This window comes from Oleisolibacter albus (assembly GCF_003336875.1).
In the GTDB taxonomy this organism is placed as follows: Bacteria; Pseudomonadota; Alphaproteobacteria; order Azospirillales; family Azospirillaceae; genus Niveispirillum; species Niveispirillum album.
Window position 1 is genome coordinate 54,844 of the sequence record NZ_QGNJ01000014.1, and the last position, 56,044, is coordinate 110,887.

52 protein-coding genes and 1 riboswitch (2 of these 53 running past the window's edge) are annotated in these 56,044 nt (G+C 69.1%); of the genes, 31 read left to right on the plus strand and 21 right to left on the minus strand.

All coding sequences use genetic code 11. The annotated features are described in order from the left end of the window. From tgt to rpmB, 3 genes are all read right to left on the minus strand, one after another. Positions 1-207 carry the 5' end (the start) of a tRNA guanosine(34) transglycosylase Tgt gene (gene tgt / locus DK368_RS17150; protein ID WP_114395200.1) on the minus strand. It extends 1,020 nt beyond the left edge of the window, so 207 of the gene's 1,227 nt are visible here — the first part of the coding sequence; its start codon is at positions 205-207; its stop codon lies beyond the left edge, outside the window. A gap of 127 nt (positions 208-334) precedes the next feature. After that, positions 335-1,123: a queuosine precursor transporter gene (locus DK368_RS17155; protein WP_114395201.1), complete on the minus strand. Its 789-nt coding sequence runs from the start codon at positions 1,121-1,123 to the stop codon at positions 335-337. A gap of 176 nt (positions 1,124-1,299) precedes the next feature. After that, positions 1,300-1,599: a 50S ribosomal protein L28 gene (gene rpmB / locus DK368_RS17160; protein ID WP_114395202.1), complete on the minus strand. Its 300-nt coding sequence runs from the start codon at positions 1,597-1,599 to the stop codon at positions 1,300-1,302. Positions 1,600-1,994: 395 nt separating this feature from the next. Here rpmB and DK368_RS17165 point away from each other — a divergent pair, with 395 nt between their 5' ends. The 4 genes from DK368_RS17165 to DK368_RS17180 all read left to right on the plus strand — a co-directional run bounded on the left by DK368_RS17165 (position 1,995) and on the right by DK368_RS17180 (position 7,432). Next, positions 1,995-2,378, plus strand: a complete 384-nt coding sequence (locus tag DK368_RS17165) for a hypothetical protein (RefSeq protein WP_114395203.1) — start codon at positions 1,995-1,997, stop codon at positions 2,376-2,378. A gap of 97 nt (positions 2,379-2,475) precedes the next feature. Then, positions 2,476-3,930 carry an efflux RND transporter periplasmic adaptor subunit gene (locus DK368_RS17170; protein ID WP_162306078.1) on the plus strand — a complete coding sequence of 485 codons (1,455 nt, stop codon included), beginning with the start codon at positions 2,476-2,478 and terminating at the stop codon, positions 3,928-3,930. Further along, a complete protein-coding gene (locus tag DK368_RS17175; RefSeq protein WP_114395205.1) occupies positions 3,927-7,100 on the plus strand; it encodes an efflux RND transporter permease subunit in 3,174 nt (1,057 codons plus the stop codon). Before DK368_RS17170 ends, DK368_RS17175 begins: the two co-directional genes overlap by 4 nt. Continuing rightward, the gene (locus DK368_RS17180) at positions 7,097-7,432 is read left to right on the plus strand and encodes a copper-binding protein (RefSeq protein WP_205028272.1); all 336 of its coding nucleotides are present in this window, start codon (positions 7,097-7,099) and stop codon (positions 7,430-7,432) included. The genes DK368_RS17175 and DK368_RS17180 overlap by 4 nt, the downstream gene beginning before the upstream one ends. 43 nt (positions 7,433-7,475) lie before the next feature. Here the strand turns inward: DK368_RS17180 and mgtE are convergent, their stop codons facing one another. Both mgtE and meaB read right to left on the minus strand, forming a co-directional pair. Next, positions 7,476-8,870, minus strand: coding sequence for a magnesium transporter (mgtE, locus tag DK368_RS17185; RefSeq protein WP_240002545.1), 1,395 nt, complete (start codon positions 8,868-8,870; stop codon positions 7,476-7,478). A gap of 242 nt (positions 8,871-9,112) precedes the next feature. Beyond that, positions 9,113-10,099 carry a methylmalonyl Co-A mutase-associated GTPase MeaB gene (gene meaB / locus DK368_RS17190; RefSeq protein WP_114395207.1) on the minus strand — a complete coding sequence of 329 codons (987 nt, stop codon included), beginning with the start codon at positions 10,097-10,099 and terminating at the stop codon, positions 9,113-9,115. A 104-nt stretch (positions 10,100-10,203) separates the two neighbouring features. Here meaB and DK368_RS17195 point away from each other — a divergent pair, with 104 nt between their 5' ends. Further along, positions 10,204-10,593, plus strand: coding sequence for a VOC family protein (locus DK368_RS17195; RefSeq protein ID WP_114395208.1), 390 nt, complete (start codon positions 10,204-10,206; stop codon positions 10,591-10,593). Positions 10,594-10,674: 81 nt separating this feature from the next. Beyond that, positions 10,675-11,088 carry a PilZ domain-containing protein gene (locus DK368_RS17200; protein WP_114395209.1) on the plus strand — a complete coding sequence of 138 codons (414 nt, stop codon included), beginning with the start codon at positions 10,675-10,677 and terminating at the stop codon, positions 11,086-11,088. A gap of 83 nt (positions 11,089-11,171) precedes the next feature. Here DK368_RS17200 and DK368_RS21475 read toward each other — a convergent pair whose 3' ends face one another. Next, on the minus strand, positions 11,172-11,450 hold the full coding sequence (locus DK368_RS21475; protein WP_155524613.1) for a hypothetical protein: 279 nt from the start codon (positions 11,448-11,450) through the stop codon (positions 11,172-11,174). Between the two features lie 149 nt (positions 11,451-11,599). Continuing rightward, positions 11,600-13,462, minus strand: coding sequence for an ABCB family ABC transporter ATP-binding protein/permease (locus DK368_RS17205; protein ID WP_114395210.1), 1,863 nt, complete (start codon positions 13,460-13,462; stop codon positions 11,600-11,602). Positions 13,463-13,597: 135 nt separating this feature from the next. On the opposite strand from DK368_RS17205, the gene addB reads away from it, so the two are divergent. Beyond that, entirely contained in the window at positions 13,598-16,585 is a 2,988-nt protein-coding gene (gene addB / locus DK368_RS17210) for a double-strand break repair protein AddB (RefSeq protein ID WP_114395211.1), read from the plus strand. 65 nt (positions 16,586-16,650) lie between these two features. Here addB and secB read toward each other — a convergent pair whose 3' ends face one another. Further along, positions 16,651-17,163 (minus strand): protein-export chaperone SecB, encoded by a 513-nt coding sequence (secB, locus tag DK368_RS17215; RefSeq protein ID WP_114395212.1) that lies wholly within the window; start codon positions 17,161-17,163, stop codon positions 16,651-16,653. A gap of 162 nt (positions 17,164-17,325) precedes the next feature. Further along, positions 17,326-17,403: riboswitch (SAM riboswitch) on the plus strand. A gap of 84 nt (positions 17,404-17,487) precedes the next feature. Here secB and metZ point away from each other — a divergent pair. From metZ to upp, 13 genes are all read left to right on the plus strand, one after another. After that, positions 17,488-18,687, plus strand: coding sequence for an O-succinylhomoserine sulfhydrylase (metZ, locus tag DK368_RS17220; protein ID WP_240002546.1), 1,200 nt, complete (start codon positions 17,488-17,490; stop codon positions 18,685-18,687). A gap of 143 nt (positions 18,688-18,830) precedes the next feature. Beyond that, a complete protein-coding gene (locus DK368_RS17225) occupies positions 18,831-19,352 on the plus strand; it encodes a hypothetical protein (RefSeq protein ID WP_114395214.1) in 522 nt (173 codons plus the stop codon). Positions 19,353-19,490: 138 nt separating this feature from the next. Beyond that, positions 19,491-22,256: a [protein-PII] uridylyltransferase gene (locus tag DK368_RS17230; protein WP_240002547.1), complete on the plus strand. Its 2,766-nt coding sequence runs from the start codon at positions 19,491-19,493 to the stop codon at positions 22,254-22,256. Between the two features lie 120 nt (positions 22,257-22,376). Further along, positions 22,377-23,951, plus strand: a complete 1,575-nt coding sequence (murJ, locus tag DK368_RS17235) for a murein biosynthesis integral membrane protein MurJ (protein ID WP_114395216.1) — start codon at positions 22,377-22,379, stop codon at positions 23,949-23,951. A gap of 455 nt (positions 23,952-24,406) precedes the next feature. Then, positions 24,407-25,408: a tryptophan--tRNA ligase gene (gene trpS, locus DK368_RS17240; RefSeq protein WP_114395217.1), complete on the plus strand. Its 1,002-nt coding sequence runs from the start codon at positions 24,407-24,409 to the stop codon at positions 25,406-25,408. Between the two features lie 174 nt (positions 25,409-25,582). Then, positions 25,583-26,536 carry a hypothetical protein gene (locus tag DK368_RS17245; protein ID WP_155524615.1) on the plus strand — a complete coding sequence of 318 codons (954 nt, stop codon included), beginning with the start codon at positions 25,583-25,585 and terminating at the stop codon, positions 26,534-26,536. A 10-nt stretch (positions 26,537-26,546) separates the two neighbouring features. Beyond that, positions 26,547-26,738, plus strand: a complete 192-nt coding sequence (locus DK368_RS17250; RefSeq protein WP_114395219.1) for a hypothetical protein — start codon at positions 26,547-26,549, stop codon at positions 26,736-26,738. 482 nt (positions 26,739-27,220) lie between these two features. Further along, entirely contained in the window at positions 27,221-27,847 is a 627-nt protein-coding gene (locus DK368_RS17255) for a pyroglutamyl-peptidase I (protein WP_162306079.1), read from the plus strand. Between the two features lie 164 nt (positions 27,848-28,011). After that, a complete protein-coding gene (locus DK368_RS17260; protein WP_114395221.1) occupies positions 28,012-28,932 on the plus strand; it encodes a sulfite exporter TauE/SafE family protein in 921 nt (306 codons plus the stop codon). 8 nt (positions 28,933-28,940) lie between these two features. Then, on the plus strand, positions 28,941-29,717 hold the full coding sequence (locus DK368_RS17265) for a TIGR02186 family protein (RefSeq protein ID WP_240002548.1): 777 nt from the start codon (positions 28,941-28,943) through the stop codon (positions 29,715-29,717). Positions 29,718-29,745: 28 nt separating this feature from the next. Beyond that, positions 29,746-30,222, plus strand: coding sequence for a universal stress protein (locus DK368_RS17270; protein ID WP_114395222.1), 477 nt, complete (start codon positions 29,746-29,748; stop codon positions 30,220-30,222). Positions 30,223-30,461: 239 nt separating this feature from the next. Continuing rightward, a complete protein-coding gene (locus DK368_RS17275; RefSeq protein WP_114395223.1) occupies positions 30,462-31,400 on the plus strand; it encodes a calcium-binding protein in 939 nt (312 codons plus the stop codon). A 145-nt stretch (positions 31,401-31,545) separates the two neighbouring features. Further along, positions 31,546-32,196, plus strand: a complete 651-nt coding sequence (gene upp, locus DK368_RS17280; protein WP_114395224.1) for a uracil phosphoribosyltransferase — start codon at positions 31,546-31,548, stop codon at positions 32,194-32,196. A gap of 197 nt (positions 32,197-32,393) precedes the next feature. On the opposite strand, the gene DK368_RS17285 is transcribed toward upp, so the two are convergent. After that, on the minus strand, positions 32,394-32,684 hold the full coding sequence (locus tag DK368_RS17285) for a hypothetical protein (RefSeq protein WP_114395225.1): 291 nt from the start codon (positions 32,682-32,684) through the stop codon (positions 32,394-32,396). Positions 32,685-32,816: 132 nt separating this feature from the next. Between DK368_RS17285 and DK368_RS17290 the strand changes: the two genes are divergently transcribed. Further along, entirely contained in the window at positions 32,817-33,365 is a 549-nt protein-coding gene (locus DK368_RS17290) for a hypothetical protein (protein WP_114395226.1), read from the plus strand. Here DK368_RS17290 and DK368_RS17295 read toward each other — a convergent pair. After that, positions 33,334-34,017, minus strand: a complete 684-nt coding sequence (locus DK368_RS17295) for a RibD family protein (RefSeq protein WP_114395227.1) — start codon at positions 34,015-34,017, stop codon at positions 33,334-33,336. The genes DK368_RS17290 and DK368_RS17295 overlap by 32 nt on opposite strands. Before the next feature lie 259 nt (positions 34,018-34,276). On the opposite strand from DK368_RS17295, the gene DK368_RS17300 reads away from it, so the two are divergent. Beyond that, the gene (locus DK368_RS17300; protein ID WP_114395228.1) at positions 34,277-34,939 is read left to right on the plus strand and encodes a hypothetical protein; all 663 of its coding nucleotides are present in this window, start codon (positions 34,277-34,279) and stop codon (positions 34,937-34,939) included. A gap of 74 nt (positions 34,940-35,013) precedes the next feature. Here the strand turns inward: DK368_RS17300 and cobT are convergent, their stop codons facing one another. From cobT to DK368_RS17325, 5 genes are all read right to left on the minus strand, one after another. Then, entirely contained in the window at positions 35,014-36,957 is a 1,944-nt protein-coding gene (gene cobT, locus DK368_RS17305; RefSeq protein WP_114395229.1) for a cobaltochelatase subunit CobT, read from the minus strand. A gap of 31 nt (positions 36,958-36,988) precedes the next feature. After that, positions 36,989-37,333 (minus strand): GxxExxY protein, encoded by a 345-nt coding sequence (locus tag DK368_RS17310; protein WP_240002549.1) that lies wholly within the window; start codon positions 37,331-37,333, stop codon positions 36,989-36,991. 215 nt (positions 37,334-37,548) lie between these two features. After that, entirely contained in the window at positions 37,549-38,553 is a 1,005-nt protein-coding gene (gene cobS, locus DK368_RS17315; RefSeq protein ID WP_114395231.1) for a cobaltochelatase subunit CobS, read from the minus strand. 45 nt (positions 38,554-38,598) lie between these two features. After that, complete coding sequence (locus DK368_RS17320) at positions 38,599-39,177, minus strand: J domain-containing protein (protein ID WP_114395232.1); 579 nt, start codon at positions 39,175-39,177, stop codon at positions 38,599-38,601. Between the two features lie 59 nt (positions 39,178-39,236). Beyond that, positions 39,237-40,199 carry a DMT family transporter gene (locus DK368_RS17325; protein ID WP_240002550.1) on the minus strand — a complete coding sequence of 321 codons (963 nt, stop codon included), beginning with the start codon at positions 40,197-40,199 and terminating at the stop codon, positions 39,237-39,239. Positions 40,200-40,302: 103 nt separating this feature from the next. On the opposite strand from DK368_RS17325, the gene DK368_RS17330 reads away from it, so the two are divergent. Together DK368_RS17330 and DK368_RS17335 are read left to right on the plus strand one after the other, a co-directional pair. After that, the gene (locus DK368_RS17330) at positions 40,303-40,593 is read left to right on the plus strand and encodes a BolA family protein (protein ID WP_114395233.1); all 291 of its coding nucleotides are present in this window, start codon (positions 40,303-40,305) and stop codon (positions 40,591-40,593) included. Between the two features lie 149 nt (positions 40,594-40,742). Further along, positions 40,743-41,150, plus strand: a complete 408-nt coding sequence (locus DK368_RS17335; protein WP_114395234.1) for a ribbon-helix-helix domain-containing protein — start codon at positions 40,743-40,745, stop codon at positions 41,148-41,150. On the opposite strand, the gene DK368_RS17340 is transcribed toward DK368_RS17335, so the two are convergent. From DK368_RS17340 to DK368_RS22325, 6 genes are all read right to left on the minus strand, one after another. After that, entirely contained in the window at positions 41,090-41,719 is a 630-nt protein-coding gene (locus tag DK368_RS17340) for a DUF2889 domain-containing protein (RefSeq protein ID WP_114395235.1), read from the minus strand. The genes DK368_RS17335 and DK368_RS17340 overlap by 61 nt on opposite strands. A 160-nt stretch (positions 41,720-41,879) precedes the next feature. Beyond that, a complete protein-coding gene (locus DK368_RS17345; RefSeq protein ID WP_114395236.1) occupies positions 41,880-44,315 on the minus strand; it encodes an ABC transporter permease in 2,436 nt (811 codons plus the stop codon). A gap of 48 nt (positions 44,316-44,363) precedes the next feature. Beyond that, complete coding sequence (locus DK368_RS17350; RefSeq protein ID WP_114395237.1) at positions 44,364-46,853, minus strand: ABC transporter permease; 2,490 nt, start codon at positions 46,851-46,853, stop codon at positions 44,364-44,366. 29 nt (positions 46,854-46,882) lie between these two features. Further along, complete coding sequence (locus DK368_RS17355; RefSeq protein ID WP_114395238.1) at positions 46,883-47,563, minus strand: ABC transporter ATP-binding protein; 681 nt, start codon at positions 47,561-47,563, stop codon at positions 46,883-46,885. 87 nt (positions 47,564-47,650) lie between these two features. After that, the gene (locus DK368_RS17360) at positions 47,651-48,913 is read right to left on the minus strand and encodes an efflux RND transporter periplasmic adaptor subunit (RefSeq protein WP_114395239.1); all 1,263 of its coding nucleotides are present in this window, start codon (positions 48,911-48,913) and stop codon (positions 47,651-47,653) included. Between the two features lie 26 nt (positions 48,914-48,939). After that, complete coding sequence (locus DK368_RS22325; RefSeq protein WP_275668533.1) at positions 48,940-49,074, minus strand: hypothetical protein; 135 nt, start codon at positions 49,072-49,074, stop codon at positions 48,940-48,942. Between the two features lie 366 nt (positions 49,075-49,440). Between DK368_RS22325 and DK368_RS17365 the strand changes: the two genes are divergently transcribed. From DK368_RS17365 to DK368_RS17395, 7 genes are all read left to right on the plus strand, one after another. Further along, positions 49,441-50,853 carry a sigma-54-dependent transcriptional regulator gene (locus DK368_RS17365; protein WP_114395240.1) on the plus strand — a complete coding sequence of 471 codons (1,413 nt, stop codon included), beginning with the start codon at positions 49,441-49,443 and terminating at the stop codon, positions 50,851-50,853. Continuing rightward, positions 50,843-52,192 carry a sensor histidine kinase gene (locus DK368_RS17370; RefSeq protein WP_114395241.1) on the plus strand — a complete coding sequence of 450 codons (1,350 nt, stop codon included), beginning with the start codon at positions 50,843-50,845 and terminating at the stop codon, positions 52,190-52,192. The genes DK368_RS17365 and DK368_RS17370 overlap by 11 nt, the downstream gene beginning before the upstream one ends. Positions 52,193-52,414: 222 nt before the next feature. Then, positions 52,415-53,182 carry an IclR family transcriptional regulator gene (locus DK368_RS17375; RefSeq protein WP_162306080.1) on the plus strand — a complete coding sequence of 256 codons (768 nt, stop codon included), beginning with the start codon at positions 52,415-52,417 and terminating at the stop codon, positions 53,180-53,182. A 70-nt stretch (positions 53,183-53,252) separates the two neighbouring features. Further along, positions 53,253-54,023: an IclR family transcriptional regulator domain-containing protein gene (locus DK368_RS17380; RefSeq protein WP_114395243.1), complete on the plus strand. Its 771-nt coding sequence runs from the start codon at positions 53,253-53,255 to the stop codon at positions 54,021-54,023. A 738-nt stretch (positions 54,024-54,761) separates the two neighbouring features. Beyond that, a complete protein-coding gene (locus DK368_RS17385; RefSeq protein WP_114395244.1) occupies positions 54,762-55,109 on the plus strand; it encodes a cupin domain-containing protein in 348 nt (115 codons plus the stop codon). Then, positions 55,106-55,906, plus strand: a complete 801-nt coding sequence (locus DK368_RS17390) for an SDR family NAD(P)-dependent oxidoreductase (RefSeq protein WP_114395245.1) — start codon at positions 55,106-55,108, stop codon at positions 55,904-55,906. Before DK368_RS17385 ends, DK368_RS17390 begins: the two co-directional genes overlap by 4 nt. A gap of 3 nt (positions 55,907-55,909) precedes the next feature. Beyond that, on the plus strand, positions 55,910-56,044 hold the 5' portion of the coding sequence (locus DK368_RS17395; protein WP_114395246.1) for a 3-hydroxyacyl-CoA dehydrogenase family protein. The gene runs 771 nt beyond the window's last position; only the first 135 of its 906 coding nucleotides appear in the window; its start codon is at positions 55,910-55,912; its stop codon lies off the right edge, out of view.

The following is a 56,044-nucleotide window of genomic DNA, read 5'->3' on the forward strand; positions in this document are numbered from 1 at the left end:
CAGGTGATAGGTGTTGGACAGGATGATGTCCGTCTGCTCCTCGCGGAGCTGCGCCGGCGTCACCGCCTTCACCGTGGCCTTGGTGCCGCAGAAGATGAAGTTCGGCGTCTCGATGGTTCCATGCGGCGTGGTCAGTCGCCCGATCCGCGCCTTGCTGGCGGGGTCGCGATGCAGGATGTCGAAGGCGAAGCCGGGATAACGGGACATGGCGGGACACTCAAACCGAACGGGGGACGCGCCGATATGGGCGAAAGCGGCGGGCTTGTCCAGCGTGCCGGATGGCGGTGGCGCCGACGGAAGCCCGATGATCGGTCACGACCACCGGGACGAGGGATCAGGCTGCCGCCCGGTCCGGCAGATGCGGGGCCAGGGCCCGGCGGGACAGATACATGAAGGGGGTGTCCAGCAGGCTCAGGGCCACGCGCAGCAGATAGGTGCCCAGGATGTAGGTGTGCAGCAGCGCGTCCCAGCCCACCGGCTCCGGCGCGAACACCACCCAGGCCAGCACCGAGAACAGGCAATTGTCGACGAAGGACGACAGCATGGTGCTGCCATTGTTGCGCAGCCAGAGATGCTTCTGGCCGGTGATGCCGCGGATGCGCTGATAGACCCAGACGTCGAACAGCTGGCTGATCAGGTACGAGGTCATGCCGGCGGCGAACAGGGCCGGCGCCGGCGTGAACAGGGCGGCGATATGCTCCTGCATGGGCAGGGCCCACTGCATGTCCGTCCCGGCCTGCGCCGCCGTCATCGGCCGGAACCCCAGGGTCAGCAGCATCAGCCCGGTGAACAGCAGATAGCCGGCGAAGCTCAGGAACACGGCCCGCCGGGCCGCCTGACGCCCGTAATGCTCGGTCAGGATGTCGGTGGCCAGATATGTGGAGCCGAACAGCACCGTGCCCATGGCCACGGGATGGTCGTAGAAGCCGAACTGCACCGCCTTCAGCACCTCCACATTGGCACCGATGACGGCGATCAGGATATAGAGATACAGCCCCGGCTCCCCGAACAGCCGGGCCATCAGCAGGATGGCACCGAAACAGATCAGCGCCTGCAGCAGCAGCAGCAGTTCCGGCGGAACGGCATGGAGGGCTTCGATCAGGGCGGCGGGGGACAGGGACATGGAGCATCAGGTCCGGGGCAGGGCCGTGGTCCGGCGCGTGACCGACGTTGTCGGTCTGGCGCAGGCCTGGCGGGAAACGCCAACGGCCCCGCAGACCATGTCCCGAGGGACCGTCGGCGGGGCCGTGTACGGCAGCAGCGCGGAAAAACGGCGGCTATTCAGGCCGCCGTGGCGCCTCAGGCGGCGGCGGCCTTGGAGGCCAGCGCCTTCTGGATCTGCTTCTTCACCTTGCGGGCATCGGCGTCCAGCTTGGCATCGGCGATGTCCAGCAGGGCGGCGTCCAGGCCACCCTTGTGCTCGATCGTGCGGATGCCGTTGGTGGACAGGCGCAGGCGGACCATGCGGCCCAGCGCGTCGGACAGGAGCGAAGTCTCCTGCAGGTTCGGCAGGAAGCGCCGGCGGGACTTGTTGTTGGCGTGAGAGACGTTGTTACCGGTCTGCACACCCTTGCCGGTCACGGCGCACTTGCGGGACATCGGAACACCCTTGTAGCTGCTGGCGACATCAGCCGCAGGGGCTGGAGAGGTCGCGTTACCCATAGAAAACGGTTACGCCGGACACAGGGGCATCCGGCGGAGCCGCGGTAATAGCCGAAGCCGGGGCGCAGAGTCAAGCGGTGCGCGGCACGGACCGTTCATTGGCGTCCGCGCCCGGCACATAGGTCGCCACGACAGCTTGGCAACACAAGATCTGGTGTCTCTATAGCATCCGGTGGCGGATCATGCCGCACAGTTGTTCACGTCCACCGGCCCCGATGCGCTTCCCAAGGCGCGGCGCGCCGTGTAGGCTTGACGGCATCATGACCAGACCGTCCCTTCCCAGCCGATGGAACCGCAGGAGCATCCGCTCCGCGCAGCGGACGGTCGTCATCATGGCCCTGGCTGCCCTGGTCCTGTCCCAGCTCCTTCTCGGTCTGGGGTCCGGGACAGCCCGGGCCGCGGCCCCGCTGCCGCCCTGCCATCTCGGCATGGAGATGCCGGCCATGGAGCCGGCGTCGGTCGGCGTCCATGACCATCATGCCGTTGCCCAGGCCGCGGGGGCGCAGAAGACGGAAAGCCAGAAGACGGGCGGAGCGGACCTGCCGCACTGCCCGATGATGGTGGGGGCGGTCTGTCTCAGCCTCTGTGCCACCGGGCCGGCCCTTCCGCCTGTTCTGCTGCCGCCGCAGCCGGTCACGGTCTATGGGCCGCTGCCGCAGGCCCAGCTGGCTTCCCGCACCGACGCGCCGCCGCTGCCACCGCCCCGAACCCTCTGAGCATCCGTCCGAGTCCGTAGGCCGATGGCTGCCGATCCCCCCGCGGGGACAGGCTTCCGTCGCCCTCTCTCCATGCTCCGTTCAGAGGTTTCCACGCATGAGGCCCCAGGCCCTTGTGGCTGTCCTGGCCGTCCTGTCCGCCGGTATCGGCGGCGGCGTCCTGCTGGACCGCCATGTCCTGTCCGCATCCTCCCAACCGCCCGCCGGCCGCACGATCCTGTACTGGTGGGACCCGATGATGCCCGATTTCAAAAGCCCCACGCCCGGCAAGTCGCCCATGGGCATGGACATGGTTCCCGTCTATGCCGGGGAGGAACCGGCGGCCGATCCCGGCACCGTGACCGTGACCGCGGGCATGGTGCAGATGCTGGGCGTGCGCAGCGTCCCGGTCGAGTCGGGCGCCCTGGCCCCGGTGCTGGAGACGTTCGGCAGCATCGCTTTCGATGAAAGCCGCACCGCCCATGTCCATGTGCGGGCGCCGGGCTGGATCGAGCGTCTGAACCGCCGCAGCGTCGGCGAGACCGTGGCGCGCGGCGAGGTGCTGTTCGAGTTCTTCTCGCCGAACCTGGCCAGCGCCGCCTTCGAATATGTGCGGGAGCTGGAGCGGCCCGGCGGCCCCGGCCTGGAGGGGGCGCGGCGCAAGCTTGCCGCCCTGGGGGTGGATGATCGCCAGGTGGAGGAGATCCGCAGCCGCCGCACCGTCCCCGACCGGGTCAAGGTCTATGCGCCCCAGTCCGGGGCCATCGTCGCCCTGGATGCGGCCGAGGGCATGTATGTGGAGCCGGGCATGACCCTGCTGTCCCTCACCGACACCGCGTCCGTCTGGGTCACGGCGGAGGTGACGGAGGGGCAGGCGGCCTTCGTCCGTCCGGGGCTGACGGCCCAGGTGGAGGTCAAGGGCCTGCCGGACCGTCGCTGGTCGGCGACGGTGGAGTATGTCTATCCCGATCTCCGGCCGGAGACGCGGACCCTGCGTCTGCGCCTGCGTCTGGACAATCCCGACGGGGTCCTGCGCCCCGGCATGTTCGCCAGCGTGCATCTGGCGGCGTCCGCCCGCCCCGCGGTGCCGACCGTGCCGGCGGACGCCGTGATCCGCACCGGCCGGGACGACCGGGTGGTGCTGGATCTGGGCCAGGGGCGCTTCCGCCCGGTGCCGGTCCGCACCGGCCTGACAGTGGGGGACAGGACCGAGGTGACGGAAGGGCTGCGGGTGGGGGACCGCGTGGTCACCGCCGCCCAGTTCCTGCTGGACAGCGAGGCCAACCTGTCCGGCGGGCTGGCCCGTCTGGCGGCCGCCGCCCCGGAGCCGGCGCCGGCCGGCCCGATCTGGACCCGGGCCGTGGTGGTGGCGCCGCTGGCCGACGGCATGGTGACGCTGCGCCATGATCCCATCCCCGCGATCGGCTGGCCGGCGATGACCATGGGCTTCGCCGTCGATCCGGCCGTGACCGCCCGGATGCCGGAGGGGAGCACGCTGCGGGTGGCATTGGAGAAGACCCCGGAGGGGGCCTACCGCATCGTCGCGGTGGAGCCGGCGGGAGACCGTCCATGATCGCCCGCCTGATCCATTGGTCGGTGGCCAACCGGGCCATCGTCGTGCTGCTGGCCCTGCTGCTGGCGGGGGGCGGCCTCTGGGCCGTGCGTGCCACCCCCGTGGATGCCCTGCCCGACCTGTCCGACGTGCAGGTCATCATCAAGACCAGCTGGGAAGGCCAGTCGCCCCAGGTGGTGGAGGACCAGATCACCTATCCCCTGTCCACGGCGCTGCTGGCCGTGCCGGGGGCGACCACCGTCCGCGGCTATTCCATGTTCGGCGACAGCTACGTCTATGTGCTGTTCGAGGAAGGAACGGATCTCTACTGGGCCCGGTCGCGGGTGCTGGAATATCTCAGCCAGATCACGCCCCGGCTGCCGGCCGGGGCCACCCCGGCGCTGGGACCGGATGCCACCGGGGTCGGCTGGATCTACCAGTATGCCCTGGTCGACCGCAGCGGCCGCCATGACCTGTCGGACCTGCGGGCGCTGCAGGACTGGTTCCTGAAGTTCGAGCTGCAGGCCGTTCCCGGCGTGGCCGAGGTCGCCCCCATCGGCGGCATGGTCCGCCAGTATCAGGTGGTGGTCGATCCCATCGCGCTGCGGGCGCAGAACCTGCCGCTGGACATGGTGCGCGAGGCCATCGACAACGCCAACCGCTCCAGCGGCGGTTCCGTGCTGGAGATGGCGGAAGCGGAATACATGGTCCGGGCCGCCGGCTATATCCGCTCCATCGCCGATCTGGAGGCGATCCCGCTGACGCTGGGGCCGGGGGGAACGCCGGTGCTGCTGCGCGATGTCGCCACGGTCCGCTCAGGACCCGAACTCCGCCGTGGCGTGGCCGACCTCAACGGCGAGGGGGAGGTGGCGGGAGCCGTCATCATCCTGCGCCAGGGCGGCAATGCCCGTGCCGCCATCCAGGCGGTGGAGGCGAAGCTGCAGGATCTCCGCCGCAGCCTGCCGGATGGGGTGGAGGTGGTGACCACCTATGACCGCTCCGCCCTGATCGACCGGGCGGTGGAGACGCTCTGGCACAAGCTGGGCGAAGAGGCGCTGGTGGTGGTTCTGGTCTGCGCCGCCTTCTTGCTGCATCTGCGCTCGGCCCTGGTCGTGGTGGTGACGCTGCCCCTGGGTATCCTGGCCGCCTTCATCGTCATGCATCTGCAGGGTGTGAACGCCAACATCATGTCGCTGGGCGGGATCGCCATCGCCATCGGCGCCATGGTGGATGCCGCCATCGTCATGGTGGAAAGCCTGCACCGCCGCATCGAGGACGAAGCGCTGACGGCGGAAAACCGCTGGCGGCTGGTGGCGGAAACGGCCGCCGAGGTGGGGCCGGCCCTGTTCGCCTCGCTGATCATCATCACGCTCAGCTTCCTGCCGGTCTTCGCGCTGGAGGCGCAGGAAGGGCGGCTGTTCAAGCCCCTGGCCTTCACCAAGACCTATGCCATGGCCGCATCGGCCATCCTGTCGGTGACGCTGGTGCCGGTGCTGATGGGCTGGTTCGTGCGCGGCCATATCCGGGCCGAGGCGCGCAATCCGGTGAACACGATCCTGATCCGGGCCTATCGGCCATTGCTGGCCGCGGCGTTGCAGGCACCCTGGCTGACCATTCTCGGGGCCCTGGTCCTGGTGGCCAGCATGGCCTATCCGCTGTCGCGCATCGGCAGCGAGTTCATGCCGACCCTGGACGAGGGCGACCTGCTCTACATGCCCAGCCTGCTGCCCGATGTCTCCATCGCCAAGGCGGGCGAGCTGCTGCAACTGACCGACCGGCTGATCAAGACGGTGCCGGAGGTCGACAGCGTGCATGGCAAGGCCGGGCGCGCCGAGTCGGCCACCGATCCGGCCCCGGTGTCGATGATCGAGACCACGGTGCGGCTGAAACCGCGCGACCAGTGGCGCCCCGGCCTGACCATCGAGGATATCCGGGCCGAACTGGACCGGCTGGTGCGGGTGCCGGGCATGCCCAACAGCTGGACCATGCCGATCAAGAACCGGCTGGACATGCTGGCCACCGGCGTGAAGACCCCGGTGGGCATCAAGATCTCCGGCCCCGACCTGGACAGGTTGGAGCGGCTGGCGACGGCGGTGGAGACGGCGCTGAAATCCGTGCCGGGCACCACCTCCGCCTATGCCGAACGCCCGGCCGGCGGGCGCTACATCGATGCCGACGTGGACCGGATGGCGGCGGCCCGCTACGGGCTCAGCGTTGCCCAGATCCAGCAGGTGGTGCGCACGGCCGTCGGCGGCGAGGCCGTGACCCAGACCGTGGAAGGCACGCGGCGCTTCCCCGTCAATCTGCGCTATCCCCAGCCCTGGCGCGACAGCCCGGACGCCTTGGCGGCCCTGCCTCTCGTCACCCCGTCCGGGGTGCATATCACCCTGGGCGACGTGGCGCGGGTGCGCGTCAGCGACGGACCGGCCATGTTGCGCAGCGAGAATGCCCGGCCCACGGCCTGGGTCTTCGTCGACATCGCCGGCCGCGACCTGGGCGGCTATGTCAGGGAGGCCAAGCAGCGGGTGGCCGACGCGGTCAGCCTGCCGCCGGGCTATGCCCTGGCCTGGACGGGACAGTTCGAATCCCTGGCCCGGGTCGAGGCGCGCATGACCGCCATCGTGCCGCTGACCGTGGCCCTGATCGCCCTGATGCTATGGCTGACCCTGCGCGAGGGCGTAGAGGTGCTGATGGTGCTGGCATCCCTGCCGGTGGCGCTGGCGGGTGGCGTCTGGCTGCTCTGGGGCCTGGATTTCCACCTGTCGGTGGCCGTGGGCGTGGGCTTCATCGCGCTCGCCGGCGTGGCGGTGGAGACGGCGGTCATCATGCTGGTCTATCTGACGCTGGCGCTGAAGCGCCATGCCGCCCTGGCCGCGGCGGCCGGGCGGGCCATGACCGTGGACGATCTGCGCGCCGCCATCGTCGAGGGGGCACTGCTGCGGCTGCGTCCCAAGGCCATGACCGTGGTCACCATCTTCGCCGGCCTGCTGCCGATCATGCTGGGCGGCGGGACGGGGGCGGAGGTGATGCGGCGCATCGCGGCCCCGATGGTCGGCGGCATGGTCACGGCCACGCTGCTGACGCTGCTGGTGATCCCGGCCCTGTATCTCCTCTGGCAGCGTGCCCGCTTGCGGCGCCGGGCCGGAGCCGCCTTCCCTGTTCCCCCTCATGAACCAATGGAGACTGTATGATGCGCAAGAGCTTTGCCCTGCTCCTCGCCCTGCCGCTGCTGCTGCCGGCAAGCCCCGGTCTGGCCCAGCACGACCATCACGGCACCGCCGCGCCGTCCGGAGCGTCGCAGCCGGCGGCGGTCACCGGCACCGGTACCGTCCGCAAGGTGGATGCGGCCAAGCGGCTGGTGACGCTCGACCATGCCCCCATCCCCGCCCTGGGCTGGCCGGCCATGGTCATGGATTTCAAGGTGGCCGCCGCCGTGGACCTGACCGCCATCGCCACCGGCCAGCCGGTGGAGTTCACCCTGGACGGGACCCAGACGATCACGGCACTGCGGCCAAAGCGGTAAGGGACTTGGCTGCGGGCGGTGCGCCGCACCGCCCGCAGCCGGGTTACAGCAGCGTTCCCCGCAGGATGACCAGGGCGATGCTGAAATAGATGACCAGCCCGGTGACATCGACCAGCGTCGCCACGAAGGGGGCCGATGCCGTGGCCGGATCGAAGCCGATCCGCCGCAGCAGGAAGGGCAGCATGGCCCCGACCATGGAGCCGAAGGTGACGATGCCCACCAGCGTGGCGCCGACCGTCGCCGCCACCAGCAGCCAGTGATCGCCGTAATTGTACAGGCCGGTTTCCTGCCACAGCAGAATCCGGGTCATGCCCACCAGTCCCAGAATGGCGCCCAGGGTGATGCCGGCCGGCAGTTCGCGCAGGGCCACCCGCCACCAGTCCCGGACCTGGACCTGCCCGAGGGCCAGGGCACGGATCAGCAGCGAGGTGGCCTGGGAGCCGGAGTTGCCGCCGGAACTCATGATCAGCGGAATGAACAGGGTCAGGACGACGGCCTTTTCAAGCTCGCCCTCGAAGCCCTGCATGGCGCTGGCCGTCAGCATCTCCGAGAGGAACAGGGCGCAGAGCCAGCCGGCGCGTTTGCGCACCATCTGCCAGAACGGGATGCCCATATAGGGTTCGTCCAGCGCGTCCATGCCGCCGAAGCGCTGCACCTGCTCGGTCTGGCGCTGGACCATGGTGTCGATGACGTCATCGACGGTGACGATGCCGATCACCTGCTCACGGGCATCGACCACCGGCACGGCCAGCAGATCGTATTTGGAAATAAGCCGCACCGCCTCATCCCGCGGTGCCGTGGCCCGGATGGTGACCGGGCGCCGCGGTGGCGCCGCGTCCAGCACATTGGCATCGGGATCGGCGGAGACCAGGCCGCGCAGCGACACCGCCCGCATCAGCCCCTGGGTGGCGGGGTCCAGCACATAGACGGCATAGACGGTTTCCCGCGTGCGCTCCACCTGCCGGATATGCTGCAGGGTGCGGGCCACGCTCCAGCTCGCGGGGACGGAGACGAACTCCGTCGTCATCATGGCGCCGGCGCTGTCATCGGGATAGGCCAGCAGCCGTTCCAGATCCGTGCGGATGGCGGGGTCGAGGCAGGCCAGCAGGCTGTCGCGCTGGTCTTCCTCCAACGCGCCAAGAAGGTCGGCGGCGCGGTCGGCGGACATGCCGGCCAGCAGAGGGGCGACCCGCTCCTCCGGCAGGGCCAGCAGGATCTCGGCCCCGTGCTCAAGGCCGGTATGGTCGAGCACCTCGACGGCGCGGTCCTGCGGCAGCCCCGCGATCAGACGGGCCGCTTCCTCGGGCGCGCGGCAGTTCAGCCCTTCGACGATGTCGGCGGTCCGCTCGTCGGCCAGACAGGGGACAAGGCTGTGGGCAATGGGGAAGAGCATGGCCGCGTCGGCATGCGCGGCCGGGTGGACGATTGTCGTCTTCATGGCTCACCTCTGGGTCGACCGCCGCCGGCGGCTCCCAGGGCAAGCTGATCGGACCCGATCAGGCCAGGGTGGGCGCTGCCGACGGCAGGGACGGTCGACTATGACTGTCGCTGGACATTGGGTTTCGGGATCCTGTTTGGTGACCGGCGACCCGTGGTTCGCCGGATTTCGTGCAGATGCCACCGGATCGGTGGCGGGTCAAGCGCCGACGCCGGTGCCGGCAGCAGGGCTGCTCTACCGCCTCAGCGGCCCCGGAACAGCGTCAACAGCCGGCGGGCGGCGGCACCAGGGGTGACTTCGCCGGCCGCGGTCGCCCGTTCCAGGTCTGGCAGGGCCTGTTTGACGGCGCCATCGGCCAGGAAGGTGGACAGCAGATTTTCCCGGATTTCCGTCCACATCCAGGCGCGGGCCTGCTCGGCCCGGCGCCGGGTCAGGGCGCCGTTGCCGTCCAGCAGCGTCCGGTGGGCGCCGATCTGCTCCCAGATCCCGTCGATGCCTTGGCCGGACAGGGCCGAGCAGGACAGCACCGGCACCCGCCAGTCGGCATGGGCCGGGCGCAGCAGCGACAAAGCATGGCGGTATTCGGCGACGGCATGGCGGGCGGCGGCCGCCAGGTCGCCATCGGCCTTGTTGACCACGATCAGGTCGGCCAGTTCGACAATGCCCTTCTTGATGCCCTGCAACTCGTCGCCGCCGGCCGGCGGCAGCAGCAGCAGGAACAGGTCCACCATGTCGGCCACGGCCGTTTCAGACTGGCCGACACCCACGGTCTCGACGATGGCCACGTCGAAGCCGGCGGCCTCCACCAGCAGCATGGCTTCCCGCGTGCGCCGGGCGACGCCGCCCAGCGTGCTGCCGGCCGGGGAAGGGCGGATGAAGGCGTCCGGGTGGCGCGACAGCGCCTCCATCCGGGTCTTGTCGCCCAGGATGCTGCCGCCGGTGCGCTGGCTGGTCGGGTCGATGGCCAGCACGGCCACCTTGTGCCCGCGCCCGATGACATGCAGCCCGAAGGCCTCGATGAAGGTGGATTTGCCGACGCCCGGCACGCCGGTGATGCCGACACGGATCGATTGCCCGCTGTGCGGCAGCAGTTCCGCCAGCAGCGCCTCGGCCCGGGCGCGGTGGTCGGCCCGGGTGCTTTCCACCAGGGTGATGGCCCGGGCCAGGGCGCGGCGGTCGCCGGTGCGGATCCGGCTGGCAAGATCGGAAGCGGTCAGGACGTCGGGCATCGTCGGCCGTTGACAGCAGCGGAAGAGGCCGGTGGAGTTTGCGTGTCCGGCACCGTCGAAGTCAAACCCCGGCCCACCGGAATGGCTGAACAGGAAACCTGACCATGCACCGCCCGCCCTTCGACCAGCAGATGGTCCATCTGTCCGTTGCCGATCTGGACCGCGCCCATGCTTTCTATGCCGGCATTCTGGGGCTGGAGGTGGTGGGCGGTCGGGGTGCGTGCCGCTATTATCGCCTGGGACAGGCGGCCTTCCTGGCCCTTGAGGCGGGGAGCCCGGACGATCGGCGCCAGAGGATCACTCTTCTTTGCGACCGTGCCTATGATGTTGATGCCTGGCACGATTATCTGCGCCGCCGCGGGTTGGAACTGCCGGGGCCGCCAGAGGACGATGCCGACCTGCATGTCCGCCATTTCACCGTTCCTGATCCGGACGGCAACCTGGTGGAGATCCGGGCTTTCCTTGATCCGGGATGGCCGAAGGCCGGCCGCTGAGCCTGAAGCCTTATCGCTTTCGGGCGGATTTTCTCCCGCTCAGCCTCATGTCAGGATGGAGCATTCTGCTGGAGGTGCCCCATGCGTGCGGGTCCCGAACCGTCGCTGAACCGGTCAGCCGCCCTGCCGGACCTGCCCGTGCCGGGCGGGGAGGCGGCTTCATCTGCCGGCTGGCTTGCCCGCCTGTTCGGCCGGGACCGGCGCCGCCATGGGCGGACCCGGCCGCTGGATGCTCGGGTCCAGATCGGCCCCCTCTCCCTGTCTGTCGTTGATGTGAGCGTCACCGGCCTGAAGATCGCCGGGTATCGCGGTACCCTGGCCATCCAGGATCGTTTCGATCTGGACCTGTCGCTGGTGAACGGGCCGAGCCGGCTTGATCTGCACAGCGAAGCCATCGTGGTCTGGCGAACCGGCGACCGGATGGGTGTGGCCTTCTATGGCCTGGGGCCGGCAGACCGCGAGACTTTGTCCACTTTCCTGGGCGAGACAGTCTGAAGCCAGCATAAAAGAATCCGGCGGCAGGGAATATGGACCAAGTCTGTCGGTCTATTCCCTGCTGCCGCTATTTTGGTTGAATTTTAATGTTCGATGTAGGTAATGGTGGCCTTGTATTTGTTCGGCCCGATCATCGAATTGACGTTCAGGTAAACATTCGTTCCAGTACCCGCAACATCAACTTTCCAACGCAGCGTGCTGTTCAGGGGGTATAAAGGGTTCGGTGTTTCAACGGTCGTAATGGTTCCCTGTGAACCGACAGTGATGGTCGCTACTGTGAAGGAGCTTTCCTTGACGGTGCAGCAATTGTTGTAGGCGTTCTGCTGTTGCTGGCAAACGGTGCCGCTGTTGATGGTTGCCATTGTCATGATCCTTCTGTGAGGGTGGTCATGACATGGAAATACAATTTTCCAGAACATCAAAACATTTTTTACACTAATAGGTTGATGGCCGCTCGCGATGGCGGCCGACGGCACTCCCGGGCCGCGACCCGGCCTGACGACAATTTACTTCAGGCCTGGATCATGTCCGCGGGTTGGGCCTGCTGCTTGGTCCACAGGGCGGCATAGGCGCCACCACGGGCCAACAGGGTTGCATGGTTGCCGCGTTCGACGATGCGGCCGGCCTCCAGCACCAGGATCTCGTCGGCCTCCACCACCGTGGACAGGCGATGGGCGATGACCAGGGTGGTGCGCCCGCGGCTGGCGTCGTTCAGGGCGGCCTGGATCTCGCGCTCTGTGTGGGTGTCCAGGGCGCTGGTGGCCTCGTCCAGGATCAGGATCGGCGGGTCCTTCAGCAGCGTGCGGGCGATGGCCACGCGCTGCTTCTCCCCGCCCGACAGTTTCAGCCCGCGCTCCCCCACCACCGTGTCCCAGCCGTCGGGCAGGGCGCGGATGAAGTCCAGGATTTGGGCGGCGGAGGCCACCCGTTCCAGTTCGGCCTGGCTGGCGCCTGGGCGGCCATAGGCAATGTTGTAGCGGATGGTGTCGTTGAACAGGACCGTATCCTGGGGAACGATGCCGATGGCCGCCCGTAGACTGTCCTGGGTGATATCGCGGATATCCCGCCCATCGATGCGGACGGCACCGCCGGTGACGTCGTAGAAGCGGTAGAGCAGGCGCGACAGGGTGGACTTGCCGGCCCCGGTGGGACCCACCACCGCCAGTGTCCGCCCGGCCGGGATGGTGAAGTCGAGCCCCTTCAGGATCGGCCGGCGCGGATCATAGGCGAAGGCCACGCTCTCGAAGGCCACGCTGCCGCCGGCCACGGCCAGGGGTCTGGCGTTCGGCTTGTCCTCCACCTCCCGCGGGACGTTCAGCAGCTCGAACATGCGCTCCATGTCGTTCAGGGATTCCTTGATGCCTCGGTAGACGAAGCCGAAGATGTTCAGCGGCTGGTAGAGCTGCAGCAGATAGGTGTTGACCAGCACGAAGTCGCCGATGCTGAGGCTGCCGCGCACGATGCCGGCGGCGGCCAGATACATGACGATGACCACGCCGATGGCGATGATGACGCCCTGGCCCACATTCAGCAGCGACAGCGAGCTCTGGGTGCGGACGGCGGCATCCTCGTAGACGCGCAGCGCCTTGTCGTAACGCTCGGCCTCGAACCGCTCATTGCCGAAATACTTGACCGTCTCGTAATTCAGCAGCGTGTCGATGGCGCGGGCATTGGCCTTGGTGTCGGCGTCCAGCATGGCCCGGCGGATGCGGGTGCGCCAGTTGGTGACCAGGATGGTGTAGGCGATGTAGCCGACCACGGTCAGGAAGGTCGCGGCGGCGAAGCGGATATCGAACAGGGTCCAGAGGATGCCGGTGACCAGCAGGATCTCCAGCAGCGTGGGCAGAATGTTGAACAGCAGCGTGCTCAACAGGCTGTCGATGGCGCGGGTGCCGCGCTCAATGACCCGCGACAGGCCGCCGGTCTGCCGCTCCAGATGGAAACGCAGGGACAGGGCGTGCAGGTGACGGAAGACGTTCAGCGCCGCGGCGCGCATCGCGCGCTGGCTGACCCGCTCGAAGACGGCGTCGCGCAGTTCCCCGAAGGCCAGGGTCAGCACCCGCGCCAGCCCGTAGGCCAGGATGAAACCCAGTGGAATGGACAGGGCCGGGTTGGCCAGGGCCTGCGCCCCCGCCCCATCCGCCGACAGGGCATCGACCGCATGCTTGTAGAAGATGGGGATGGTGACATTGGCGCCCTTGGCCACGGCCAGGAACAGCAGTGCCACCACCACCCGCACCCGGATGCCGCCCTGGCCGCGGGGCCACAGATAGGGCAGCAGCGAGCGGATGGTGCCGCCCTCTCCCAGGCGCTGGGCCGGGCTGGTCAGGGAAGCGGTCCGGGTCTGGGGGGAGGGACGGTCATGGCGGCGCATGGGGTAGTAAACTAGGCGCCTGTCCCGTCCAGGCAAAGCCCCCGATGTGCGCAGGGCTGATGTGATCGGAGGAGGCATCCCGCTTCCCCGGCCCCTTCGGCTCCCCTATCCTGTGTGCCTGTCCCGGCATCCAGCGTGGTCGTCCCCGTGCGCGTCTATACCCTGCCGCCGTCCCTACCGTTCGTCGACGCCCTGGCCGCCGGTGTGCTGGCCCGGATCGGCACCGACCCGCTGGCGCTGAGCCGGGCCACCATCCTGCTGCCCACCAGCCGTGCCGTGCGGTCCCTGCGTGAGGCCTTCCTGCGCCGCGCCGCGGGGCAGCCGGTGCTGCTGCCCCGCATCTCCGGCCTTGCCGATGTGGATGGCGATGATGTCTCCATTGCGCTGGACGGGCTGGCCGGCACTGCCGGCGGCCTGGATCTGGCCCCGGCCATCGCGCCATTGCGCCGGCAATTGCTGCTGGCCCGGCTGATCCTGGCGGCGGGCGATACCTTCGCCAAGACGGCGGCGCAGGCGGTGCGGCTGGCCCGGGAGCTGGCCCGGCTGCTGGATCAGGTGCAGACGGAACGGCTGGATTTCGCCGATCTGGAAAAGCTGGTGCCGGACGCCTTCGCCGCGCATTGGCAGAAGACCCTGACCTTCCTCACCATCGTCATGGAGCACTGGCCGGCCCAGCTGGCGGCAGAGGGCTGCCTGGACCCGGCGGAGGAGCGCAATCTGCGCCTCGCCGCCTTCGCCGCCATGCTGGAGGCCAGCCCGCCGCCGGGGCCCGTGATCGCCGCCGGCTCCACCGGTTCGATCCCGGCCACCGCCGATCTGCTGGCGGTGGTGGCACGTCTGCCCCAGGGGGCGGTGGTGCTGCCCGGTCTGGACCAGGAGATGGACGCGGCCACCTGGGCCGCCCTGGACGAAGGCCATCCGCAGTTCGGACTGAAGCTGCTGCTGCAGCGGCTGGGGGTGGAGCGGTCGCAGGTGCAGCCCTGGCCGGTGCCGCCGGACATCGCGCCGCGCAGCCCGGTGGCCCGCACCCGGCTGATCGCCGAGGCGCTGCGCCCCGCCGATACCACGGAGGCCTGGCGGGACCTGCCGGACCCCGGCAACGACGCCCTGACCGGGCTGCTGCGCATCGACGCCCCCACCCCGCAGGAGGAGGCGGGAGCCATCGCCCTGATCCTGCGCGAGGTGCTGGAAACGCCCGCCCGCACGGCGGCGCTGGTGACGCCGGACCGGGGGCTGGCACGCCGTGTGGCCATGGAGCTGCGGCGCTGGGGTGTGGAGGTGGACGACAGCGCCGGTCGGCCCCTGTCCGCCACCCCGGCCGGAGGCTTCCTGCGCCTGTTGGCCGATTTCGCCGCCCAGCCGGCGCCGGTGCCGCTGCTGGCCCTGCTGAAGCATCCCCTGGCCGCCGGCGGGCAGGACCCGGTCCGTTTCCGTCGGCTGGCCCGTGACCTGGAGCGGGCGGTGCTGCGCGGCCCGCGGCCGGCCGCCGGTTTCAAGGGCTTGCGCGATGCCTTGGAGGCGGCGGAGGATCGGCGGTTCGAGGGGAACGATCACCGGCGGGCCTTGCACGACTTCGTTCTGGAGCTGGAGCGCCGCGTCGGCGGGCTTGCCGACGCCATGGCCGACGGGCACCGCCCCCTGGCCGACTGGATCGAGCTGCATGGACAGGCCGCTGAGCTGCTGGCGGCCAGTGCCGCCGAGCATGGGGCCTTGCGGCTGTGGGCCAATGATGACGGCGAGGCCGCGGCCCGCCTGCTGCGGGAGGCCAAGGACGCCGCCGCCGGCTTCCCCGACCTGTCCGGCCCCGACTATGCCGCCGTGATCGAGACCATGCTGGCCGGCGGCGTGGTGCGCCCCCGCTTCGGCCTGCATCCGCGCCTGCATATCCTGGGTCTGCTGGAAGCGCGGCTGCAGCAATTCGACGTCATGGTGCTGGGCGGCCTCAACGAGGGGACCTGGCCACCCGCCCCGCCGGCCGATCCCTGGCTCAGCCGGCCCATGCGCCAGCAATTCGGTCTGCCCTCGCCCGAGCGGCAGATCGGCCTGACCGCCCACGATTTCGCCCAGGCAGCCGGGGCGGACCTGGTGGTGATGACCCGGTCCCAGCGCGTGGAGGGGACGCCGGCCGTGCCGTCGCGCTGGCTGCTGCGGCTTGATACGGTGCTGGACAAGGCGGGGCGCCTGACCGATCTGACGGCCCTGGCGCCGGGCTGGCTGGCGCTGCAACGGGTGCTGGACTGGCCGGAGCGGGTGCGGCCCTGCGCTGCGCCGGCGCCGACACCGCCGGTGAAGGCCCGGCCGCGGCGCCTGTCGGTGACCCAGGTGGAGACCTGGATGCGCGATCCCTACGCCATCTATGCCCGTCACATCCTGGGGCTGGAGGCGCTGGAGCCGCTGGATGCCGATCCCGGTGCCGCCGACCGCGGGCAGGTGCTGCATGCGGCGCTGGACGCCTTCGTGCGCGACTATCCCGACCGGCTGCCGCCCGATGCGCGCGCGCAGCTGTTGGCCCGCGGCCGGGAGGCGTTCGGGCCGCTTCTGGAGCAACCCGCCGTCTATGCCTTCTGGTGGCCGCGCTTCGAGAAGGTGGCGGACTGGTTCCTGGCGGTGGAGGCGGAGCGGCGGCAGACGGTGAAACCCCTGGCCACCGAGGTCCGCGGTCAGATGGACCTGCCGGGGCCGGCCGGCCCCTTCGTGCTGCACGCCAAGGCCGACCGCATCGACCGGCTGCCCGAGGGCGGGTTGGTGCTGGTGGACTACAAGACCGGCAGCCCGCCCAGCGCCAAGGATGTGCGGCTGGGCAAGTCGCCCCAGCTGCCGCTGGAAGGGCTGATCGCCGAGGCCGGCGGGTTCCAGGGCGTTCCGGCCGCTGCCGCCGGGCGGCTGGAATTCTGGCAGATCAGCGGCGGCGACCCCGCCGGCGAGATCCGGGCGGTCAAGGAGGACACGGCCACACTGGTGGCGGAGGCGCGGGACGGGCTGCTGGACCTGATCGCCCGCTTCGATGATCCGGCGACACCCTATTTCAGCCAGCCGCGGGCCAGTTGGGCCCCCCGCTACACCGACTATGCCCATCTGGCGCGTGTGGCCGAATGGTCGGCCGGCGGCGGCGAAGAGGGCTGATCCTGGAAAAGGCAACGGGGAGCCGAAGCTCCCCGTCGTTTCAACCCGGCGCCTGCGGGGCGCGTTCAGGCGTTGCCCTGGGCCGGCTGGTCGGCGCTTGGACCCTGCTGCGCCAGAATCTGGCGGCGGTACAGGTCGACGAAGTCGATGGGCTGCAGCATCAGCGGCGGGAAACCGCCCTGCTGGGTCATGTCGGCCAGGATCTGGCGGGCGAAGGGGAACAGCATGCGGGCTCCCTCGATCATCAGCAGGGCGCGCTGCTGATCGACCGGCAGCGGGGCCAGCGTGAACACGCCGCCATAGACCAGCTCGCAGATGAAGGCGGAGCGGTCGCCCTGGGTGGCCTCGGCCCGCAGGGTCAGTGCCAGCTCGAACACATTCTCGGCCAGCGGACGTCCCTGCAGATCGACCTGCAGGTCGATCTTCGGCGCACCGGCATCGCCCATCAGGCTCTGCGGTGCGTTGGGGTTCTCGAACGACAGGTCCTTCACGTACTGGGCATTGATCACCAGCGGCGTGGAAAGGCGGTTGCCGGCTTCGGTGGTGCTGTCGCCGTTGCTGGCGGTCTCGTCGGTCATGCTCGAGGACTCCCGGATAGGATTCGCGCTGGAAGGGTACGGATCGGGCGCGGGACTAGCACGGATGCGACGTTGGAGCAACCATGGCCCGCTGCGGTGGGAACGGCAGGACGGGGTTTGATGGCGCCACCGCCTTGACAAGCCGCCGCCAGCCTGCTGAAACAGGGGAACCGTGGGGTTTTGGCGACCGGCTTGCAGACCACGTAAAACATGCTGCTAAAAGGTCGAAGCCATGATCCGGTCCGGGTTTGCCCGGCGTATCGGCCTCGATCCTGCGGTCGGGGCCTTTTCGTTTCCGCCGTTTCATTCCCGGAGGATGGCATCTTGGACCAGCGTGATCCCCTTTCCCCCCGCACCCGGCTGGTGCATGGCGGCACCCGCCGCAGCCAGTTCGAGGAAACCAGCGAAGCCATCTTCATGACCTCCGGCTTCGTCTATGAGTCGGCGGAGGCGGCGGAGCACGCCTTCGCCAATGACGGGTCGCGCTTCGTCTACAGCCGCTTCCGCAACCCCACCGTGGCCATGTTCGAAGACCGGCTGGCGGCCTATGAGGGCTATGAGCGCTGTTTCGCCACGGCCTCGGGCATGGCGGCGGTGCATGGGGCCATCATGGGCCTGCTGAAGGCCGGCGACCGCATCGTCGCCAGCCGCGCCCTGTTCGGGTCCTGCCTTTACATCGTCAAGGACATCGCCACGCGGTTCGGTGTCGAAACGGTGCTGGTGGATGGAACCAAGCCTGAGGAGTGGGAAGCAGCCCTGGCCGCGCCGACCACGCTTGTCTTCCTGGAAAGCCCCAGCAATCCCTGTCTGGACATCGTCGATCTGGAGCATGTGACGGCGCTGGCACACAAGGCCGGGGCCCGCGTGGTGGTGGACAATGTCTTCGCCACCCCGGTGATGCAGAAGCCCAAGCGCCACGGCGTGGATGTGGTGGTCTATTCCGCCACCAAGCATATCGATGGCCAGGGCCGCTGTCTGGGCGGTGCCATCCTCTGCGACCAGGAGATCGCCGCCCTGCTGGCGCCCTATCTGCGCCATACCGGCCCGGCCATGAGCCCCTTCAACGCCTGGGTGCTGCTGAAGGGGCTGGAGACGCTGGACCTGCGGGTCCGCGCCCAGACCGCGGCAGCGCTGGAGGTGGCGCGCTTCCTGGAAAGCCACCCGGCGGCGGCCCGTGTCGTCTATCCCGGGCTGGAGAGCCACCCGCAGCATGCCCTGGTCCGGCGTCAGATGGCCGGCGGCAGCACGCTGATCTGCTTCGACGTCAAAGGCAGCGGCGGTCCCAGCAAGCAGGCGGCCTTTGCCCTGATGAACGCGATGGAGGTGGTGACCATCTCCAACAATCTGGGCGACAGCAAAAGCCTGATCACCCATCCCGCCACCACCACCCACCAGCGTCTGACCGATGAGGAGCGGCTGACGCTGGGCATCACCCCGGCCACCCTGCGCCTGTCGGTGGGGCTGGAGGACCCGGCGGATCTCATCGCCGATCTCAAGCGCGGGCTGGACGCGGCAGCCGCCTGATCCGGTCGTGGTCTGATCCGGTTGTGGAGGGGGCGCTGCCCACGCTATCCGGTCGGCGCCTTCCATTTTGCACTGCAACATGCCAAGCTGGTTCCTGTTGAGTCCTGCGCCCATCACCGGGCGGTCACAGCAGGAGACAGCCCATGCCGCGTAAAGCCGATCTGGGATCACGCGCCGCCGAGGTGGGAACCGAACTGGCCGCCACGGCGGCCGTTCTGGCGGAAACGGGGTGGGCCGCGCAGACGGTGGTGTTCCATCGCCTGACCCGTCTGGCCGGCATCCTGACCGACCCCGCCACGGCGAACGATCCCGAATTCCGCACCATGGTGTGGGAGAAGATGCAAGCAGCCACCAAGGCTTGCCTTGCTGTCATGGAGGGCATGCGGGTGGTGCAGGAGGCCGGCTGGGACTGGACCGGCCACCAGTGGGACGCCACGGAGAAGACGCTGTTCTCCCTCTGCTTCGCCACGTCGCCCGAGCAGTGGATGCGCCTCCAGGTCCGCTATGCGGAAGCCAGTCTGGATGCGGCGGAAACGGCCTGCGCCCGCATGACCGTGGCAGCCAGCCGGCTGGGGGGGCTGGGACTGCGGCCCATCCACAAGGTGGCCCGGGCCAATGCCCGGCGGCTGACGCGGGAGGCTGGCCTTCCCCTGCTTTTGGGATAGGGGGCTGGCGGCGGCGTGCCAAGCCTTAAGCCTTCCTTCAACTTTCGTGGCATAGTGGCCACCAGGAAAAGACCTGGACCCCGTGCCATGCCCGATAGCGTCGCGTCCCCGTCCGATCGCCGCCCCAAGCCGGATGGCATGCCAGCCCTGCCCGGGCGGGCCGCCGTCAACCGCCGTCTGGCCAAGCTGGTGGCCGACAATGGGGACCGGTCGAGCGACCATTTGCGCAGTCCGCTGCTGTCCACGTTGAAGGCCGTGCTGGAGGAAGGGCGGACGGCCATCCGCACCGCCTTCGAGACCAACCATCGCGGCGATCTGTGCGTCCATGCCACCGCGGTGCTGACCGACACCATCGTGCAGTGCCTGGCCGATTTCGCGCTGGAGCATGTCTATCCCGCGGCGGAACCCACCAAGGCCGAGCGTCTGGCCATCGCCGCCACCGGCGGCTATGGCCGGGCCGAGATGGCGCCCTTCTCCGATGTGGATCTGCTGTTCCTGCTGCCCTACAAGCGCACGCCGCGGGTGGAGCAGGTGGTGGAGTACATGCTCTACCTGCTGTGGGATCTGGGCTGGAAGGTGGGGCATGCCGTCCGCTCCGTGGATGAATGCCTGCGCCAGGCCGGTGAGGACATGACCATCCGCACCAGCCTGCTGGAGGCCCGTTTCCTCTGGGGCGAGCGCGCGCTGTTCACCGAGCTGAAGCGGCGCTTCCAGAAGGAGGTGATGACCAACAGCACCACCGCCTTCATCGAGGCCAAGCTGGAGGAACGCAACAGCCGCCACCGCAAGATCGGCGACAGCCGCTACATGCTCGAACCCAACGTCAAGGAGGGCAAGGGCGGTCTGCGCGACCTGCAGACACTGTTCTGGATCGCCAAATACGCCTATCAGGTGGAGGAGGTCGAGGAGCTGGTGGCCAAGGGCGTGCTGCTGGCCGAGGAGGCGCAACGCTTCGCCAAGGCCCAGACCTTCCTGTGGACCACGCGCTGCGAGATGCACTATCAGACGGGCCGGCAGGAGGACCGTCTGACCTTCGACATCCAGGCCGGGATCGCCCGCCATCTGGGCTACACCAACCACGCCGGCACCTCCGACGTGGAACGCTTCATGAAGCATTATTTCATGGTGGCCAAGGATGTGGGCGACCTGACCCGCATCCTCTGCGCCGCCCTGGAGCAGGAGAAGCGGCGCGGGCCGCGCTTCGCCTTCCTGCGCCGGGCCTTCACCCGCAACGAGGTCGAGGGCTTCGCCCTGGAGGCCGGCCGGCTGAACGTCAAGGCCGACCGGCATTTCCGCACCCACCCGCTGGACATGATCCGGTTGTTCCATGTGGCCCAGGTCCATGACCTGGACATCCATCCGCACGCGCTGCGCGCCATCACCCGCGCCCTGTCGGCCATCGGGCCGAAGCTGCGCGAGGATGCGGAGGCCAACCGTCTGTTCCTGGAGATCCTGACCAGCCGCAAGGACCCGGAGATCGCGCTGCGCCGCATGAACGAGGCCGGGGTGCTGGGCCGCTTCGTCCCGGATTTCGGCCGCATCGTCGGCATGATGCAGTTCGACATGTACCACCATTTCACGGTGGACGAGCACACGCTGTTCGCGCTCGGCATCCTGCACACCATCGAGACGGGGGCGCTGAAGGACGAGGTGCCGCTGGCGTCGGAGGTCATCCACACCATCAATTCCCGCCGGGCGCTCTATGTGGCCCTGCTCTGCCATGACATCGCCAAGGGGCGCGGCGGCGACCATTCCATCCTGGGCGCCAAGGTGGCGGAGAAGCTCTGCCCCCGCTTCGGCATGAGCGAGGAGGAGACCGAGACCGTGGCCTGGCTGGTGCGCTGGCACCTGGCCATGTCCCACAACGCCTTCAAGCGCGACCTGGACGATGAGCAGACCATCAAGGCCTTCGTCGATCTGGTGCAGAGCCCGGAACGGCTGAAGCTGCTGCTCTGCCTGACCGTGGCCGATATCCGGGCCGTGGGACCGGGGCGCTGGAACGGCTGGCGGGCCACGCTGCTGCGCCAGCTCTACCGCCGCTCGGAAGAGCGCATATCCGGCCGGATCGAGGGCGAGGGCCGGGACGGCCGGCTGGTCGCCGTGCATGAGGATCTGGCCGCCGACCTGCCCGACTGGACGCGGGAGGAGATCGACGCCCATCTGTCGCGCGGCTATGCCTCCTACTGGCTGTCCTTCAACCGGCAGACCCTGGTCCGGCAGGCGCGGCTGATCCGCGAGGCGGAACGCACCCAGGCGCCGCTGACCATGGATACCCGCGTCGACCACGGCCGCGGCATCACCGAGATCATGGTCTATACCCCCGACCATGCCGGCCTGTTCTCCCGTCTGGCCGGCATCCTGGCCCTGGCCGGGGCCGACATCGTCGATGCCCGCATCTTCACCATGACCAACGGCATGGCGCTGGACGTCTTCACCGTCCAGGCCGCCGGTGGCGGCAGCTTCGACCGTCCGGACAAGCTGGCCCGCCTGTACAGTCTGGCGGACAAGGCCCTGGCCGGGGAGTTGCGGCTGGCGGAGGAACTCAGCCGGCGCCGCCCGGCACTGACGCCGCGCACCCGCGTTTTCCGCGTGCCGCCACGGGTGCTGATCGACAACACCGTGTCCAAGGCCCATACGGTCATCGAGGTCAACGGTCGCGACCGGCCCGGCCTGCTGTACGATGTCACCCGTGCCCTGACCCAGCTGAACCTGCAGATCGCCTCGGCCAAGATCTCCACCTATGGCAGCCTGGCGGTGGACGTCTTCTATGTGAAGGACGTGTTCGGGCTGAAGATCACCCATGACCGCCGGCTGGCGGACATCCGGGCGGCGCTGCTGAAGGCGCTGGAAGATGCGGAGGCCGAGGCCAAGCCGGCCAAGCCGCGCAAGCGGGGCACCGGCTGACCCGTCCGCCCGGCGCCTGTTCCGCCACTTGTCCTGGGTGGCGGGACAGGCCCGCCCTTCCCAGGCCGGGCTTTTTCCGCTACTCCCCCTGCGGCTTTCCGTGCTGCAGCAGGCGTCTTCATGTCCCTTGCCCGTGCCATCGCCACTGTCGGCGGCATCACCATGGTGTCCCGCGTCGCCGGTTTCATCCGCGACTCGCTGATGGCCCGCATCCTGGGGGCGGGGCCGGAGGCCGACGCCTTCTTCGTGGCCTTCCGCCTGCCGAACCTGTTCCGTTCCCTGTTCGCGGAGGGCGCCTTCACCGCCGCCTTCCTGCCCCTGTTCAAGGGGGAGCTGCATGCCCACGGCCACGAGGGCGCCCGCCGGCTGGCCGAGGAGGCGCTTTCCATCATGGTCACGGTGCTGCTGGGCTTCAGCATCGTCATGTCGCTGGCCATGCCGGGCGTGGTGGCGGTGCTGGCCACCGGCTTCACCGACACGCCGGACCAGTTCCGGCTGGCGGTGTCGCTGTCGCAGGTCACCTTCTCGTACCTGACGCTGATCTCGCTGACGGCGCTGCTGGGTTCCATCCTCAACGCGCTGGGCCGGTTCGGCCCGTTCGCCGCCGCCCCCATCCTGCTCAATCTGGTGCAGATCACCGGGCTGCTGCTGTGCCGGCCGCTGGGTGTGCCCGCCCATTGGATGCTGGCCTTCGGCGTGCCCGTGGCCGGTCTGGCCCAGCTGGTCTGGATGGTGCTGGCCTGCCGCCGTGCCGGCATGAACCTGCGCCTGCGCCGGCCGCGGCTGACGCCCAAGGTCAAGCGCCTGTTTGCCCTGCTGGCCCCGGGCATCCTGGGTGCCGGCGTCTATCAGTTCAACCTGCTGATCGGCACCAACCTGGCCTCCTGGCTGCCGGCGGGGTCGGTGTCCTGGCTGCAATATGCCGACCGGCTGAACCAGCTGCCCATGTCGGTCATCGGCGTGGCCGTGGGCACGGCGCTGCTGCCGCTGCTGTCGCAGAAGGTGCTGGAGGGGGACCGCGACGGCGTGCGGGAGGCCATGTCGCGCGGGCTGGAATTCGCCATGCTGCTGGGCCTGCCGGCCGCCGCCGCCCTGCTGGTGATCCCCGGCACCATCATCGATGTGGTGTTCCAGGGCGGCGCCTTCACCGCGGCGGCCGCCACGGGCACCGCCAGTGCCCTGCAGGCCTACGCCATCGGCATCCCCGCCTTCATCGCCGCCAAGGTGCTGTCCGCCGCCTTCTTTGCCCGCCAGGACACGCGCGCCCCGGTGCGGGTGGCGGTGGTGGTGCTGCTGGCCAACATCGCCGTGTCGCTGAGCCTGATCGGCCCGCTGGGCCATGTGGGGCTGGCCCTGGCGCCCGGGCTGACGGCCTGGCTCAATGTCGGCCTGCTGGCCTGGGGCCTGCACCGGCGCGGTCAGCTGGACATCGACCGCCGCTTCTGGTCGCGGCTGTGGCGCATCCTGCTGGCCGTGGCCGGCATGACCGCCGTGGCCTATGGCAGTGCCGTGGCGCTGCGGCCCTGGTTCGACTCCACCCGCCTGCCGGTGGAGGCCGCCGCCCTGCTGATCGTCATCACCCTGTGCATGGCCGTCTATGGCGGCCTGTGCCTGCTGACCGGTGCCGCCCGTCCGGCCGAGGTCAAGGCCATCCTGCGCCGCCGGGCCAAGACCGCACCACCGCTGCCGGACTAAGGCGACCACAGGCGACGCAAAGGCGACCCTAACGCGACGCAAAGGCGACAAAGGTGACATCGGGCGTTTTGCATGTCGCCTGACAGAGTCTTGATTGCATTAGGTTATTTTTCCTTAAGTTGACAAAGGTGACAGATTTTGGCCCCCGTCGCCTTTGGTGCGTTTGTCGCATTGATCCGTCTGTGACGGCGTTTGTTTTCACCCTGTCCAAGATCCGCGCACCCCGAGGATGCGGACCGCATCATGGCAGAAAATAGGATTTTTGTCCATTTGCCGGAGGCGGCATGGGAGACACGGGCCGGGCGCGCGGACGGGCCGGGCCGGGGTCCCGGCCATGCCTGGCGGGTCCAGCGGACGGGGCCGGGCGGTGGCTTGACCGGGTCGGGCGGCGGGGCCATACCTCTGGGTCCCTGCCCGCCCTCCATAAGCGGGCTTTCTTCAGAGGCTTATCCGTGATGAACCGCATCTTCTCGGGCATGCAGCCCACCCGTCAGCTCCACCTCGGCAACTATCTGGGGGCGTTGAAGAACTGGGTGGCCTTGCAGAAGGACTATGAGTGCGTTTTCTGCGTGGTGGATCTGCACGCCATCACTATCGACCACACGCCCGACGTCCTGCGCGAGAATATCCGCGAGGTGACGGCCGCCTATATCGCCGCCGGCATCGATCCCGAGAAGAACATCCTGTTCAACCAGTCGGCCGTGCCGGGCCATGCCGAGCTGAACTGGATCCTGGCCTGCCACACGCCGCTGGGCTGGCTGAACCGCATGACCCAGTTCAAGGAGAAGGCGGGCAAACACCGCGACAACGCCGTGCTGGGCCTTTATGCCTATCCCGTGCTGATGGCCGCCGACATCCTGCTGTACAAGGCCACCCATGTGCCGGTGGGCGAGGACCAGAAGCAGCATCTGGAACTGGCCCGCGATATCGCCGGTGCCTTCAACCGCTATTACGGCAAGGAGGATTTCTTCCCCCTGCCCGAGCCGCAGATCATGGGCGAGGCCACCCGCATCATGTCGCTGCGCGACGGCACCAAGAAGATGTCGAAGTCGGACGAGAGCGAGTACAGCCGCATCAACCTGACCGACGATGCCGACACCATCGCCCTGAAGTTCCGCAAGGCCAAGACCGACCCCGAGCCGCTGCCGGAGACGGTGGAGGATCTGGAGAAGCGGCCGGAGGCCAACAATCTCGTCACCATCTATGCCGCCCTGACCGACAGCACCCGCCAGCAGGTGCTGGCCCAGCATGCCGGCAGCCAGTTCAGCGGCTTCAAGTCCGCCCTGGTGGAGGTGGCCGTGGCCAAGCTGGCCCCGATCAGCGCCGAGATGAACCGGCTGCTGGCCGACAAGGGCGAGATCGACCGCATCCTGAAGCGGGGCGCCGAGCGGGCCGGTGCCATCGCCGACCAGACGGTGGCCGAGGTCAAGGACATCGTCGGCCTGCTGCGGGTCTGATCGCGGCGGCCGGTGATCCCGACCGGTCACCGGCCGTCCGGTTTCCCCTTCCGATAGAGGTGGTTCCCTTTTCCACACTCCTGTAGATTGCCCCCTGGGGGCAGCCGCGCGCCTGCCGGTGCCCGAGCCGGGCCGGAACGGGGCAAGAGCGGGGCAAGAACAGGGGAGGGGGAGATGGGCGCTCAGGCATGGCGTGCCGCGGGAACGGCGGCCCTGATGCTGGTCATGGTGCTGCTGGGCGGCTGCCGCAGCCCGGCCCTGGTGGGGGCGCCGGAACCGCTGATGACGGCGGATGAGCTGGAAGCCAGCCTGAAACCCTATCTCGGCCCCGATGTGGTCACCACCTATCAGGGCAAGAGCGGCGCGGACCAGACCAATTACCGCGACCAGGTGATCTATGCCCGCATCGCCGTCATCGATGCCCGCTTCAAGGCGTTCCTCACCGGGCTGGGGGTGGAGAGCAAGAGCTTCGGCATCGGTGCCGATGCCGCGGTGATCGGGCTGAACACCGGGTCCGTGCTGTCCGGCGGGGAGACCGCCAAGAACATCCTCAGCGGCCTGGCCGGCGCCGTCACCGGCATCAAGGGGTCAGTCGACAAGAACGCCTTCTACGACCAGACGGTGCCGACCCTGGTCAGCCAGATGGTGGCCAGCCGGCGTGAGGTGCTGGCCGGCATGCTGGGCAAGATGCAGACGGCCAATTACACGCTGGTCGAGGCCCTGATCGACCTGGAGGGCTATGAATTCGCCGGCAGCTTCGCCGGTGCCCTGCAACAGATCGGCCAGAAGGCCGGCAACCAGCTGCAGGTGGCCGAGGCCCGGCTGCAGCAGCTGGCGACCACGCGGCTGCAGGCCAGCGACGTGGCGCCCGACCAGATCCAGGCCCGTGCCGCCCTGGCCGGCCGCATCCAGGGGCTGACCGGACCGCAGGCCATCGCCGCCGTGAAGCAGGCGGCCACGCTGCCGGCCTTCAGCGCCACGGTCCAGCAGGCGCAGCAGGCCGGGGCCGACCCCGCCAGCGAGACCGGGGCGCGGGCCCTGCTGAAGCTGCTGCTGAGCGACGCCTTCGCCAGCACCGGCACGCTGGCCCAGCTGACCGGCATCATCAATGGCGTCAGCGCGCCGTAAGGAGGGAACCATGGCCGGGGATGCGGGTGTGCTGCCGTTGAAGAAGGTATGGGTGGTGGACGGGGCGGCGGCCGAGGCCGACGTTCAGGCCCAGGCCCAGCAGGTCCGGGACCTGGGCTGGCAGAGCGTGACGGTGTTTCCGCCCTCCGCGGAAACTCGGCAGAGCTGGGTCATCGTCGGCGAGGGCTTCGCCGTGGGCTGATGCCCGCGGTCTCCGGGGATCGCATGTTGCCTGGGCACACGGCCGGGGCACACGCAGGACACGGACCGGGGGGCACAGACGGGCGCGGACGGGCCTGCTGCCGGCCCGCGTTTCTTCGCATTCCAGAGACGGGGCCGTGGTCCGTGTTTTCCGTGGGCATGGTCGGTGTTCTGCAGGGCTGATCCAGGGGCAGAGAACCGGGGGAGCGCCGCGCGTGGGCGACCGGGATGGTGGGGGACGGGGATGCCCGCGGCCCCCGGGTTCCCGCCTGCGCGGGAACGACGCGGTTCCCCCCCCACGCTCTGTCCCGCCCGGGAATGATGCGGGTCCAGAGCACAGCGCGACCGAAGGGGCGGCGGCGGGCGGTCCGGGTTCCCGCCTGCGCGGGGCGCGAGGCGTGGGAGACGGATCGGGACCGGGGATGACGGGCCATGGCGGTGCGGGTTTGACAGGCGGGGGTGTCCATGCCCAAGCTGAGGCCCATGTCCGCCCTGCTCGTCACCGGCTTCGAGCCGTTCCTCACCCATGACCGCAACCCCAGCGCCCTGCTGGCCCAGACCCTGGACGGCCAGAGTATCGGCGGCCACCCCGTGGCCGGGCTGACCCTGCCGGTCACCTATGCCGGTGCCGCGCCACGGTTGCAGCAGGCCATCGAGGCCATGCGCCCGGCGGCGGTGGTGATGTTCGGATTGGCCTACGAGACCGACTGCATCCGGCCCGAGCGGCTGGCGCTGAACCTGGACGACGCCACGGCCGCCGACAATGACGGGGAGAGCCGGCGCAACCGGCCCATCGATCCGGCCGGCCCGCTGGGCTATTGGTCGAGCCTGCCGCTGGACCGGCTGGCCGACCGGCTGGGGAGGGCGGGCTTTCCGGTCAAGATCAGCCGCGATGCCGGCGGCTATCTCTGCAACCATCTGTTCTTCCGCACCCGGCACTGGCTGGAGGAACGGGGGCGGCCCATCCCGGCCGGCTTCATCCATCTGCCGCCGCTGCCCGACGGCATCAAGCCGGAGGATCGCGGCCACCGCAGCGGCATGGATCTCGACCGGCAGCTGACGGCGGCCCGGCTGGTGCTGGAGACACTGGCGGAGCGGGCGGAGGTTTGAGGGGCTGGCGGCCGGATGCCGTCGGGTAACGGCGATGCCGGCCCGAAGACGGCCCGATGCCGGGCAGGGCTGGCGACCGCCCGTGCCGGTGGTGACTTTTCTGCTTTGGGGCCGTTGTTTCCAAGGGTACTCTCAGCCCGTCTTCTCCGCCGTTCCCCGGGTCCATGCAGGTCTATCTCCCGATCGCCGAGATCTCGGTCAACGCCTTGCTTCTCCTGGCCCTCGGCGGCGGGGTGGGGTTCCTCTCCGGCCTGTTCGGCGTCGGCGGCGGTTTCCTGATGACGCCGCTGCTGATCTTCATCGGGGTGCCGCCGGCCGTGGCCGTGGGCACCCAGGCCAACCAGTTGGTCGGGGCCAGCGTGTCCGGCGTGCTGGCCCATTGGCGCCGCAACAATGTGGACGTCCGGCTGGGCAGCGTCATGCTGGTGGGGGGCGTGCTGGGCACCAGCTTCGGCGTCTGGCTGTTCGGCGTGCTGCAGCAGCTGGGCCATATCGACCTGGTGATCTCGCTCTCCTACGTGTTCTTCCTGGGCACGGTCAGCCTGCTGATGCTGTGGGAAAGCGTGGGCGCCCTGATCCGCGGCCGGATCAAGGCGGCGGCCCCGCGCAAGCTGCACCACCACACCTGGCTGCACGGTCTGCCGCTGAAGATGCGGTTCCCGCGCTCGCGGCTCTATATCTCGGCCCTGCTGCCGATGCTGATCGGCTTCGTCGGCGGCCTGCTGGTGGCCATCATGGGCATCGGCGGCGGCTTCCTGCTGGTGCCGGCCATGATCTACATCCTGGGCATGCCGACGGCGCTGGTGGCCGGCACCTCGCTGTTCCAGATCATCTTCTCCACCGGCATCGCCGCCTTCCTGCAGGCGACCAGCAACCAGACCGTCGATGTGGTGCTGGCCATGCTGCTGCTGGTGGGCGGGGTCATCGGCGCCCAGTTCGGCACCCGCGCCGGCACGCGGCTGCGCGGCGAGCAGGCCCGCGCCCTGCTGGCGCTGATGGTGCTGGCCGTGGCGGCCAAGCTGGCGGTCGATCTGATCGTGCGGCCGGAGGACCTGTACAGCATCACCCGCCCGGTGTCGCCGTGAGCGGGGCCGTGCTGCACCTCCGGGCCCGGCCCTGCCTGTCCGCGGCCCTGCTGGCCTGTCTGGGCCTGTGCCTGGCCAGCCTGTGGCTGCTGGTGCGCGAGGCGCGGGCGCAGGCGCTGGTGGCCGACCTGTCGGAGCATCTGGTGGCCATCACCACCGGCTTCACCGGCACCGACGTGGTGCTGTTCGGCGCCGTGGACGGGCCGGGGGCGGTGGCGCTGGTGGTGCAGGGGCCGGAAGCCCCGGTCAGCGTGCGGCGCAAGGGCCGCGTCGCCGGCATCTGGGTCAACACCGAGGAGATGGAGTTCGACCGGGTCCCGGCCTATTACAGCCTGGCCCTGTCGCAGACGCTGGAGGAGATGGCGCCGCCCGCCGTGCTGCAGCGGCACGAGATCGGGCTGGACCATGTGCGGCTGGTGCCGAAGCACCCCACCAGCGCCGAGGAGGTGGCGGCGTTCCGGGCGGCGCTGATCCGCAACAAGCAGCGCGACGGGCTTTATTCCACGGCACCGCAGGATATCGTCTTCCTGGGCCAGCGCCTGTTCAGCACCCGCATCCATTTTCCGGCCAATGTGCCCACCGGCACCTATATGGCCAGTGTGTTCCTGATCCGCGACGGCGATGTGGTCAGCGCCCAGACCACACCGCTGACCGTGTCGAAGATCGGCTTTTCCGCCAGCGTGTCCGACTATGCCCAGCGCTATGGCATGGTCTATGCCGTCGTCGCCATCCTGCTGGCCGTCAGCGCCGGCTGGCTGGCGGGGGTGATCTTCCGCAAATCCTGATGATGTCTGTCGCCCGGAGGGCCGCGCCATGAGCCTGGAACCGCATCAGCGCATTTTCCTGGTCGTCGTCGACGATACCGAGGAGATGAGCGTAGCCCTGCACTATGCCGCCCGCCGCGCCCGCAATTCCGGCGGCCGCGTGGCCCTGCTCTATGTCATCGAGCCCGGCGAGCTGCAGCAATGGGGCGCCATCGAGGAGCTGATGAAGCAGGAGCAGCGCGAGGAGGCCGAGCAGCTGCTGAACCGGCTGGCCAAGGACGTGGTGGACATCGCCGGGACCATGCCCGCCCTCTATATCCGTGAGGGCAACCGCCAGCCCGAGCTGTTCCAGCTGATCCAGGAGGAACCCTCGATCTCCATCCTGGTGCTGGCCGCCGGCACCGGCCGGGCCGGGCCGGGACCCCTGGTCAGCTACATTGTCGGCCAGATGTCCGGGTCGCTGCGCATCCCCGTCACCATCGTGCCGGGCGGGTTGTCGGATGCGCAGCTGGACGCCATCACCTGATCCCGCCTGCCCGCGCCGACGCCGCTGGCGCGGGCGCGTGTGACAAGCGGTGGGTGTGACAAGCGCCGGCTCATCCCTCCGTCCGCTTGGCAGCCTCTCCGCAGGGGGTGCCCCCCTCCATCCGCTCCGCCCCTTCGCCCTAATCGCAATTGGGTTTTTACGGTTTGTAAACGACTCTCGGAAGCGGCGGGCCTGCCACCATCGGGACACCCCGCCAGCGGAACGGGAGGGGCGTCATCATGGTGAAATGGTACGGAAGCGGCCGCGCCGATGTGAAGCTGGGCACCGCCGGCGCGGACACGCTGTGGGGGCAGGGGGGCGATGACCGGCTGGATGGCGGGGCCGGCAATGACGTGCTCTATGGCGGCGACGGCAACGACACGCTGACCGGCGGCGAGGGCAGCGACAGCCTCTATGGCGGGGCGGGCGACGACCGGCTGGATGGCGGCGATGACGCCTATGGCGCCACCAACCACCTGTATGGCGGCACGGGCAACGACACCTATGTGCTGCCGGTGCTGGAATACCGGGGCGAGGATACCGTCGTCACCATCATCCATGAACGGGCCGGCGAGGGCACCGACACCGTGATCTACCAGGGCGGAGAGGAGTTCATCCTGGCGGACGATGTGGCGGTGGAGAACATCGTCATGACCGCCGGCTATCGGGTGGGCGGTAACGGACTGGACAATGAGATCCGCGGCAGCGCCGACGACAATTTCATCGATGGCGGCGCCGGCAACGACCGGCTGTTCGGCAATGGCGGTCATGATGAGCTGTTCGGTGGGGCAGGCAAGGATGATCTCAATGGCGGCGCCGGGGCGGACGAGCTGACCGGCGGCGCCGGGGCCGACCGCTTCTGGTTCTTCAAGACCGCCGACAGCACGGCGGCGGCTCCCGACATCCTCTGGGATTTCGATGCGGCCGGCGGCGACCGCATCGCCTTCGGCGCCTTCGATGCCAATACCAGCCTGGCCGGAACCCAGAAGTTCCAGTTTGTCGGCGCGCTGGCCGGCGGGGCGGAGACGCTGGCGGCCGGACAGATGGGCACCCACTATGACGCGGCCCTGGACGCCACCTTCCTCTATGGCAACACCGGCGGCGATGCCCGGCCGGAGTTCATGGTGCAGCTGGCCGGGCACGTGACGCTGACGGCCGGCAGCTTCCTCTGGGCCTAGGCGCAAGCCCGTGCCCCGGCCGGGCGGACCTGGGACAGGGAGGCGCAGGCGGCGGGCGGCGAAAAGGGTGCAGGACCGCTGACGCGGGCGCGCGGGCACGCTATGCTCCGCGCCCGATCCCCTTCCGCAGCCCCGTGGCCTTCCGATGCGTACCCATCCCGATCATCCCAACCTGTTCATCCTCGACCACCCGCTGATCCAGCATAAGCTGACCCATATGCGCGACCGCTCGCGCTCGACCATGGGCTTCCGGCAGCTGCTGCGGGAAATCGCCCTGCTGATGGGCTATGAGATCACCCGCGACCTGCCGCTGACCACCGAGAAGATCGAGACGCCGCTGGTGACCATGGATGCGCCGGTGATCGAGGGGCGCAAGCTGGCCATCGTGCCGATCCTGCGGGCCGGTCTGGTCATGGCCGAGGGGTTGCTGGAGCTGGTGCCGGCGGCGCGCGAGGGCCATATCGGCCTCTACCGCGACCACGAGACCAAGCAGCCCGTGGAATATCTGGTGAAGCTGCCGGATGCGGCCGGCCGGCTGTTCATCCTGGTCGATCCCATGCTGGCCACCGGCAATTCCGCCGTGCATGCCGTCGATGTGCTGAACCAGCACGGGGTGCGGGACGCGCAGATCCGCTTCATGGCCCTGGTCAGCGCGCCCGAGGGCGTGTCGGTCTTCCACAAGGCCCATCCCTCGGTGCCGGTGTTCACGGCCGCCCTGGACAGCCATCTCAACGAGAACGCCTATATCGTGCCGGGCCTGGGCGATGCCGGCGACCGCCTGTTCGGCACCAAGTAGCCCGGCCGCAGCGGAAGCGTGACCGCAAGGGGCGGCGGCCATGACAGGGGCGGCCCCGCCGCCCTGTCCCCCGTGGCCTGTTTCCCGCCCAGGGGCGGTCAGGGTTCGGAAACCGGGCGGCGCCTGGATCTGCGGCGGCACACGCGCCGTGTGCGCCGCTTCCGCTCCCGACGCGCCGAAGCCGCCGGGACCGGGTGTCAGGGCCGCTTCACCAGCTTGAAGAAGCGGCTTTTCTTGCCGTCGATGCTGTCCTGGTAGAGCAGGGCCAGTCTGCGCTCCTCGAAGGTCTTGAAGAAGCGGTCCCAGTCGATCCGCTCCAGCCCGTCCTCGGGGTCGCCGAAATCGATGCGCAGCAGGCCGCCATCATCGCCGCCGGGCGTGCCCTTGACGGCGGCGGGGTGGCCGTCGCGTTCCTCGGCCCATCTGCGGATGGTGGCGTGATCGGTGGTGGTGAGGGCGTCGCTGCCGCGGGCATGCTGGGGAGCCATGATGATCCTCCTGGATGGGTCTACCCCGGAAACCGCCGAAGCCGGTCTGCGTTCCCGCTTGCAATTGCGAATGACTCTCAATAGGCTTGTCCCGCATCGCCCTTCGGGGCGTCAGGATGAAAGCGATCGGCCATGCAGGCGCTTCCCCATCTCCCCAGCAACGACTCCATCGCCAGCGGCGCCATCGACTCGGTCCGGGGCTGGCGGCTGCCACGCCACGGGTATGAGCGGGTCTTCGGTCTGACGCGCAGCGAGCAGCTGCTGCTGTGGTCGGCCCGCCGCTGGCGCCATGGGCGCCACCGCTGGGATCAGGTCGAACAGGAATTCCGTCTGGCCCTGGGGCCGGACTGGGCCGACGGGCTGTTGGCCTGGGATCTGGCCCTGGACCTGCTGCATCTGTACCCCGCCAGCTCGCCGCAGATCCGCAATGGCTGCGCCACCGACCTCAGCGACGACGAGCAGGCCCTGCTGGCCCTGGTGGCGGCGCTGCAGGCCGGCAATCCCGTGGATGCGTCGCTGCTGCTGGCGCGGCTGGCGCCGCAGGCCCTGCGCACCGATCTGCGCGCCGCCCTGGAGCTGGTCGCCGAGGCCCTGCGCCGGCTGCCGCTGCCGGTGCGGGCGCCGGTCCCGCCAATGGATGGTGCCACCATCATTCCGCTGCGAGCCGCGGCGTCCCATTGACCAGGTCGGTCACCACCACATCGCCCAGCTGCCGCACCCGCTCGACCCGCAGCCGGTTGCCGGGTCCGTGCAGGTAGCGGCCGGGATGGGTCAGGCGGGGGGCGCCGGCCTGGCCGACGAAGAAGGGCGCCATGGCCAGCCGCAGCCGATGGAAGGCGCCGGCAGCCAGGAACTGGGTCAGGATGCCGGTGCCCCCCTCCACCAACAGCCGGCGGATGCCGCACCCGGCCAGCGTGGCCAGGATGGCGGCCGGGACCGGATCATCCAGCACCACCACCTCCGCCACCTCGCCCAACCGGTCGCGCAGCGTGGCGGCCCGCGGCGCCGGGCAGAGCACCAGCCGGCGGCCGCCGCAGCGGAAGAAGCCCGCTGCCGGGTCGAGCCGGCCACTGCGGGTGAGGGTGACCTTGGCCGGATGTTCAGGCCGCCCTTCCTCCAGGCGCCGGGCCACCAGGGCCGCATCGCGCACGGTCAGGCGCGGATCGTCGCGCCGCACCGTGCCCGCGCCGACCAGGATGGCATCGCAGGCGGCGCGGGCCGCGTGCATGTCCCGGCTGTCCTCGGGGCTGGACAGCAGCAGCCGGTCGGCACCGGCCGAGTCAATATGGCCGTCCAGGGACATGCAGACCGACAGCTGCACCAGATCCATCATCGTCCGCGCCCCCCGTTCCCGCTGTCCCGGCCGCTCATCGGTACCGGAGAGAAGCGTGGGGTGGCGCGTGGCCTCCGTCCAGCCCCAGACGTGCAGCCTGCCATGCTTGCGTCGGAAACCTGGGATCGGTTCGGTTTCGTAACAAAAAGGAATAGTCCTTAGACATCGCAGGAAGGTCCCTTGCCTTAGCCGGTCCGCTGCCGTTCTAACGGCTGGATGCCCGGCGCGATCAGGCGCCGGCGGCGGAAAGGACGGGATCATGCGAAAGAGTTTCCTTGCCCTGGCGGCAACCCTGGCCCTGGTTCCGGCCCTGTCGGCGGGGGCTGCCCGGGCGGCCAGCATCGGGGCCAGCGCCTCCACCAATGGGCTGGGGCTGGACGCCGGCGTGACGATCACGCCGTTGCTCGGGCTGCGCCTGGACGGCGCCGCCTTCAGCCTGTCCCACAGCTTCGATGTGGACGAGATCGATTATGACGGCGACGTCACGCTGCGCTCGGTCGGCGCCGTGCTGGACCTGTACCCGTTCCCGCTGTCCGGCTTCCGCCTGTCGGCGGGGGCGCGGCTGAACTGGAACACGGTGGATGTGACCGCCACCCCCACCGGGCCGGAGCGCATCGGCGGGCGCACCTACAGCCCGGCCGAGATCGGCCGGCTGGACGGCGATATCGAGTTCGACACGCTCGCCCCCTATGCCGGGATCGGCTGGACCGGCGGCTTCTTCGGCACGGGGCTGGAGTTCATCGCCGATCTGGGCGTGCTGTTCCAGGGAGCGCCCAAGGTCGATCTGCGCGGCACCGGCGGCGCCGCCGCCAACCCTGACTTCGCCGCCGATGTGGAACGCGAGCGCCAGGAGCTGGAGGACGAGATGGAGGACTTCAAGTACTACCCGGTGGTCAAGGTCGGGCTGATGTACCGGTTCTGAGGCGACTTTTGCGCCCCCGCAGGATCAGAGGGACAAGGGGAGCGCCGGGTTCCGGGGGACGCCGATGCCCGTCCCTAGATCCGCCGGGCGGCGGTGCTAGCGCTAAACCCGCTGCTGAAACCGCCACTGAACCCGCTGCCGGGAGCGCCGGTGCGGCCGTTGCCGGCCAGTGACGGCGCGCGTGGGCGGTCGTCCTCGTCGAACAGCTCGGCCAGCTTCTCCATCATGGTGCCGCCCAGCTGCTCGGCGTCGATGATGGTGACGGCGCGGCGGTAATAGCGGGTGACATCGTGGCCGATGCCGATGGCCACCAGCTCCACTGGGCTGCGTGTCTCGATATACTCGATGACCTGCCGCAGGTGCCGTTCCAGATAGTTGCCGCTGTTGACCGACAGCGTGCTGTCATCCACCGGCGCCCCGTCGCTGATGACCATGAGGATGCGGCGCTGTTCCGGCCGGCCGATCAGGCGCTGATGGGCCCAGAGCAGGGCCTCGCCGTCGATGTTCTCCTTCAGCACGCCCTCGCGCAGCATCAGGCCCAGATTCTTGCGGGCGCGGCGCATGGGGGCGTCGGCGGATTTGTAGACGATGTGGCGCAGATCGTTGAGGCGGCCGGGATTCAGCGGCTTGCCCGCCTGGATCCAGCGCTCGCGGCTCTGCCCGCCCTTCCAGGCCCGGGTGGTGAAGCCCAGGATCTCGACCTTGACCCCGCAGCGCTCCAGCGTGCGCGACAGGATGTCGGCGCTCATGGCGGCGATGGTGATGGGCCGGCCGCGCATGGAGCCGGAATTGTCCAGCAGCAGCGTCACCACGGTGTCGCGGAAATCGGTTTCGTTCTCGCGCTTGAAGGACAGCGGCGTCATCGGATTGATGACCACGCGCGCCAGCCGGGCGGCGTCCAGCATGCCCTCTTCCAGGTCGAATTCCCAGGAGCGCGTCTGTTTGGCCATCAGGCGCCGTTGCAGCCGGTTGGCCAGCTTGGCGATGACGCCGTGCAGATGCTGAAGCTGCTGGTCCAGCAACAGGCGCAGGCGCGCCAGCTCGTCCGGGTCGCACAGGTCGGCGGCGTCCACCACCTCGTCGAAGGCGGTGGTGAAGGGCTTGTAGCCGCTGCTGTCCGGCTCGTTGCGGTAGCGGTCGCTGCGCCGGGGCGTGCCGGGCTCGCCCGGTTCCTCGCTGCCCTCGCCCTCGGCCGCCTCGCCGTCCCGCTCCTCGCCCTCGCCCTCGGCGGCTTCCTGCTGCTGTTGCTGGCGCTGCTCGGTGCTGCTGGTCTGCTGGCGGCCGTCGCTGGGCTGTTCGCCGGCGTCGCTCTGCTGCTCGCGGCTGTCCTGCTGCTCCGGGCTGTCGGCCTGGTCCTGGTTGTCGTCGCGCTCCTCGCTCTCGGCGTCGGTGCCCACCTCCATGTCGAGATCGGAGAGCAGGCGGCGCACCGTGCGGGCATAGGCGTCCTGGTTCTGCATGACCCGGGTCAGGTCACCCAGCTTGCCCACCAGCTTCTCCTCCACCCAGTCGCGCCAGAGATCGACGGCCGGGGCGGCGGAGGGGGGCGGGGCGCTGCCGGTCATGGCCTCGCGCGCCAGCAGGCGCAGGGCGTCGGCCAGCGGCACCTGCGCCCGGTCGGTGATGCGGTCGAAACCCTGGCGGCGGTACTTCTCCTCCAGCGACGCGCCCAGATTGGCGGCGACGCCGGCCATCTGGGTGGCGCCGATGGCCTCCACCCGCGCCTGCTCCAGCGCCTCGTAGGCCTGGCGCGCCTGCTCGGCCAGGGGCATGCGGTTGGCATGCACGACCGGATCGTGGTGGCGCAGCCGCAGGGCGGCGGCGTCCGCCGCGCCGCGCACCGTGGCCACATCCTTGGCGTTGAGGTCGCGCGGCGGCAGCGGCACCCGCACCCGCGCGCCGGAGACGCCCGGCGGCTCGGCGGAGAAGCCGATGGACAGGTCCGACTTCTCGGCGATGGCCCGCACCGTGGCCGAGGTGGCGCGCTTGAAAGCCTCGAGGGGGGATTCCTGGGTCATGCTGGGCGGAACTCCTGTCCCCGGAAAGGGATCACATCAGAACACGGAAGACACGGACATCGACCACGGACGGACACGCATCACAGAAGCACACGTCTGACGGCGACACGCACAAGACCGGAATTGAACAGCAGGCCGACACGCAATCCGCTGGCGCGCAGATAAGTGAGGGTCTGCGCACATGCGCTTCCGAAAAGCCGCGGGCTGCCTTGGTCTCGACGATCACCGTCTGCTCGACGACGAGATCGGCTTTGTGACTTCCAGCCACCATCCCCATGGCGCGCACGGGGAATGCCAGCGCCTGGTCGACGGCGAGGCCCCTGCTCCGGATCGCCACAGCCACTGCGCGCGGATAGACCGCTTCGACGAAGCCCACGCCCAGGGGCCGGCAAACCGCGCAGGCTGCGCCGATGACCGCCCCTGTGATGGCATCCTCCCTTGCCCAACGGGGCAAGGGAGGATGTCCGTGTTTGTCCGCTGTTCCTGTCCGCGTCGTCGGTGACCATCGATCCTGTCAGCCCGCGGTGTCATGTGGTGGGGTCGTGCGTGTCCGTGCGTGCCGCGGTCTTGTCGGAAGCCGGGCCTGCCCCCTTAGCCCATCGACATGGGCCCGCCGGTCTGGGGAAGGTCCTTGCCGAAGCAGCGCTGGAAGTACTCGGCCACGGTGGGGCGTTCGACCTCGTCGCACTTGTTGAAGAAGCTGAGCTTGAAGGCGAAGGCGAGGTCGCCGCCGAAGATCTCGGCATTCTGGGCCCAGGTGATGACGGTGCGCGGGCTCATCACCGTGCTGATGTCACCGGCGATGAAGCCGGAGCGGGTGAGGTCGGCCAGCCGCACCATGCTGGCGACCAGCCCGCGCTTCTCCTCGGTGTCGTAGCTCGGCACCTTGGCCAGGATGATGCGGGTCTCCTGGTCGTGGGGCAGATAGTTCAGGGTGGAGACGATGTTCCACCGGTCCATCTGGCCCTGGTTGATCTGCTGGGTGCCGTGATAGAGGCCGGTGGTGTCGCCCAGGCCGATGGTGTTGGCGGTGGCGAACAGGCGGAAGGCCGGATGCGGGCGGATGACCTTGTTCTGGTCCAGCAGGGTCAGCTTGCCCTCCACCTCCAGCACGCGCTGGATCACGAACATCACGTCCGGGCGGCCGGCGTCATATTCGTCGAAGACGATGGCGCAGGCATGCTGCAACGCCCAGGGCAGGATACCCTCGCGGTATTCCGTCACCTGCTTGCCGTCGCGCAGGACGATGGCGTCCTTGCCGATGAGGTCGATGCGGCTGATGTGGCTGTCCAGGTTGACGCGGATGCAGGGCCAGTTCAGCCGGGCCGCCACCTGCTCGATATGGGTCGACTTGCCGGTGCCGTGATAGCCCTGGATCATGACGCGGCGGTTGTAGGCGAAGCCGGCCAGGATGGCCATGGTCGTCTCGGGATCGAAACGATAGGCCCGGTCCACCTCCGGCACATGCTCCGACGGGGCGGAGAAGGCCGGCACCTTCATGTCGGTGTCGATGCCGAAGACATCGCGCGCCGAGACCGTGATGTCGGGCAATTCGTGGTGGGGGGCCGTGCTGCTGGTCGCCATATCCGCTGCCATCTATCCGTCTGCCTGCTGTCGTTCACGTCCGGGTGCCGCCGGTGCTTATCCCGGTCCGAAGCTGCCCTTCAGGGTGTTATAGGCCTGGTTGATCCGCTTCAACCGTTCTTCGGCCTCTTTGCTACCACCGTTCGCGTCCGGGTGGTGTTTTTTCGCCAATTGGCGGTAACGGGTCTTGACCGTGGCGAAGTCGCTGCCGGCGGGCAGGTCCAGCACGGCCAGCGCCTCCTCCTCCGGTGTGCGCGGCCGGGCGCGGGGGGGCTCCTGCGGGCGCTCCTCCCCCCAGTCGGCGCCGAAGGCGAAGCCGCCGGTGAACAGCTTGTCGCGCATGACCCGTTCGCGGGTGCGCCAGTTGCCCATGGGCCAGGTGGGGCGCTGCCAGGTGGTGTCGTGGCGGACGGCCCGCTCGATCTCGTCCTGGCTCATGCCGGCATAGAAGTCCCAGGACCGGTTGTATTCCCGCACATGCTCCAGGCAGAACCACCAATATTCATTGAGGGACTGCCGGCCCTTGGGCGCCCGGTATTCCCCGGATTCCGCGCAGCCCGGATGATCGCAGGCGCGCAGCGCGCCGCGCGGCTTTTCACGGAAGTCGAAGGAGAGATCGGGCTTGTTCCTGTGCATCGTCGGAGTATGGGGGGGCGCCGGGCCGGAGGCAAGGCGGCGGGAGATGAAGGTTCGGTTCAGCGACGGCGGTCGGCCAGTGCCACCAGCACCAGACCGCCGGCGATCAGGCCGAGGCCCGACAGGTTCGACAGGGTCAGCGCCTCGCCCAGCCACCAGCTGCTGACCAGCAGGCCGACCATGGGGGAGGCCAGGGTCGACAGCGACATGGTGATGGCCGGCAGCGCCCGGTTGACGCTGACCACCGCCCAAAAGCAGAAGGCCGTGGCGATGGGGCCGTTGTAGAGCAGGCAGCCCAGCAGCGATCCGGTCCAGTGGACCTCCCGCACATCCTCCAGCAGCAGCGCCGCCGGCAGCAGCACCGCCACGGCCACCAGCATCTGCCAGGGCGCCAGCGACAGCGGCGTGCCCTCCCAGCGGTGGCCGCGCACCTGGACCATGTTGATGGCCCAGGCCAGCGCCGCCAGCAGCAGCAGGCCGTTGCCCAGCAGCACCTGCGGATCGGTCCAGTCGAAGGCCGCCGGGTTGAACAGCACGGCCACGCCGGCCAGCCCCAGGACCAGACCGCCGGCCTTCAGCCGCGTCAGCCGCTCGCCCAGGACCACCACGGCCATGGGCACGACCCAGAGCGGCGTGGTGTAGGACAGGATGGCCGAGCGGCCGGCGGGCACATGCTGCAGGGCGATGCTGATGCAGAGCAGGAAGGTGGCCATCTGCAGCAGTCCGACCCAGATGACGATGGGCCGGTCATGGCGCGAGGGCAGGCGCAACTGGCCCGCGGCGGCGGCCACGATGAACATGGTGACCATGCCCAGGATCATGCGGCTGGCGGCAAAGGACACGGGCGGCATGTCCCGCAGCGCCGTCTTCATGACCGGCCAGTTGCCGCCCCAGAGCAGCACCACCAGTCCCAGCAGGATCACGGCGGCGGCGCGGCCCAAGGGGGCCGACGCTGGCGGGATGGCCGCCGTCGTCTCCGCTGTGCGGGCGGCGGCGGGCGAAACGGGGCTGGCATCGGGCATGGACTGTCTCTACTTGTGGAGCTGGCAGTTAAGCGCCGGATGGCCGCAAGGCGGGACGCTTCATCTGCAGGTCTGTCCCCCTCCCGCGACAAGGGAACCGCCGATGTCCTATGCCGCCCGTATCGAAACGAAACTGACCGAGGCCCTGGCCCCCACCCGCCTGCGCGTCAAGGACGTCTCCCACCGCCATGCCGGCCATGCCGGCGCCCATGCCGCGGGCGAGACGCATTTCATCGTCGAGGTTGTCTCCGCGGCCTTCGCGGGAAAGACGCCGGTGGCCCGGCAGCGGCTGGTCTATGACCTTCTGCGATCGGAGCTGGCGGAGCGGGTTCATGCATTGCAGCTGCGCACGCTGACCCCGGCCGAGGACACGGCGCGGGAATCCGCGCACTGACAGGGGATTCGGGGGGCGGCCGGGAGAGGGCGGTTGCGCGGAAAACGATTGAAAGAGTCATATAACTAGCATATCGATATATGCCGGGCCGGCCGGGTTTGGCCGGATGACCGATAATCGTGACACCGTGCAGGGAAGGAAGCCGCCTCATGCCGCCCCGTTCCAAACGCTTTTCCACCGAGGCCGCCCCCGGCGACAGCAGCCTGTCCATCCGCAATGTCACCGTGCTCGACCAGCGCACCAGCGTGCGGATGGAAGAGGAGATGTGGCAGGCGCTGCTGGATATCTGTGCCCGCGAGGGGCGCTCCGTCCACGAGGTCTGTTCGGAGATCGCCCGGCACAAGCCCGGTCCCGCCTCGCTGACGGCGGCGATCCGCGTGTTCCTGCTGGCCTACTACCGCACGGCGGCCACGCCCGAGGGACACCGGCAGGCCGGGCACGGGGCGGGAGCCGATGTGGTGGCCGCCGTGTTCGCATCCGGCGGCGAGGACGGGGCCTATGCGTCCCGGCCGCTGGGGCGGCCGGTGGGGCCGGCCTCGTCACGCGGACCCGTGTAGAAGTCGGGCCAGGCCTGCTTCACCACCGGACTGTCGCTGGCGAAGCTGTGGCAGGTGTTCAGCAGCACCGGCCGGCGCTGCGGTGCGGGCGGTTCCCCCAGTGCCGCCGCCGCCTTGCGGCGGTCGCGCGCCTCGCGTTCCAGCACGGGGGCGATGGTCTGGAACGTGGTGGTGGCCACCGGCCCCAGCAGCTCCACCAGATGGGTGCAGCCCTCGATGCCGCCCAGCCGCTCTTTCACCGCGGCGGTCCAGCCGCTGGCGATGCGCAGGCCGACAAGGCGCTGGAAGTTCGGGGTGATGGCGGGGCACATGGCGAAGGGCGAGGCGTCGGTCACGGCGGCCACGGCCTGCACCACGAACTGGCTGTCCACGGTCAGCCTGATCCACATGTCGTGGACGAAGTCGCCCGGCGCCAGCCGGCCCCGCGCCTGGCTGTCGAAACCGTAGGTCTTCTGGTCGGTGATGTGGCCCTCGATGTCCCACAGCCCGTCGGTGCGCCGGTACCCGGTGCAGGTGACCGTGCGGGTGTGCAGATGCTCACGGGCGCAGTCGGGGGGAGGCAGGGGCATGGGCCGGGTCCTGTTGTCGCGGTCCTGCCGCGACAGCGGCGGGGATCGAGATGGAACTATCCATACCCTTTACGTAAACGTCAATAAGACCTTGGCTGGTAGAGGGGGAGCAGGGGGCGGCCCGTCCCGCCCGCCCCCTGCCGGTCATTCATGCTGCCGGTCATTCGTAGCGCAGGGCCGTCACCGGCTTCTGGGCGGCGACGCGGGCGGCATGGCCGGCCACGGTGATCCAGGCGATGAGCAGCGCCGCGGCACCGGCGGCCAGGAACAGGGCCGGGTTGAGGTCGATGCGGTAGGCGAAGCCTTCCAGCCACTGCGACAGGCCGATCCAGGCCAGGGGCCAGGCGATGAGGTTGGCCACCAGCACGGGCTGCGAGAACTGCCAGACCAGCAGGCGGACGATGTCGGGCACGCCGGCCCCCAGCACCTTGCGCACGCCGATCTCCTTGGTGCGCCGCTGGGCGGTGAAGGCGGCCAGTCCATAGAGCCCCAGGCAGGCGATGAGCACGGCCAGTCCGGCGAAGCCGCCGAACACGCGCGCCTGCCGCTGGTCGGCGGCATAGAGCTGGCCGATGCGGTCGTCGAGGAAGTGGCGGCGCAGCGGCACATCGGGCATCAGCGTGCGCCAGAGGCCGTCGATGCGCTCCAGCACGCCCGGCACGGCCCCGGCGGCCACCCGCACCAGCAGGGTTCCGGCTTCCTCCGGCGCGGCCAGATAGATGGTCGGCACCGTGGCGCTGCGGGCCGATTTGTACTGGAGATCGTCCACCACCCCGATGACGGTCAGGGCGATATCGCCGCCATCGGACGGATAGGTCAGCGTCCGGCCGATGGCCGCGTCGGCGTCGGGCCAGCCCAGCCGGCGCACCGCCGCCCGTGACAGCACCGTGGCGGCGGCGCGGCCCGTGACCGGGGCCGCACCGGGGACGTCCTGGGGCAGACGGTCGGTGGACCGGGCCTCATCAAAGCCGCGCCCGGCCAGGACGCGTGCGCGCAATGTTTCAAAATAGCCGAAATCCACCGGCTCCGTGCGGATGGTCACGTCCTTCCCCGTTTCCGGATCGACGAAGGTGGAGGTGCGCTCCGAACTGTCGGACGGGGCCCAGGGCGCACCGGCCACCGACAGCACGCCGGGATCGGCCCGCAGGCGGGTCTTCAGCGCCTCCAGCCGGGGAGCGACGCCGGGATTGTCCACCTCGCGCAGCAGCACGACATTCTCCTGGTCGAAGCCCAGCCGCTGGGTGCTGGCGAACCGGGTCTGCTCCCACACCACCAGCGTGGCCACCGACAGGCCGATGGCCACACTGAATTGCAGCACCACCAGCACCGCGCGCAGGCGGCTGCCGCCGACCATGCGGCCATTGCCCCGTAACACTTCCGCCGGACGGAAGCCGGACAGGACCAGGGCGGGATAGGCGCCGCCGGCCAATCCCAGCAGCAGCACCAGCCCGGCCGCCATGGCGGCCATGCCGCCCATGGTGTGGAAGGCCGGGTCCATGCGCATGTCGAGCGCAGTCAGGAAGGGCGGCAGCAACAGCTCGACCAGGGCCAGGGACAGCAGCCCGGCGAACAGGGTCAGCAGCAGCGATTCCCCCAGGAACTGGATCATGATCAGCCCGCGGCTGGCCCCCAGGGTCTTGCGCAGGGCGACTTCGCGCGCCCGCTGCGTGGCGCGGGCCGTGGCCAGATTGACGAAATTGATGGCGGCGATGGCCAGGATCACCCCGGCCAGGGCGGTCAGCCCGGCCAGCACGGCCAGGGGTGTGCCGTCCTCGCCCGGCAGCGGCCGCACATGCAGGTCGCGCAGGGCGTGCAGCGACAGGGCCACGCCGTCGCCGCGCTGTTCGGCATCGGCCTGGTCGGGACGGACCAGACGCAGGAAGTCGGGGAAGGCGCGGTCCAGGGCGGCGCCGTCCGTCCCCGGCTTCAGCAGCAGATAGACGTTGAGGAAGTTGGAGTTCCAGTTCTCCCGGTTGGCTGCGAACTGCCCGACCGGCGTGTCGATGGCGGTGAGAAACTCCGGTTGCAGCGTGGTGTTCGAGGGCGGGTCCAGCACGACCCCGGTCACCGTCAGCACCCGGCCACCGGCCAGTTCCAGGGGCCGGCCCAGGATGTCGGTGCGGCCATAGAGCTTTTCGGCCAGGCTGCGGCTCAGCACGGCGGTGTTGGGCTGCGCCAGCGCCGTCGCCGGGTCGCCGGCCAGGAACGGCATGGGAAACAGCTGGAAGAAGGCGGGATCGACCGCGGTCACCATCTGGTACAGGCTGTCGGCGCCGCGGCGCACGATCTCCCGCGTGCGGCCAACGCGGACCATCTGCTCCACCTCGGGGAAGTGGGCGGCGATGGCCGGCCCCATGGGCATGGACTGCGATGCCGTGGGTTCGGGTGCCCGCCCGGCCACCAGTTCGGTCCGGTCCAGCCGCCAGATGCAGCCGGCGTCGGGATACTGGCTGTCATAGGACAGTTCATGACGGACGAAGAGGGCGATCAGCAGCGCCGCCGTCAGTCCGGCCGCCAGCCCCAGCACATTGATGGCGGTATAGAGCCGGTGGCGCAGCAGGCTGCGGATCGCCACGATCAGCCAGTTCCTCAGCATTGTCCAATCTCCCTCTGCCGGCCGACGCGCGCCCGTCGGCCTTTGGCGTCATTCGTAGCGCAGCGCCGTCACCGGCCTGGCCTGGGCCACCCGGGCCGCATGCAGCCCCACCGTCAGCCAGGCGATGCCCAGCGCCGCCGCTCCGGCGCCGACGAACAGCACCGGGTCGAGGTCGATGCGGTAGGCGAAGCTCCGCAGCCAGTGTTCCAGCCCCCACCAGGCCAGTGGCCAGGCGATGAGGTTGGCCAGCAGCACCGGCTTGCTGAACTGCCAGACCAGCAGGCGGACGATGTCGGGCACCCCGGCCCCCAGCACCTTGCGCAGGCCGATCTCCTTGGTGCGCCGGGCCGCGGTGAAGCTGGCCAGCCCGAACAGCCCCAGACAGGCGATGATGATGGCCAGACCGGAGAAGGCGGCGAACATCTGGCTGGTCTTCTGTTCGCGCGCATAGAGGTCCTGCAGCCGCTCATCCAGGAACTGGCGCTGGATCGGCATGTCCGGGTACATCTCGCGCCACAGACGGTCGATGTCGGCCAGGGCCTCGCGTACCTGCCCGGCCTTGATCCGCACCACGGCGCTGTCGGACGGCGCATCGCTGACGAAGAAGTAGGAGGGGGCGATCTCCTCGTGGATGCTGCGGTAGTGGAAATCATCCACGACGCCGACGATGGTCAGGCGCAGGCTGGTGCCGTCGCCGCCGCCGGCCTCGAACACCTGGCCGATGGCGGCCTCGGCCGTGGCGAAGCCCAACCGCTGCACGCCGGCCACGTTCAGCAGCGCCGCCCCGGTCAGGGTGACCCGGTCCGATCCCGCGGGCCGCTGCTCGCCATTGCGCAGCCAGTCCGGCGTCACCATGCGGTCACCGCCGCGGTTGCGGTCGAAATCGCGGCCGGCGACGAGGCGCAGCCCCATGGTCCGGACATAGTCGAAGCCCACGCTGTCATTGCGCAGGATGATCATCTGGCTGGGGTCGCCGCCGGGCAGGCGGACATTGGTGTTGTTCTCATTCCCATCCCCCGGCACCAGATCGGTTTCGGCGGCGGCGGCCACATGCGGGTCGGCCCGCAGCGCATCGAGGAAGGCACCCTGGCGGTCGCGGATCTCACGCCGGCCGATGCCATCCAGCACCAGCAGATTCTCGCGGTCATAGCCCAGATCCTTGGTCTGGGCGAACAACAGCTGCCCATGCACCACGGCGGTGGCCACCATCAGCCCGATGGAGATGGCGAACTGCACCACCACCAGCGCGGTGCGCAGCCGGCCCGAGCCGCCACCGACACCACTGGACGCGCCCTTCAGCACGCGGGCCGGATTGAAGCCGGACAGGAAGAAGGCGGGATAGGCGCCGCCGGCCACCCCCACCAGCACGGCCAGGGCCAGCAACAGGCCCAGCAGCGACGGGTCGCTGTAATCGAAGGTCAGCGGCTTGCCCAGGAAGGCGGCGTAACCCGGCAGCACCAGCTCCACCAGGGCCAGGGCCAGCACCAGCCCGACCAGGGTCAGCAGCACCGACTCGCCGATGAACTGCATCACGATCTGACCGCGGCTGGCTCCCACCACCTTGCGCACGCTGACTTCGCGCGCCCGCTGGGTGGCACGGGCGGTGGCCAGGTTCATGAAATTGATGCTGGCGATGGCCAACACCAGCAGAGCCACGGCGGAGAAGGTGTAGATCTCGGCCAGGCTGGTGCCCGGCCGCATGTCGGACAGCAGCGGCTGGGTGTGGACGCTCGTCAGCGGCCGCAGCTCCGGGCGGAAGATATCGCCCAGGACGATGGGGCCGGTCGGGCTGTTGAAGGTGGGGGCCGTCTTCTTCATCCAGGCGTCGAGCCCGGCATTGAGGGCGGCCAGATCGGTGCCCGGCTTCAGCTGCACATAGGTCCAGCAGCAGATCGCGCCCCAGTTCTGTTCCTGCGCCTGCAGATTGCGACCGGACACCGAATTCACCGGCAGCAGGATGTCAATCTTGAACTGGGTGTTGCCGGGCAGGTCCTTCATCACGCCGGTGACATGGACGCTCTTGTTGTTGTCCACGCTCAGGGTTCGGCCCAGCACGTCGGTGGACTGGAAGTATTTCCGGGCCAGCGTCTCGGTCAGCACCACGCCGGACGGGTCATCCAGGGCCGTTTCCCGCGTGCCGGCCACGAAGGGGAAGTCGAAGATGCGCAGGAAATCCGTGTCGGCCAGCAGCATGTCCTCGAAGAACTGGACATCCCCCTGCTGCACGATGGAACGCTGCCGCACCAGCCGGGCCGCGGCCTCCACCTCGGGGTGATCCTGCTTGAAGGCGGCGGCGAAGGGCAGCATGGCCGCGGACGCATGGTCGGTGCTGCGCCCCGGCAGGGTGGCGTAGATCGTCACCTGGGCGATGCGGTCCGCCTTGCTGAAGAAACGGTCATAGGTCAGCTCGTGCCGGACGAACAGCAGGATCAGGATGCAAGCGGCCAGCCCCACGGCCAGACCGATGATGTTGATGGCGGAATAGAGCTTGTGCTTGACCAGATTGCGCAGGGCGACGGTCAGATAGCTGCGGAACATGAGGCCTCTCCCCCGGGTGGCGCGGACGATCAGGCCGCGCGCAGGTTCTCGGCGACCACCTGTCCGTCGAACAGGTTGATGATGCGGCGCGCATACTGGGCGTGCGGCATGGAGTGGGTGACCATGACGATGGTCGTTCCCTCGGCGTTCAGGCCGGTCAGCATGTGCATGACCTCGTCACCATTGGCGCTGTCCAGGTTGCCGGTGGGTTCGTCCGCCAGCAGCATGCGCGGCCGGGCCACCACGGCGCGGGCGATGGCGACGCGCTGCTGCTGACCGCCGGAGAGCTGTTGCGGCAGATGCCCCTCGCGGTGGCTGATCTTGACCTTCTCCAGCGCCTCCTTGACCCGCGCCTTGCGCTCGCGCGCCGGGATGTCGTGGTAGAGCAGCGCCAGCTCCACATTCTCGAACACCGTCAGCTCGTCGATGAGGTTGAAGCTCTGGAAGATGAAGCCGATGTTCTTCTTGCGGATGTCGGCCAGCTTGCGCTCGCCGTAGCGGGACACCTCCTCGCCGTTGAACCAGTATTCGCCGGATGTGGGCGTATCCAGCATGCCGACGATGTTCAGCAGCGAGGACTTGCCGCAGCCGGACGGCCCCATGACCGCCACGAATTCCCCGGTCTGGACATGGATGTTCACGCCGTTCAGGGCCGTGGTCTCCACCTCCTCGGTGCGGTAGGCCTTCACCAGATTGACGAGTTTCAGCATCGGTTTCGCGTCCTTATGTCCGGTTTTTCCTGGCCGCCCGTGCCGGGGCGGCGGTGCCTGTCCCTGTCCGCCACGTCCGTGTGGCGGTCACTGCAACTGGATGCGGTCCATGCGGACCATGTCGCCGTAGGCGGACGTGATGACCCGCTCCCCCTTGTCCAGCCCGCTGCGGACCTCGATGACCTGGGCGTTGCGCCGGCCGAGCTGGACCCGGCGCTTGCTGGCGTACTGCCCGTCGGGACCGACCACGAACAGCCAGTCGCCGCCCGTGTCCTGGAAGAAGGCCCCGTTGGGGATCAGCAGCGCCGTGGTGGTGGCGCCCAGCTTCAGGCGCAGCTGCAGCGTCTGACCCGGCCGGATGTCCTTCGGCCCGTCGCCCTGGAACTCCAGATCGACGCGGAACTGGCCGTCCCGCACCTGGGGGAAGATCTTGGCCACGGTCAGCACAAAGGGGCTGCCGCCGATCGCCACCTCCGCCGACTGGCCCTGGGACAGGCGCGGCAGATAGAATTCGTCCACCTGGGCCACGACCTTGAAGCCGTCCATGCGGTCGATGCGGCCCAGCCGCTCGCCCCGCTGCTTGTTCTGGCCGATCTCGGCCTCCAGCGCCGTCAGCTGTCCGTCCACGGGGGCCTTGACGATGAGGTTGTCCAGGTTGTGGCGGGTGAACTCCAGATTGTCCTGCAGCTTGGTCGTCGCCTCCTTCAGCTGGGCGAACTGCTCGCTGCGCAGCCGGTCGGTCACCTGCTGCTGTTCCTTCAGCACGGCCTGACGCCGCTTCTGGTATTCGTACTCGTCCTTTGTGTCGTCGAACTGGGCCTGGGACACGGCGTTGGTGCGCACCAGCGCCGTGCGGCGCTCCAGCGCGCGGCCCAGCTGGGTCAGGCGGTACTCCACCTCCACCAGCTCGCGCTGGTTCTCCAGGCGGGAGGTCTCCAGCCCCAGCTCCACCGTGCGCAGCTGGTTCAGCTGTTCGATCACCTGCGCCTCGCGCGAGATCACCTCCAGCTGCAGGTCGGTGTTGGACAGTTCCAGCAGCGGCTGCCCGGCCTTGACCATCTGCCCGGCCTCGACGAAGCGTTTCTCCACCCGGCCGCCCTCGACACTGTCCAGGAAGATGCTGGTCAGCGGCTCCACCGAGCCGCGCACGGGGATGAAATCCTCGAACGCGCCTTCGTTGACGGTGGAGATCACCAGCCGCTCCTGGGCGATGCGCACCGTGGCGCCGCCGCCATGATTGAGTGCCGCCACGCTGCCCGCGCCCACCAGCAGGGCCACCGCCGCCGCGGCCAGGATGCGGCCCTTGTGCTTGCGCCAGCCCGTTTTCTCGATGCGCCGGTCCATCGCCATCTCTGCCCCCTCCCGTGCCGCCGCGGTCAGATCAGCCGGCCCAGCCAGGGCAGGGCCACGGCCACCAGGGCGCCGGCCAGCCAGAGGTCGGGATTGGTCGCGACGATCCGGTCCAGCAGGCGGTCGCCCAGGGGTTGCGGCAGATGGCGGATGGCGGGCATGGCTCGGTCCTTCGTGTTGGCGCCGGGCCGGGTCCTGCGCAGGACGGCCCGATCGGTCCCTGATGGCCGGACAGCAACGCAAGGCGCGTGCCAGAGGCCGGAAACACCGGATTTCCTGGGGCCGCACAACCAGAACGACTGTCCGTCAGCGGACACTGTCCGGTATCGGACAGTCGAACCGGACAGTGCCGGCGCGCAAAGCCAGCCGTCACGCGCACGCCGGCGCCGGCCCTGCGCTGGCATTGCTCCTGCATGCGCCGGGATCGCGGGGGGCGTCCGGCGGCGTGCCGCCAAGGTTGGGCGTGCGCCGGCGCGGACGGCGCTGTACGATTCCGGACAATTGCCCAGTATGTGACGGGAGATCCCATGGAGACGGCCGGTCGTATCCTGATCGTCGATGACGACGCCGACATCCTGGTGGCCGCCCGGCTGCTGCTGAAGCGCGAGGGCATCGCCTGCCACACGGAGGCCCGGCCGGACCGTATTCCGCAGCTGCTGAAGGACGGCGGCTTCGACGCGGTGCTGCTGGACATGAACTTCGCCATCGGCGCCAACACCGGGCGCGAGGGCTTTGCCTGGCTGAAGCGCATCGCCGAGCAGGACCCGAGCCTGTCCATCGTGCTGATGACGGCCTATGGCGACGTCGGCACGGCGGTGGAGGCGATGAAGCAGGGGGCCGCCGATTTCGTGCTGAAGCCCTGGCAGAACGAGCGGCTGCTGGCCACCCTGCACGCCGCCATCCGCCTGACCCGCTCCCGCCGCCAGGCGCAGGCGCTGGACACCCGGTCCAAGGGGCTGGCGGCGGCGCTGGACGCCCCGCCCCAGGCGGTGATCGGCCTCTCCCCGGCCATGCAGCGCATCTTCACGCTGGTGGACCGGGCGGCCCCCACCGAGGCCAATGTGCTGATCCTGGGCGAGAACGGCACCGGCAAGGAGGTCATCGCCCGCGAGCTGCACCGCCGCTCCCGCCGGGCCGGACAGGTCTTCGTCTCCGTCGATCTGGGCGCGGTGCCGGAGACGCTGTTCGAGAGCGAGCTGTTCGGGCACCGCAAGGGCGCCTTCACCGATGCGCGCGACGACCGGGTGGGCCGGCTGGTCGCCGCCGATGGCGGCACCCTGTTCCTGGACGAGATCGGCAACCTGCCGCTGCATCTGCAGTCCAAGCTGCTGAGCGTGCTGGAACAGCGCCAGGTGGTGCCGGTGGGCGGCACCAGGCCGGTGCCCATCGATGTGCGCCTGATCAGCGCCACCAACATGCCGCCGGAGCAGCTGGCGCGCGAGGATGTGTTCCGGCAGGACCTGCTGTACCGCATCAACACGGTGGAACTGCGGCTGCCCCCCTTGCGCGACCGCGCCGAGGACATTCCGGCCCTGCTGGAGCATTTCATCGCCCTTTATGCCCGCAAGTACGGCATGGCCCCGAAGCCGGTGGAGCCGGACACGCTGCGGCGGCTGATGGCCTATCGCTGGCCCGGCAATGTGCGCGCCCTGCGCCATGCGGTGGAGCGGGCCATGATCCTGTCCGGCGGCGACGCGCTGGTGGCGGAGGATTTCTCCCTGCCCGCCGGCGCGCCCACGCCGGCCCCGCCGGTCACGGCCATGGGCAGCAGCGCGGCCGCTGCCGCCCTGGTGCTGGACACGCTGGATCTGGAGGCGGTGGAGCGCGAGGCCATCCGCAAGGCCCTGACCAAGCACCAGGGCAATATCAGCCACGCCGCCGCCGATCTGGGCATCACCCGCGCCAGCCTGTACCGCCGGATGGAAAAGCATGGGCTCTAAGCGTTTCGAGCTGGATGTCACCCTGCGCGTGGCCTTCCTGGCGCTGAGCGCCATGCTGCTGGGCGTGCTGCTGGTGGGGACCGACTACCGCGCCACCACGCTGCTGCTGGGGCTGGCCATCCTGGCCCAGGTGGGCGGGCTGCTGCGGCGGGTGACGGCCACCAACCGCGAGCTGGCGCGCTTCCTGACCGCCATCGCCCATTCCGACTTCAGCCAGACCTTTGCCCAGCGCGGCCGCGGCGGCGGCTTCGACGAGCTGGGGGAGGCCTTCACCGCCGTGGCCGAGCGCTTCCGCGCCACCCGGGCCGATACGGAGAAACAGGCCGATTACCTCAACGCCGTGCTGGAGCATGTGCCGGTGGCCCTGGCCGAGGTCTGGCCGGACGGGCGTGTGCGGCTGCTGAACAATGCCGGCCGCCGGCTGCTGGGGCCGGAGGACCTGACCCGGCGCAGCGCCGACGGTCGCAGCCTGGCCGAGGCGCTGCGCGAGCTGAAGCCCGGTGCCCGGCAGCTGCTGCGGGTGGCCCCCGGCCAGCATGGCGGCGCCCTGCAGCTGACCGTGGCGGCCACCCAGCTGACCCTGGCCGGCGAGCCGCGGCTGTTGGTGTCGCTGCAGAATATCGGGGCCGACCTGGACGCCACCGAGGTGCGGGCCTGGCAGGATCTGGTGCGGGTGCTGACCCACGAGATGATGAACAGCCTGACGCCGGTCGCCTCGCTGACGCGCACGGCCCGCGCCATGCTGGAGGATCTGCGCGACCGGGTCGCCGACCGCCCCGACCTCCGCGAGGAGGTGGCCGACGCCGAACAGGCCATCGACACGGTGGCCCGGCGCAGCGACGGGCTGCTGCGCTTCGTCGAGCGCTACCGCCAGTTCACCGCCGTGCCGCGGCCGCAGCTCCAGCGGCTGAGGCTGCGCGAGATGGTGGAGCGGCTGCAACGGCTGATGGGGCCGGCGCTGGCGGAGAAGGGGATCGTCTTCGAGGTGCTGATCCTGCCGCCGACGCTGGAACTGCTGGCCGATGCCGATCTGGTGGAGCAGACGCTGATCAACCTGATGAAGAACGCGGTGGAGGCCATGCAGGGCCAGCCGGAGCCGCGGCTGCGGCTGACGGCGCATCTGGACGAGACCGGGCGGGTGCTGGTGACCGTGGCCGATACCGGCCCCGGCATCCCGCCCGAGATCGCCGACAAGATCTTCGTGCCCTTCTTCACCACCAAGCGCGAGGGGTCGGGCGTCGGCCTGTCGCTGGCGCGGCAGGTCATGCTGGCCCATGGCGGCAGCATCAGCGCCGCGGCGGCGGAGGGCGGGGGCAGCGCCTTCACCCTGCGCTTCTGAGAGCGCGCGCCGGTGCCCGTGCGGTCTCCGGGGTCGCCTGCCGGCCTGCGAAGGTGGGCATCCAGGCCGGCCAGGGCACTGTCGCCCGCGATGCGGCAATTCTCACCGCATCGCGGTCTTGATCATGGCGGGTCAACAGGTTACCTGCATCAGGATGCGGGACTGCCGCCGGATGTGGGTGCGGACGATCCGGGGCCGAAAGACCAGGGCCGAAAGACGGGAATGGATACGGAACACAACAGAACACAGGACCGGGCGGGCATCCAGGTCATCGAACGGGCCGCCAAGGTGCTGAACGCGGTCGAGCGGTCGCCGGAGGGGCTGAGCCTGGGTGAGATCGCCAAGGAGGTGGATCTGGCCCGCTCGACGGTGCAGCGGATCGTGGCGGCGCTGACCGATGTCGGCTTCCTGATCGCCGCGTCCCCGTCGGCCCGCGTGCGGCTGGGGCCGGCCATCCTGCGGCTGGCGGCGTCGGCCGAGACCGATGTCAGCAAGACCCTGCATCCCATGCTGATCAGCCTCAGCAAGGAGACGGAGGAAACCGTCGATCTGGCCATGCATCGCGGCGCCGACATGGTGTTCATGGACCAGGTGCAGGGGCGCGGGCGCCTGGTGGCGATTTCTGCCGTGGGCGAGCGCTTTCCCGTGCATTGCACCGCCAATGGCAAGGCGGTGTTGTCGCTGATGCCGGACAACGAGGCCCGCGCCGTCATCGAGAAGAGCCTGCGTGCCCATCCCGATCATCCCGTCAAGGACATGAAGAAGCTGCTGGCGGAGATCGAGGAGGCCAAGGAAAGCCGGCTTGCCTATGACCGGGGCGAACACGCCCCCGACATCGGTGCCGTGGGCATCGCCATCTGCGACCCGTTCGGGCGCTATCTGGCGATCTCGATCCCGGCCCCCATCCGCCGCTTCTCGCAGAAGCAGCGGCTTTATGGCGAGCTGCTGCTGGAGTACCGCGCACGCATAACCAAGACCCTGAACTGCTGAGATCAGGGTGGGGGCAACGACCCCCGGACACAGGGATGGGACGCGCTTCGAAAAGACAGAAACGGAAGCGATGTCAGAGACGGAAGAGAACACCCGCCGCAGCGACGGCATCCAGGTCATTTCCCGCGCCGCCAACGTGCTGCGGTCGCTGCGCGACCGGCCCGAGGGCCTGAGTCTGGGCCAGATCGCCGAGCGCACCGGCCTGTCGCGCTCGACGGTGCAGCGCATCGTTGGCGCCCTGGTCGGGGAGGGGCTGCTGATGCCGGCCTCGCCGACCGGAGGCGTGCGCATCGGGCCCGAGATCGTGGCCCTGGCCGCCCACGCGCGCATCGACGTGGTCGAGGTGGCGCGCGACCATCTCAAGGAATTCGCCGAAACCACCGGCGAGACCATCAACCTGTCCGTCCTGCGCCAGAACCGGGTGGTCTTCCTGGACCAGATCGTGGGCACGCATCCCCTGCGCACCACCTTCCTGGTCGGGGAGGCGCTGCCGCTGCATTGCACGTCCAACGGCAAGGCCTGCCTGATGCTGCTGGAGGACAGTCGCGCCCGCCAATTGCTGCGGGGGGAACTGGAACGCTGCACCCCCAACAGCATCTGTGACGCCGACACGATCATGGCCCAGGTGCAGGACGCCCGGCGGACGCACCTGGCCTATAATTACGAAGAGCACTGCATCGGCATCTGCGGCATCGGCACCGCGTTCCAGGACAAGGCCGGCACCATCTATGCCCTGTCGTCGCCGTCGCCGGCGCAGCGCTTCACGGCCAAGCGGCAGGAGCTGGAGAGGGCCATCCTGGCCGCCCGGGACAAGGTGATGCGGGCACTGGGCACCCGCTGACCGGAGGGCCTTTCCCGCCCTGTCCCGCAGGGCGGGCCATCTCTTCTGGCCGGTCTGGAGCCAGACCGGTGCCGCAGACCGCCGAGTCACCGGCTGGCAAGCATTTTTTCGTGGATGTGATCCCGTCCTTCGGGCTGAGTCCGGCGGCCGTTTCCGGCCCGGCGGAGGCGCCATTGTGCGCCTGCACATGATCCTTCGATATCTGACATTCACGGGTATGGCTGCAGCCGAGGCCGCCGGTTCCGTCGGCAAGCCGGCCGCCTGATCCTGTGCTGGCGCCTGCACGGCCAAAGGCTTGCGCCACGGCAGGTCAGCGCCTGATTTGTCTGCCTGCCGCACCATCGTGACGGCAGAAATATTCGGCGTGCCTGCCGTTTCATCTTCGCCGCTGCAATGCAGCAAAGATCGGCGATGGTATACCGCAATGCAGTACATAAAAATCACTTTGCGGTACAATGACGCATTGTTTAATCGGACCGCATGATGGTACAACGTGACCGTATCGCGGTTGTCCTTGCCGGTGCCGGCGGTTTGAAACGCTGGTTGGGCATTGCAAATGGAGGACGCGGCCGGCATCGCCGGGCGCTGGCGCCAAGCCCTTCACTGGGAAAGATTGCCAAATAATACGAGATAAAGATCGAGTGCATCCACTCAAAGCTCGGTCTTGAGGTCGATGTATGTGGAGGACTCGTCTTTATAACGACTTTTCATCAATAATAATTAAGGAGTGTGCGTGCGATGCTTGTTCGACGCTTCAATGAGGTCGAGCCGTATACGGCTCCCAATCATTACGACATGCGCTCCCTGCGGCTGCAGGGTTTCGCCCCCAACGGACCGACCAAATTCTGGACGGGCCTGTCGCACTTCCTGCCCGGCGGCGGTGCCGGCCCGGACTCCTCTCCGCTGGAGAAGGTCTATGTGATCCTGTCCGGTGAGATGACCGTCCGCAGCGGCGGCCAGGAGGTCGTGCTCGGCCCGCTCGACAGCTGCTTCATCGGCCCCAACGAGGAGCGCGAGATCGTCAACCGCAGCAACGGCGTGACGACCATGCTGGTGGTCATGCCCTATCCGGACACTGCCAAATGACCGATTTCCTGAAAAATCCCCAGGCGCTCTTCTCCGTCAAGGACAAGGTCGCCATCGTCACCGGGGCCTCGGGTGCATTCGGCGCCCTGGCCGCGGAGATCCTGGCCGGTGCCGGCGCCAAGCTGGTGCTGGCCGCCGGCAAGCAGAGCGAACTGCAGGCCGTGGCCGACCGCTGCAAGGCGGCCGGTGCCGCGGTGGAGGCGGTCAATATCCGTCCGTCCACCGAGGACGCCTGCAACACGCTGGTGGACGCCGCGGTGAAGCGGTTCGGCCGGGTCGATATCCTGGTCGTGGCCTCGGGCAAGAACGACGTGGCCAAGATCACCGAGATGGAGCCGTCGCGCTTCCTCGACGTGATGGATGCCAACGTCACCCAGTCCTGGCTGCTGGCGCGGTCCGCCACCCGGCAGATGCTGAAGCAGGGCGACGGCGGCAAGATCGTGCTGATGTCGTCGGCCCGCGGGCTGCTGGGCCATCCGGCCGGCTATACTGCCTACTGCGCCTCGAAGTCGGCCGTGGACGGCATCACCAAGGCTCTGGGCTGCGAGCTGGGCGCCACCGGGATCACCGTCAACGCCATCGCCCCCACCGTGTTCCGGTCGGCCCTGACCGCCTGGATGTACGAGGACACCGACCGCGCCCGCGACGTGCGCAAGGGCTTCCTGGCCCGCGTGCCGAAAGGCCGGCTGGGTGAGCCGCAGGACCTGGCCGGTCCGCTGCTCTTCCTCGCTTCCGCGGCCTCGGACTTCTACACGGGCCACATCCTGTACGCCGACGGCGGTTATACCGCGGGGTAAATCATGACGAAGGAACGCATCGCCGTCATTGGCGGCGGCATGATGGGACAGGGCATCGCCCAGGTCTTCGCCGTCGCCGGACATCAGGTCCGGATCTGCGAACCGGATGCGGCACGCCGCGACGGCATCATCAACGCC

What these genes read in the sequence shown, in the direction of transcription:
- DK368_RS17155 (WP_114395201.1), bottom strand. Translation starts at nt 1,123, where the DNA reads ATGTCCCTGTCCCCCGCCGCCCTGATCGAAGCCCTCCATGCCGTTCCG.
- rpmB (WP_114395202.1), bottom strand. Translation starts at nt 1,599, where the DNA reads ATGTCCCGCAAGTGCGCCGTGACCGGCAAGGGTGTGCAGACCGGTAAC.
- DK368_RS17165 (WP_114395203.1), top strand. Translation starts at nt 1,995, where the DNA reads ATGGCCCTGGCTGCCCTGGTCCTGTCCCAGCTCCTTCTCGGTCTGGGG.
- DK368_RS17170 (WP_162306078.1), top strand. Translation starts at nt 2,476, where the DNA reads ATGAGGCCCCAGGCCCTTGTGGCTGTCCTGGCCGTCCTGTCCGCCGGT.
- DK368_RS17175 (WP_114395205.1), top strand. Translation starts at nt 3,927, where the DNA reads ATGATCGCCCGCCTGATCCATTGGTCGGTGGCCAACCGGGCCATCGTC.
- DK368_RS17180 (WP_205028272.1), top strand. Translation starts at nt 7,097, where the DNA reads ATGATGCGCAAGAGCTTTGCCCTGCTCCTCGCCCTGCCGCTGCTGCTG.
- mgtE (WP_240002545.1), bottom strand. Translation starts at nt 8,870, where the DNA reads ATGAAGACGACAATCGTCCACCCGGCCGCGCATGCCGACGCGGCCATG.
- meaB (WP_114395207.1), bottom strand. Translation starts at nt 10,099, where the DNA reads ATGCCCGACGTCCTGACCGCTTCCGATCTTGCCAGCCGGATCCGCACC.
- DK368_RS17195 (WP_114395208.1), top strand. Translation starts at nt 10,204, where the DNA reads ATGCACCGCCCGCCCTTCGACCAGCAGATGGTCCATCTGTCCGTTGCC.
- DK368_RS17200 (WP_114395209.1), top strand. Translation starts at nt 10,675, where the DNA reads ATGCGTGCGGGTCCCGAACCGTCGCTGAACCGGTCAGCCGCCCTGCCG.
- DK368_RS21475 (WP_155524613.1), bottom strand. Translation starts at nt 11,450, where the DNA reads ATGGCAACCATCAACAGCGGCACCGTTTGCCAGCAACAGCAGAACGCC.
- DK368_RS17205 (WP_114395210.1), bottom strand. Translation starts at nt 13,462, where the DNA reads ATGCGCCGCCATGACCGTCCCTCCCCCCAGACCCGGACCGCTTCCCTG.
- secB (WP_114395212.1), bottom strand. Translation starts at nt 17,163, where the DNA reads ATGACCGACGAGACCGCCAGCAACGGCGACAGCACCACCGAAGCCGGC.
- DK368_RS17225 (WP_114395214.1), top strand. Translation starts at nt 18,831, where the DNA reads ATGCCGCGTAAAGCCGATCTGGGATCACGCGCCGCCGAGGTGGGAACC.
- DK368_RS17230 (WP_240002547.1), top strand. Translation starts at nt 19,491, where the DNA reads ATGCCAGCCCTGCCCGGGCGGGCCGCCGTCAACCGCCGTCTGGCCAAG.
- murJ (WP_114395216.1), top strand. Translation starts at nt 22,377, where the DNA reads ATGTCCCTTGCCCGTGCCATCGCCACTGTCGGCGGCATCACCATGGTG.
- trpS (WP_114395217.1), top strand. Translation starts at nt 24,407, where the DNA reads ATGAACCGCATCTTCTCGGGCATGCAGCCCACCCGTCAGCTCCACCTC.
- DK368_RS17245 (WP_155524615.1), top strand. Translation starts at nt 25,583, where the DNA reads ATGGGCGCTCAGGCATGGCGTGCCGCGGGAACGGCGGCCCTGATGCTG.
- DK368_RS17250 (WP_114395219.1), top strand. Translation starts at nt 26,547, where the DNA reads ATGGCCGGGGATGCGGGTGTGCTGCCGTTGAAGAAGGTATGGGTGGTG.
- DK368_RS17255 (WP_162306079.1), top strand. Translation starts at nt 27,221, where the DNA reads ATGTCCGCCCTGCTCGTCACCGGCTTCGAGCCGTTCCTCACCCATGAC.
- DK368_RS17260 (WP_114395221.1), top strand. Translation starts at nt 28,012, where the DNA reads ATGCAGGTCTATCTCCCGATCGCCGAGATCTCGGTCAACGCCTTGCTT.
- DK368_RS17270 (WP_114395222.1), top strand. Translation starts at nt 29,746, where the DNA reads ATGAGCCTGGAACCGCATCAGCGCATTTTCCTGGTCGTCGTCGACGAT.
- DK368_RS17275 (WP_114395223.1), top strand. Translation starts at nt 30,462, where the DNA reads ATGGTGAAATGGTACGGAAGCGGCCGCGCCGATGTGAAGCTGGGCACC.
- upp (WP_114395224.1), top strand. Translation starts at nt 31,546, where the DNA reads ATGCGTACCCATCCCGATCATCCCAACCTGTTCATCCTCGACCACCCG.
- DK368_RS17285 (WP_114395225.1), bottom strand. Translation starts at nt 32,684, where the DNA reads ATGGCTCCCCAGCATGCCCGCGGCAGCGACGCCCTCACCACCACCGAT.
- DK368_RS17290 (WP_114395226.1), top strand. Translation starts at nt 32,817, where the DNA reads ATGCAGGCGCTTCCCCATCTCCCCAGCAACGACTCCATCGCCAGCGGC.
- DK368_RS17295 (WP_114395227.1), bottom strand. Translation starts at nt 34,017, where the DNA reads ATGATGGATCTGGTGCAGCTGTCGGTCTGCATGTCCCTGGACGGCCAT.
- DK368_RS17300 (WP_114395228.1), top strand. Translation starts at nt 34,277, where the DNA reads ATGCGAAAGAGTTTCCTTGCCCTGGCGGCAACCCTGGCCCTGGTTCCG.
- cobT (WP_114395229.1), bottom strand. Translation starts at nt 36,957, where the DNA reads ATGACCCAGGAATCCCCCCTCGAGGCTTTCAAGCGCGCCACCTCGGCC.
- cobS (WP_114395231.1), bottom strand. Translation starts at nt 38,553, where the DNA reads ATGGCAGCGGATATGGCGACCAGCAGCACGGCCCCCCACCACGAATTG.
- DK368_RS17320 (WP_114395232.1), bottom strand. Translation starts at nt 39,177, where the DNA reads ATGCACAGGAACAAGCCCGATCTCTCCTTCGACTTCCGTGAAAAGCCG.
- DK368_RS17325 (WP_240002550.1), bottom strand. Translation starts at nt 40,199, where the DNA reads ATGCCCGATGCCAGCCCCGTTTCGCCCGCCGCCGCCCGCACAGCGGAG.
- DK368_RS17330 (WP_114395233.1), top strand. Translation starts at nt 40,303, where the DNA reads ATGTCCTATGCCGCCCGTATCGAAACGAAACTGACCGAGGCCCTGGCC.
- DK368_RS17335 (WP_114395234.1), top strand. Translation starts at nt 40,743, where the DNA reads ATGCCGCCCCGTTCCAAACGCTTTTCCACCGAGGCCGCCCCCGGCGAC.
- DK368_RS17340 (WP_114395235.1), bottom strand. Translation starts at nt 41,719, where the DNA reads ATGCCCCTGCCTCCCCCCGACTGCGCCCGTGAGCATCTGCACACCCGC.
- DK368_RS17345 (WP_114395236.1), bottom strand. Translation starts at nt 44,315, where the DNA reads ATGCTGAGGAACTGGCTGATCGTGGCGATCCGCAGCCTGCTGCGCCAC.
- DK368_RS17350 (WP_114395237.1), bottom strand. Translation starts at nt 46,853, where the DNA reads ATGTTCCGCAGCTATCTGACCGTCGCCCTGCGCAATCTGGTCAAGCAC.
- DK368_RS17355 (WP_114395238.1), bottom strand. Translation starts at nt 47,563, where the DNA reads ATGCTGAAACTCGTCAATCTGGTGAAGGCCTACCGCACCGAGGAGGTG.
- DK368_RS17360 (WP_114395239.1), bottom strand. Translation starts at nt 48,913, where the DNA reads ATGGCGATGGACCGGCGCATCGAGAAAACGGGCTGGCGCAAGCACAAG.
- DK368_RS22325 (WP_275668533.1), bottom strand. Translation starts at nt 49,074, where the DNA reads ATGCCCGCCATCCGCCATCTGCCGCAACCCCTGGGCGACCGCCTGCTG.
- DK368_RS17365 (WP_114395240.1), top strand. Translation starts at nt 49,441, where the DNA reads ATGGAGACGGCCGGTCGTATCCTGATCGTCGATGACGACGCCGACATC.
- DK368_RS17370 (WP_114395241.1), top strand. Translation starts at nt 50,843, where the DNA reads ATGGGCTCTAAGCGTTTCGAGCTGGATGTCACCCTGCGCGTGGCCTTC.
- DK368_RS17375 (WP_162306080.1), top strand. Translation starts at nt 52,415, where the DNA reads ATGGATACGGAACACAACAGAACACAGGACCGGGCGGGCATCCAGGTC.
- DK368_RS17380 (WP_114395243.1), top strand. Translation starts at nt 53,253, where the DNA reads ATGTCAGAGACGGAAGAGAACACCCGCCGCAGCGACGGCATCCAGGTC.
- DK368_RS17385 (WP_114395244.1), top strand. Translation starts at nt 54,762, where the DNA reads ATGCTTGTTCGACGCTTCAATGAGGTCGAGCCGTATACGGCTCCCAAT.
- DK368_RS17390 (WP_114395245.1), top strand. Translation starts at nt 55,106, where the DNA reads ATGACCGATTTCCTGAAAAATCCCCAGGCGCTCTTCTCCGTCAAGGAC.